General features: G+C 68.5%; 51 protein-coding genes (1 of these 51 cut by a window edge). 25 read left to right on the top strand and 26 right to left on the bottom strand.

The window, feature by feature from the left end; translation table 11 throughout:
- The 7 genes from F624_RS0118310 to F624_RS0118280 all read left to right on the top strand — a co-directional run.
- On the top strand, positions 1-5 hold the final stretch of the coding sequence (locus tag F624_RS0118310) for a hypothetical protein (protein ID WP_019575792.1). The gene continues 607 nt to the left of window position 1, outside the view; 5 of the gene's 612 nt are visible here — the last part of the coding sequence; its start codon lies beyond the left edge, outside the window; its stop codon occupies positions 3-5.
- On the top strand, positions 2-496 hold the full coding sequence (locus F624_RS0118305; protein WP_019575791.1) for a hypothetical protein: 495 nt from the start codon (positions 2-4) through the stop codon (positions 494-496). Before F624_RS0118310 ends, F624_RS0118305 begins: the two co-directional genes overlap by 4 nt.
- A gap of 3 nt (positions 497-499) precedes the next feature.
- Complete coding sequence (locus tag F624_RS0118300; RefSeq protein ID WP_019575790.1) at positions 500-1,222, top strand: hypothetical protein; 723 nt, start codon at positions 500-502, stop codon at positions 1,220-1,222.
- Complete coding sequence (locus F624_RS0118295) at positions 1,213-2,220, top strand: tripartite tricarboxylate transporter substrate binding protein (RefSeq protein WP_019575789.1); 1,008 nt, start codon at positions 1,213-1,215, stop codon at positions 2,218-2,220. The genes F624_RS0118300 and F624_RS0118295 overlap by 10 nt, the downstream gene beginning before the upstream one ends.
- Before the next feature lie 11 nt (positions 2,221-2,231).
- The gene (locus F624_RS32625) at positions 2,232-3,194 is read left to right on the top strand and encodes a histidine kinase (RefSeq protein WP_019575788.1); all 963 of its coding nucleotides are present in this window, start codon (positions 2,232-2,234) and stop codon (positions 3,192-3,194) included.
- Positions 3,191-3,841 (top strand): response regulator transcription factor, encoded by a 651-nt coding sequence (locus F624_RS0118285; RefSeq protein ID WP_019575787.1) that lies wholly within the window; start codon positions 3,191-3,193, stop codon positions 3,839-3,841. Before F624_RS32625 ends, F624_RS0118285 begins: the two co-directional genes overlap by 4 nt.
- Positions 3,842-3,985: 144 nt before the next feature.
- Entirely contained in the window at positions 3,986-6,577 is a 2,592-nt protein-coding gene (locus F624_RS0118280) for a TonB-dependent receptor (RefSeq protein WP_019575786.1), read from the top strand.
- 77 nt (positions 6,578-6,654) lie between these two features.
- On the opposite strand, the gene F624_RS0118275 is transcribed toward F624_RS0118280, so the two are convergent.
- Together F624_RS0118275 and F624_RS0118270 are read right to left on the bottom strand one after the other, a co-directional pair.
- Entirely contained in the window at positions 6,655-7,677 is a 1,023-nt protein-coding gene (locus F624_RS0118275; protein ID WP_019575785.1) for an FAD:protein FMN transferase, read from the bottom strand.
- Positions 7,674-9,734: a 4Fe-4S binding protein gene (locus F624_RS0118270; RefSeq protein WP_425387319.1), complete on the bottom strand. Its 2,061-nt coding sequence runs from the start codon at positions 9,732-9,734 to the stop codon at positions 7,674-7,676. Before F624_RS0118270 ends, F624_RS0118275 begins: the two co-directional genes overlap by 4 nt.
- A gap of 514 nt (positions 9,735-10,248) precedes the next feature.
- On the opposite strand from F624_RS0118270, the gene F624_RS0118265 reads away from it, so the two are divergent.
- Positions 10,249-12,000, top strand: coding sequence for a PQQ-dependent methanol/ethanol family dehydrogenase (locus F624_RS0118265; protein WP_019575783.1), 1,752 nt, complete (start codon positions 10,249-10,251; stop codon positions 11,998-12,000).
- Positions 12,001-12,189: 189 nt separating this feature from the next.
- Here F624_RS0118265 and F624_RS0118260 read toward each other — a convergent pair whose 3' ends face one another.
- Positions 12,190-14,298, bottom strand: coding sequence for a TonB-dependent receptor family protein (locus F624_RS0118260; RefSeq protein WP_019575782.1), 2,109 nt, complete (start codon positions 14,296-14,298; stop codon positions 12,190-12,192).
- Positions 14,299-14,553: 255 nt separating this feature from the next.
- Here F624_RS0118260 and F624_RS0118255 point away from each other — a divergent pair, with 255 nt between their 5' ends.
- The 4 genes from F624_RS0118255 to F624_RS0118240 all read left to right on the top strand — a co-directional run bounded on the left by F624_RS0118255 (position 14,554) and on the right by F624_RS0118240 (position 18,001).
- Positions 14,554-15,915: a HAMP domain-containing sensor histidine kinase gene (locus F624_RS0118255; RefSeq protein WP_019575781.1), complete on the top strand. Its 1,362-nt coding sequence runs from the start codon at positions 14,554-14,556 to the stop codon at positions 15,913-15,915.
- 5 nt (positions 15,916-15,920) lie between these two features.
- A complete protein-coding gene (locus F624_RS0118250) occupies positions 15,921-16,559 on the top strand; it encodes a response regulator (protein WP_019575780.1) in 639 nt (212 codons plus the stop codon).
- Positions 16,560-16,812: 253 nt separating this feature from the next.
- A complete protein-coding gene (locus F624_RS0118245; RefSeq protein ID WP_019575779.1) occupies positions 16,813-17,133 on the top strand; it encodes a high-potential iron-sulfur protein in 321 nt (106 codons plus the stop codon).
- A 91-nt stretch (positions 17,134-17,224) separates the two neighbouring features.
- Positions 17,225-18,001, top strand: coding sequence for a crotonase/enoyl-CoA hydratase family protein (locus tag F624_RS0118240; protein WP_019575778.1), 777 nt, complete (start codon positions 17,225-17,227; stop codon positions 17,999-18,001).
- An 8-nt stretch (positions 18,002-18,009) separates the two neighbouring features.
- Here the strand turns inward: F624_RS0118240 and vapC are convergent, their stop codons facing one another.
- From vapC to F624_RS0118220, 4 genes are all read right to left on the bottom strand, one after another.
- A complete protein-coding gene (gene vapC, locus F624_RS0118235) occupies positions 18,010-18,423 on the bottom strand; it encodes a type II toxin-antitoxin system tRNA(fMet)-specific endonuclease VapC (RefSeq protein WP_019575777.1) in 414 nt (137 codons plus the stop codon).
- Positions 18,423-18,656, bottom strand: coding sequence for a type II toxin-antitoxin system VapB family antitoxin (vapB, locus tag F624_RS0118230; protein ID WP_019575776.1), 234 nt, complete (start codon positions 18,654-18,656; stop codon positions 18,423-18,425). Before vapB ends, vapC begins: the two co-directional genes overlap by 1 nt.
- 135 nt (positions 18,657-18,791) lie before the next feature.
- Positions 18,792-22,055 (bottom strand): acetyl-CoA carboxylase family protein, encoded by a 3,264-nt coding sequence (locus F624_RS0118225; RefSeq protein ID WP_019575775.1) that lies wholly within the window; start codon positions 22,053-22,055, stop codon positions 18,792-18,794.
- A 75-nt stretch (positions 22,056-22,130) separates the two neighbouring features.
- The gene (locus F624_RS0118220; protein WP_019575774.1) at positions 22,131-23,762 is read right to left on the bottom strand and encodes an AMP-binding protein; all 1,632 of its coding nucleotides are present in this window, start codon (positions 23,760-23,762) and stop codon (positions 22,131-22,133) included.
- Positions 23,763-23,952: 190 nt separating this feature from the next.
- Here F624_RS0118220 and F624_RS0118215 point away from each other — a divergent pair, with 190 nt between their 5' ends.
- The 3 genes from F624_RS0118215 (at position 23,953) to F624_RS0118205 (ending at position 26,597) form a co-directional block, all read left to right on the top strand.
- Positions 23,953-24,606, top strand: coding sequence for a TetR/AcrR family transcriptional regulator (locus tag F624_RS0118215; protein WP_019575773.1), 654 nt, complete (start codon positions 23,953-23,955; stop codon positions 24,604-24,606).
- Between the two features lie 94 nt (positions 24,607-24,700).
- The gene (locus F624_RS0118210; RefSeq protein WP_019575772.1) at positions 24,701-26,008 is read left to right on the top strand and encodes a branched-chain amino acid ABC transporter substrate-binding protein; all 1,308 of its coding nucleotides are present in this window, start codon (positions 24,701-24,703) and stop codon (positions 26,006-26,008) included.
- Positions 26,009-26,120: 112 nt separating this feature from the next.
- A complete protein-coding gene (locus F624_RS0118205; RefSeq protein ID WP_019575771.1) occupies positions 26,121-26,597 on the top strand; it encodes an Lrp/AsnC ligand binding domain-containing protein in 477 nt (158 codons plus the stop codon).
- A gap of 107 nt (positions 26,598-26,704) precedes the next feature.
- On the opposite strand, the gene F624_RS0118200 is transcribed toward F624_RS0118205, so the two are convergent.
- The 3 genes from F624_RS0118200 to F624_RS0118185 all read right to left on the bottom strand — a co-directional run bounded on the left by F624_RS0118200 (position 26,705) and on the right by F624_RS0118185 (position 31,354).
- Positions 26,705-28,141 (bottom strand): aldehyde dehydrogenase family protein, encoded by a 1,437-nt coding sequence (locus F624_RS0118200; RefSeq protein WP_019575770.1) that lies wholly within the window; start codon positions 28,139-28,141, stop codon positions 26,705-26,707.
- Between the two features lie 18 nt (positions 28,142-28,159).
- Positions 28,160-30,256: a PQQ-dependent dehydrogenase, methanol/ethanol family gene (locus F624_RS0118195; protein ID WP_019575769.1), complete on the bottom strand. Its 2,097-nt coding sequence runs from the start codon at positions 30,254-30,256 to the stop codon at positions 28,160-28,162.
- A gap of 372 nt (positions 30,257-30,628) precedes the next feature.
- Positions 30,629-31,354 carry a YggS family pyridoxal phosphate-dependent enzyme gene (locus tag F624_RS0118185; RefSeq protein WP_031255449.1) on the bottom strand — a complete coding sequence of 242 codons (726 nt, stop codon included), beginning with the start codon at positions 31,352-31,354 and terminating at the stop codon, positions 30,629-30,631.
- Between the two features lie 47 nt (positions 31,355-31,401).
- Here F624_RS0118185 and F624_RS0118180 point away from each other — a divergent pair, with 47 nt between their 5' ends.
- The 4 genes from F624_RS0118180 (at position 31,402) to F624_RS0118165 (ending at position 35,286) form a co-directional block, all read left to right on the top strand.
- The gene (locus F624_RS0118180; protein ID WP_019575766.1) at positions 31,402-32,445 is read left to right on the top strand and encodes a type IV pilus twitching motility protein PilT; all 1,044 of its coding nucleotides are present in this window, start codon (positions 31,402-31,404) and stop codon (positions 32,443-32,445) included.
- A 51-nt stretch (positions 32,446-32,496) separates the two neighbouring features.
- Positions 32,497-33,126 (top strand): cyclic nucleotide-binding domain-containing protein, encoded by a 630-nt coding sequence (locus F624_RS0118175; RefSeq protein ID WP_019575765.1) that lies wholly within the window; start codon positions 32,497-32,499, stop codon positions 33,124-33,126.
- 30 nt (positions 33,127-33,156) lie between these two features.
- Positions 33,157-34,293, top strand: a complete 1,137-nt coding sequence (locus F624_RS0118170; protein ID WP_019575764.1) for a PilT/PilU family type 4a pilus ATPase — start codon at positions 33,157-33,159, stop codon at positions 34,291-34,293.
- Between the two features lie 78 nt (positions 34,294-34,371).
- Entirely contained in the window at positions 34,372-35,286 is a 915-nt protein-coding gene (locus F624_RS0118165; RefSeq protein ID WP_019575763.1) for an NAD(P)-dependent oxidoreductase, read from the top strand.
- An 81-nt stretch (positions 35,287-35,367) separates the two neighbouring features.
- Here F624_RS0118165 and F624_RS0118160 read toward each other — a convergent pair whose 3' ends face one another.
- The 3 genes from F624_RS0118160 to F624_RS0118150 form a co-directional block, all read right to left on the bottom strand.
- Complete coding sequence (locus F624_RS0118160; protein WP_031255447.1) at positions 35,368-36,018, bottom strand: BON domain-containing protein; 651 nt, start codon at positions 36,016-36,018, stop codon at positions 35,368-35,370.
- Entirely contained in the window at positions 36,015-36,611 is a 597-nt protein-coding gene (locus tag F624_RS0118155; RefSeq protein WP_019575761.1) for an SIS domain-containing protein, read from the bottom strand. Before F624_RS0118155 ends, F624_RS0118160 begins: the two co-directional genes overlap by 4 nt.
- A 90-nt stretch (positions 36,612-36,701) precedes the next feature.
- On the bottom strand, positions 36,702-37,106 hold the full coding sequence (locus F624_RS0118150; RefSeq protein ID WP_019575760.1) for a YraN family protein: 405 nt from the start codon (positions 37,104-37,106) through the stop codon (positions 36,702-36,704).
- Between F624_RS0118150 and rsmI the strand changes: the two genes are divergently transcribed.
- Entirely contained in the window at positions 37,106-38,035 is a 930-nt protein-coding gene (gene rsmI / locus F624_RS0118145) for a 16S rRNA (cytidine(1402)-2'-O)-methyltransferase (RefSeq protein WP_019575759.1), read from the top strand. The two genes, F624_RS0118150 and rsmI, sit on opposite strands and share 1 nt — an antisense overlap.
- 6 nt (positions 38,036-38,041) lie before the next feature.
- Here the strand turns inward: rsmI and F624_RS0118140 are convergent, their stop codons facing one another.
- Positions 38,042-39,196: a LysR substrate-binding domain-containing protein gene (locus tag F624_RS0118140; RefSeq protein ID WP_019575758.1), complete on the bottom strand. Its 1,155-nt coding sequence runs from the start codon at positions 39,194-39,196 to the stop codon at positions 38,042-38,044.
- A gap of 273 nt (positions 39,197-39,469) precedes the next feature.
- Between F624_RS0118140 and F624_RS0118135 the strand changes: the two genes are divergently transcribed.
- Together F624_RS0118135 and F624_RS0118130 are read left to right on the top strand one after the other, a co-directional pair.
- Entirely contained in the window at positions 39,470-39,925 is a 456-nt protein-coding gene (locus F624_RS0118135; RefSeq protein ID WP_019575757.1) for an Lrp/AsnC family transcriptional regulator, read from the top strand.
- A gap of 132 nt (positions 39,926-40,057) precedes the next feature.
- On the top strand, positions 40,058-40,570 hold the full coding sequence (locus F624_RS0118130) for an OmpA family protein (protein WP_019575756.1): 513 nt from the start codon (positions 40,058-40,060) through the stop codon (positions 40,568-40,570).
- 49 nt (positions 40,571-40,619) lie between these two features.
- On the opposite strand, the gene F624_RS34910 is transcribed toward F624_RS0118130, so the two are convergent.
- From F624_RS34910 to F624_RS0118120, 3 genes are all read right to left on the bottom strand, one after another.
- Positions 40,620-40,763 carry a hypothetical protein gene (locus F624_RS34910; protein ID WP_019575755.1) on the bottom strand — a complete coding sequence of 48 codons (144 nt, stop codon included), beginning with the start codon at positions 40,761-40,763 and terminating at the stop codon, positions 40,620-40,622.
- Positions 40,760-41,050, bottom strand: a complete 291-nt coding sequence (locus F624_RS0118125) for a nucleotidyltransferase family protein (protein ID WP_019575754.1) — start codon at positions 41,048-41,050, stop codon at positions 40,760-40,762. The genes F624_RS34910 and F624_RS0118125 overlap by 4 nt, the downstream gene beginning before the upstream one ends.
- A 120-nt stretch (positions 41,051-41,170) precedes the next feature.
- Positions 41,171-42,430, bottom strand: a complete 1,260-nt coding sequence (locus tag F624_RS0118120) for an Hsp70 family protein (RefSeq protein ID WP_019575753.1) — start codon at positions 42,428-42,430, stop codon at positions 41,171-41,173.
- A 112-nt stretch (positions 42,431-42,542) separates the two neighbouring features.
- Here F624_RS0118120 and F624_RS0118115 point away from each other — a divergent pair, with 112 nt between their 5' ends.
- Positions 42,543-43,622: an NUDIX domain-containing protein gene (locus F624_RS0118115; protein ID WP_084679554.1), complete on the top strand. Its 1,080-nt coding sequence runs from the start codon at positions 42,543-42,545 to the stop codon at positions 43,620-43,622.
- Here the strand turns inward: F624_RS0118115 and F624_RS0118110 are convergent.
- Positions 43,608-44,867 (bottom strand): HD-GYP domain-containing protein, encoded by a 1,260-nt coding sequence (locus F624_RS0118110; protein ID WP_019575751.1) that lies wholly within the window; start codon positions 44,865-44,867, stop codon positions 43,608-43,610. The genes F624_RS0118115 and F624_RS0118110 overlap by 15 nt on opposite strands.
- A gap of 132 nt (positions 44,868-44,999) precedes the next feature.
- On the opposite strand from F624_RS0118110, the gene F624_RS0118105 reads away from it, so the two are divergent.
- Both F624_RS0118105 and F624_RS0118100 read left to right on the top strand, forming a co-directional pair.
- Complete coding sequence (locus F624_RS0118105) at positions 45,000-45,272, top strand: hypothetical protein (protein WP_019575750.1); 273 nt, start codon at positions 45,000-45,002, stop codon at positions 45,270-45,272.
- On the top strand, positions 45,269-45,592 hold the full coding sequence (locus F624_RS0118100; protein WP_019575749.1) for a type II toxin-antitoxin system RelE/ParE family toxin: 324 nt from the start codon (positions 45,269-45,271) through the stop codon (positions 45,590-45,592). Before F624_RS0118105 ends, F624_RS0118100 begins: the two co-directional genes overlap by 4 nt.
- 8 nt (positions 45,593-45,600) lie before the next feature.
- On the opposite strand, the gene F624_RS0118095 is transcribed toward F624_RS0118100, so the two are convergent.
- The 8 genes from F624_RS0118095 to F624_RS0118060 all read right to left on the bottom strand — a co-directional run bounded on the left by F624_RS0118095 (position 45,601) and on the right by F624_RS0118060 (position 55,061).
- Entirely contained in the window at positions 45,601-46,437 is an 837-nt protein-coding gene (locus tag F624_RS0118095) for a M55 family metallopeptidase (protein WP_019575748.1), read from the bottom strand.
- Positions 46,438-46,441: 4 nt separating this feature from the next.
- On the bottom strand, positions 46,442-47,539 hold the full coding sequence (locus tag F624_RS0118090; RefSeq protein WP_019575747.1) for a DmpA family aminopeptidase: 1,098 nt from the start codon (positions 47,537-47,539) through the stop codon (positions 46,442-46,444).
- Positions 47,540-47,542: 3 nt separating this feature from the next.
- Positions 47,543-48,436 (bottom strand): glutathione ABC transporter permease GsiD, encoded by an 894-nt coding sequence (gene gsiD / locus F624_RS0118085; protein ID WP_019575746.1) that lies wholly within the window; start codon positions 48,434-48,436, stop codon positions 47,543-47,545.
- Entirely contained in the window at positions 48,437-49,357 is a 921-nt protein-coding gene (gsiC, locus tag F624_RS0118080; protein ID WP_019575745.1) for a glutathione ABC transporter permease GsiC, read from the bottom strand.
- A gap of 231 nt (positions 49,358-49,588) precedes the next feature.
- A complete protein-coding gene (gene gsiB, locus F624_RS0118075) occupies positions 49,589-51,127 on the bottom strand; it encodes a glutathione ABC transporter substrate-binding protein GsiB (protein WP_019575744.1) in 1,539 nt (512 codons plus the stop codon).
- Between the two features lie 40 nt (positions 51,128-51,167).
- The gene (locus F624_RS0118070; protein ID WP_019575743.1) at positions 51,168-53,039 is read right to left on the bottom strand and encodes a dipeptide ABC transporter ATP-binding protein; all 1,872 of its coding nucleotides are present in this window, start codon (positions 53,037-53,039) and stop codon (positions 51,168-51,170) included.
- The gene (locus F624_RS0118065; RefSeq protein WP_019575742.1) at positions 53,036-54,073 is read right to left on the bottom strand and encodes an isoaspartyl peptidase/L-asparaginase family protein; all 1,038 of its coding nucleotides are present in this window, start codon (positions 54,071-54,073) and stop codon (positions 53,036-53,038) included. The genes F624_RS0118070 and F624_RS0118065 overlap by 4 nt, the downstream gene beginning before the upstream one ends.
- A 22-nt stretch (positions 54,074-54,095) precedes the next feature.
- The gene (locus F624_RS0118060) at positions 54,096-55,061 is read right to left on the bottom strand and encodes a MurR/RpiR family transcriptional regulator (RefSeq protein WP_019575741.1); all 966 of its coding nucleotides are present in this window, start codon (positions 55,059-55,061) and stop codon (positions 54,096-54,098) included.
- Positions 55,062-55,445 lie beyond the last annotated feature (384 nt).

Genomic DNA, 55,445 nt, shown 5'->3' with positions numbered 1-55,445 from the left:
TATGACCCTCGCCATCGAACTCGGCGCCGCCGTGCTGGCCCTGCTGTGCGCCCTGGCCCTGCTCTGGTCGCACTGGCCGGCCTGGCTCAAGGCCGCGCTGCTGCTGGGCGTGACCGTCTTCTACTTCTTCGCCCACGACGAGGTGAACAACATCGCCGGCTGGCCCAGCCCCCACCGCCTGCCCGAGCGCTTCCAGCTGCTGGCCGCCGCCATCGAGGAGCCCACCCAGCGCAACCCCGGTGCCCTGTACCTGTGGGTCAACGCGGTGGAGAACGGCCGCCCCCAGGCCCAGCCGCGCGCCTACCGCCTGCCCTACACCAAGGACCTGCATGCCTTGCTCAACGACTCGCTGAAAAAGGTGCGCGAAGGCGTGAGCCAACTCGGCACGCTGGAGCCGCAGCGCGGCCGCCCCGGTCTGTCGTGGCTGCGCCCGGGCAGCGACGAGCAGGTGGTGAAGCTGCGCGACATGCCCAAGCCGCAGTTGCCGGAGAAGTGAGCCATGTCGCTGCGCCTTGCCCCTGCCGTGCTGATCTGCTGCGCCCTGGCCCTGTCCGTGCTGGTGGCAGGCTGCGACCGCGCGCCCGCCAGCAGCGACTACTTTCCGCTGGCCAGCGGCCAGCACTGGACCTACACCGAGACCACCGAACGTGACAACGGCCAGCGCAGCCAACGCAGCCTGCGCCTGGACAACCTGGGCCAAGACCGCCTCGACGATGAGCCCGCCTGGCACCGCTACAGCGACGACGGCATGCACTACTGGCTGCGCAGCGACGACAGCGGCACCTACCGCGTGGCCAGCCGCTTCGAGCTCGACGAGTTCTACACGCCGGACGCCACCCGCCGCTACGTGCTCAAACAGCCCCTGAGCGTGGGCACCAGCTGGCAGGCCGACACCGCCCCCTACCTGCTGGAGCGGGCCCAGCAGTTTCCGCCCGAGATCCGTCACACCCACCCGGCCGTGCCCATGGTCTACCGCATCGAGGCCACCGACGAAGCCGTGGACACGGGGGCCGGCCGCTTCGAGCACTGCCTGCGCGTGCAGGGCGTGGCGGCCCTGCACCTCTATGTGGACGCCGCCACGGGCTGGAAAGACCTGCCCCTGATCACCCGCGAGTGGTACTGCCCCGGGGTGGGCCTGGTGCGCCTGAGCCGCGAAGAACACACCGCCTCCAGCTTTGTCACGGGCGGCACCCTCACCCTGGATCTGCAATCATGGCCCTGAGCCCCGCCCCCACCCGCGTCCCCACCCACGCCCCCTTCTCGCGCCGCCACGCCCTGCTGGCCGCCCTGAGCCCGCTGCTGGCCAGCCGGCCCGCCCAGGCCCAGCCCGGCAACCCCGGCGTGATCACGCTCTACGTGCCCTGGCCCGCCGGCGGCGCCACCGACGTCACGCTGCGCATGCTGGCCGAGCTGGCGGGCCAGCAACTGGGCCAGAAAATCATCATCGAGAACCGCCCCGGCGCCGGGGGCAGCCTGGCCATGCCCCTGCTGCAACAGGCCCCGGCCGACGGCAGCGTGCTGGCCCAGATGCCGCAGCCGGTGTTCCGCATCCCCTTTCTGCAGAAGGTGACCTGGGACCCGATCCGCGACACCACGCCCATCCTGCAGATCAGCGGGGTCACCTTCGGCATCCTGGTGGCCAGCAACAGCCCGCTGCGCCACCTGGGCGACCTGCTCGACTTTGCGCGCCAGCACCCGGGCGAACTCTCGGTGGCCACCAACGGCAACGGCACCACCCCCCATGTCGTGATGGAAGAGCTGCTGAGCGAGCAGGGCCTGCGCTACATCCACGTGCCCTACAAGGGCACGGCCGAGCAGATGCTGGCCGTGGCCGCCGGCCAGGTGATGGTGGGCGTCAATTCGAACGGCTTTGCCCCCTATGTGGACAGCGGGCGCCTGCGCCTGCTGGTCACCTTCAGCGAGGCCCGCACCCGGCGCTGGCCCCAGGTGCCCACGCTCAAAGAGCTGGGCTACCCCATCGTGGCCACCTCGCCCTACGGCCTGGTGGGGCCGCGCGGCATGGCGCCCGAGCTGGTGCAACGCCTGCACGCCGCCTTCAAGGCCGCGCTGTTCCACCCGCGCCACCTGGCCGAACTGGCCAAGTACGACCAGGAGCCCGCCTACCTGGGGCCGGCCGACTATGGCCGCTCCATGGCCCAGGCCTACGCCCTGGAGCGCCGCCAGGCCGAGCGCCAGGGCCTGATCGCGCCCAACGCCTGAGGAGCCACACCATGCCCAAGCACCTGCCCCCCGCCCCCCGCCCGCCCCGCTGGCAGCGCGACCTGCTGATCATGGGCGCCTGCGTGCTGCTGGGCTGGGCCGCCTCGGTGCAGGGCAACTGGTTCGAGCATTTCTCACGCTTTGCCCAACGCCATGAACGCTGGCAGCTCGACGAATGGCCCCTGGGCCTGCTGCTGCTGTCACTGGGCCTGGTGTGGTTTGCCGGGCGACGCCTGCGTGAGCTGCGCGCCATGCTGGCCGAGCGCGCCGCCGCCGAGCAGCGCATTGCCGAACTGCTGACCCACAACCAACACCTGGCGCGCCAGCTGATCCGCGTGCAGGAGGCCGAGCGGCGCAGCATCGCGCGCGAGCTGCACGACGAGTTCGGCCAGGGCTGCACCGCCATCCGCATCGAGGCCCGGCTGCTGAACCGGCCCGAGGCGCCAGAGGCCGTGCGCCAGGGCGCCCAGCGCATCGCCCGCAGTGCCGAGCACCTGTACGGCCTGGTGCGCGAGCTGCTGGTGCGCCTGCGCCCGCACAGCCTGGACAGTCTGGGCCTGGAAGCCGCCCTGCACGAGCTGTGCGAAGGCTGGGAGGCGCAGACCGGCGTGGCCTGCCGGCTGCACACCCAGCTGCCCGAGCAGCCCCTGGACGACGCCGTGGCCGTGACCCTGTTCCGCCTGGTGCAGGAGGGCCTGACCAACATCGCCCGCCACGCCGGTGCCGACGAGGCCTGCGTGACCCTGCAGGCGGCGCGCTGGCCCCACCAGCCCTTGCAGTTGCAGATCGAAGACAACGGCTGCGGCCTGCCCGGCGCGGCCAACGATGAAAGCGCGGCCCCGCCCCGAACGGGCTTCGGCCTGGCCGGCATGCGCGAACGCGTGGCGGCCCTGCAAGGCGAGTTGCAGTTCGACAGCGCGGCCACGGGCGGACTGCGCATCCACGTCACCCTGCCCGCGGAGCGCGCCGCATGATCCGCATCCTGCTCATCGACGACCACCCCGTGGTGCGCGCCGGCTACCGCCGCCTGCTGGAGCAGGAGAGCGATCTGAGCGTGGTGGCCGAGTGCGCCGACGCTGACAGCGGCTACGCCGCCTTTGTGCGCGAGCAGCCCGACCTCAGCATCACCGACCTCTCGCTGCCCGGCGCCAGCGGCCTGGACGCCCTGCGCCGCATGCGGGCCCGCCAGGCCGAGGCCTGCGTGCTGGTGTTCAGCATGCACGACTCGCCGCATGTGGTGCGGCGCGCCTTGCAGGAAGGGGCGCGTGGCTTTGTCAGCAAGAACGCCGAGCCCGAGAGCCTGATCGCCGCCGTGCGCGCCCTGCGCCAGGGCCAGCGCTACCTGAGCCCCGACCTGCCGCCCAGCCTGCTGCGCGAGGCCGCGCCCTGCGACGACCAGCTGGCCAGCCTGAGCCCGCGCGAGTTCAGCGTGTTCCGCCTGCTGGCCGAAGGGCGCAGCGCCGCCGAATGCGCCGAGCTGCTCAAGCTCAGCCCCAAGACGGTGGCCAATGTGCAGACCCTGGTGAAGGAGAAGCTGCAGGTCAGCACCTCGGCCGCGCTGGTGCACCTGGCACTGCAGCAGGGCCTGATCTCTGGCGCCATGACGGCCAGCGCCATCTGAGCCCGGGCCGAGGGGCAGCGCGGGAATTTTTCCCTGGGCCGTGAGAGCGCACGGCGCTAACTTTCAGCCCTGGAGACAAGCCGCCTGGCGCCCGCCGTTTTTCAAGAGGCGAGCGACCCAGGCCCCACAACAAAGAGAACCGCCGTGAACACCCTGCGCCTGCCCCAACGCCCCTTTCAAGCCTCCCGCCCCCTGCGCCTGCGTGTGCTGACTTCGGCCCTGTGCGCCCTGGGCTTTCAATCGCTGGCCTGGGCCGCCGACACCCTGGAGGTGGCCCAGCTGAGCACCGTCAACGTGGTGGGCAGCACGCCCATCGATGGCATCGGCGTGCCGCTGGCGCAGGTGCCGGCCAATGCCCAGAAGATCACAGGCCAGGAGGCCGAGGCCCAGGGCGTGAGCAACCTGGCCGAGCTGCTCAACAACAACCTGGGCTCGGTCAGCGTGAGCAATGGCAGCGGCAGCCCCTACCAGAACGATGTGAACTACCGCGGCTTCCAGGCCTCGTCCCTGCTGGGCGCACCGGTGGGCCTGTCGGTCTACTTCGACGGCGTGCGCATGAACGAGCCCTTCGGCTCCATCGTCAACTGGGACCTGATCCCCGTGAACGCCATCGCGGGCGTGGATGTGCTGCCGGGCTCCAACCCGCTGTTCGGGCTCAACACCCTGGGCGGGGCCCTGGTGGTCAACACCAAGAACGGCCAGGACAACGCCGGCACCTCGATCACCGCCCAGGGCGGCTCGTTCCAGCGCAAAGCCTTGCGCTTCGAGACCGGCTGGGCCGATGCGGCGCTGGGCACCGACCACTTCATCGCCGGCAACTGGGACCAGCAGGCCGGCTTTCGCAGCCACTCGAGCTCCGAGGTGCGCCAGCTGTTCGGCAAGACCCGCTGGCAGGGCAACGGCGGCAAAACGCGGCTGGAGTTGTCGCTGACCGCGGCCGACACCGTGCTCAACGGCACCCAGGCCCTGCCCATGGACATGATGGCCAACCCCAGCGCCGCCTACACCTGGCCCGACAGCACGGCCAACCAGCTGTTCATGGCCAAGCTCAAAGGCAGCCACTGGCTCAGTGATGAGCAGCAGATCAGCGGCCAGTTCTACCTGCGTCAGGGGCGCAGCCGCAACGTGAACAGCAATGCCGAGCTCGACGACGGCTGCCTCAACGACGATGGCAGCCTGGCCCTGTCGGGAGGCAGCCCCAAATGCGGCAACAAGGCCCCCCACGGCACGGCCACCAATGCCGTCACCTCGGCCGCCGCCCAGGGCTTGGGCTTTGCCCGCTGGACCAGCAGCATCAACACCAGCGTGGTCGAATCGCTGACGCGGCAGCAGGGCTGGGGCAGCAGCGTGCAGTGGTCCGACTTCCAGCAACGCCTGGGGCGCGACAACACCCTGCAGATCGGTGCCAGCTGGGACAGCGCGCGCATCACCTACGACCAGACCCGCACCCTGGCCCGCCTGGTCGACTACCAGACCGTGCAGGCCCCCAACCAGAGCTATGGCTTCACCGCCGACGGCAAGGCCCCCTCGGCCAGCAACCCCTTGAGCTTCAGCGGCTCCAATGTGCTGGGTTCGGTGAACCTGGTCTCCACCACCCACCAGTTCAGCACCTACCTGAGCAACACCTGGCAGGCCAGCGAGCGCCTGAGCCTGACGGCCGCCGGCAGCTTCAATGCCACCATCCTCAACCAGAGCGGCACCAGCAACCAGTACCTCAACGACGACGGCGGCTACAGCTGGACCGACACGGTCAGTGGCGTCAGCTACTACAACCCCGCCTACCTCGGCGCCTACCCATACTCGAACACCACCGCCAGTGGCGCCAAGCCCTCGGCCAATGGCATCCCGGCCGGAGCGGTGGCCGGGCCCGAGTCGCACAGCCTGAATGGCAAGCACCACTACCAGCGCTTCAACCCCTCGTTCGGCTTCAACTACCCGCTGGACCGCAGCACCGGGGTGTTCGGCCAGTACAGCGAAGCCATGCGGGCGCCCACCTCGATCGAGCTGTCCTGCGCCGACCCCAAGAGCCCCTGCGCCCTGCCCACCGGCTTCAATGGCGACCCCGACCTCAAGCCCGTGGTGGCCAAGACGGTCGAGTTCGGCGCCCGCGGCCGCCTGGGCGAATCCAGCCGCTGGAACGCCGCTGTCTATGACACCCGGCTGAGCAACGACATCCAGTTCATCGCCACCTCCTCTTCGCTGGGCTACTTTGCCAACGTGGGCAACACCGAACGCCGCGGGCTGGAGCTGGGCGCCCAGACCCGCTTCAAGGACCTGACGCTGGCGGCCGACTACGGCCTGGTCGATGCCCGCTACCGCACCCCCTTCACCACGGCCAGCGGCCAGAACGTGGTCAGCGGCAACCGGATCCCGGGCATCGCCCGCCAGACCCTGAAGCTGCGCGCCAGCTACCAGGCCAGCGCCAGCCTGGTGCTGGGCAGCCAACTGATCCTGGCGGCCTCGCAGATCGCCCACGGCAACGAAAGCAACCAGACCCCGGGCGGCACGGTACCAGGCTACGGCGTGCTCAACCTCGACGCCCACTGGCGCCTCAGCCCGGAGCTGCAACTCAACGCCCACCTGAGCAATGCCCTGAACAAGACCTATGCCACCTACGGCATGTCGGGCCTGCGCAGCGTCTACACCCTGGCCAGCCAGCAGTTCATCACCCCGGCCGCGCCGCGCGCCCTGTGGGTCAGCTTGACGTATACCTTCGGGGGGCGCGCCACGAACTGAGGGGCCTGGGCGCAGTCGAAAAGGCCGCCGTCGCGGCCCGACGAGCATGCCGTCGATGGGGCCGGTTCAGCTCAGGCTCACACCTGCACCAGACCCGGCGTGGCCTGCCAGCGGCCCGACTTGTCGACCACCAGCACATCCACCGCCCATTGCGGGGCCAGTTGCAGGGCGCCCTCGAAGCCGGCCACGAACATCACCTTGGTCAGGGCATCGGCCAGCGCGCACGTGGACGCGGCCACGGTGACGGCGGCCAGCCCGGTGGGGGAGTAGCCGGTGTGCGGATCGAAGATGTGGTGATGCCGGCGGTCAGCGCTGAAGGTGGTCTGGTTGTCGGCCGAGGTGGCGATGCAGCGCCCACCCAGGGCCAGCCGGGTCAGCATGGCGCTTTCGTCGCGCGGGTTGGCAATGCCCAGCACCCAGCCGCGCTGCGCATTGGGCCGGCCCAGGGCGGCCCATTCGCCGGTGTTGATCAGGGCATGCTCGATGCCGTGCTCGCGCAAGGTGGCGCGCACCCGGTCGGCCGCGTAGCCCTGGGCAATGCCGTTGAGGGTGACGGCCATGCCCGGCACGCCCAGGCTGATCTGCTGCGGGTCCAGCTGCAGTTGACGCCAGTCGACCTTGGCACGCGCCTCCGACACGGCCTGGGCGCTGGGCAACTGCCCCTCTCGGCCGGCCGACTCGAAGGCCTCCCACAGGGGCTGCACCGTCACATCGAAACTGCCCTGGCTGCGTGCCGACACCTGCTGCGCCAACTGCAGCACCTGCAGCAGGTCGGCATCGGGCTGGCGCAGCCGCCCGTGGCGGTTCAGGCGGCGCAAGGCACTGTCGGGCAGGAACAGGCTCATCTGCGACTCGATGTGGTGCAGCGTGGCCACCGCCGCGTCCAGCGCCGCGTCGGCCTGCTCGCCGTCGCGGTGGGCCACCCGCAAGGACAGCACGGTGCCCAAGGCCACCATGGAACGGTCTCGCCAGACCAGGCCCTCCAGCGCCAGATCGCTGGCAAAGCGGCGCGGCGCCCGCCGCTCGGCGCCAAAGGCCCGGCCCAGCATGCCGGTGGCCCCCAGCCCCAGGCTGGTCTGCAAGAAAACGCGCTTGTTCATGTTGTCTCCTCCTGAATCGACATCGGCTGCAAAGGGATCACGCGGATCACGCGGGCGCGGCCCGATTGGCGTTGCTGCTGGATGCGGGGCACGCACAAGCTGTCGCTCTCATAGATCACCACGCAGTCCAGGCACTGAAAGCACTCGTCGTAGTCCACCCGGCCGCTGCGCTCGATGGCCTGGTAGGCGCAATCGCTGCGGCAGCGCTGGCAGGGTTGGCCGCACTCGCTGCGCCGCGCGATCCAGTCGAAGCGGCGCAGCCGCCCGAGCCAGACCATGCCCGCCCCCAGCGGGCACAGGTAGCGGCAATAGCCCTTGTAGAAAAAGGCGCTGAAGCCCACCAGCGCCAATGCCCGCAGCACATAAGGCCAGGCCCGCACGAAGTTGAGCGTGATGCTGGTCTTGAAGGGCTCGACCTCGACCAGGCGATCGGTCCAGGTCACCGACAGGCAGGCGCTCAGCAGGATGACGATCAGCACGACGTGCTTGACGCGCTTGAGCCGGGCGTCCCAGCGCTCGGGCACCTTGCGCGCCCGCAGGCCCAGGCGCCGCGCCAGCTGGCTGCTCAGGTCCTGCAGGGCGCCGAAGGGGCACAGCCAGCCGCAGAAGGTGCCGCGCCCCCACAGCACAAAGCTCAGCGCCACAAAGGCCCACAGCGACACGGTCATGGGGTCGTACAGGAAGAAGTCCAGGCTGCGCCGCGCCAGCAGCGCCTGCAGCAGGGCCGTCAGGTTGACGACGGACAGCTGCCCCTGGGCAAACCAGCCGATGAAGCCCAGGGTGAACAGCAGGTAGCCGTTGCGAAACCAGCGCAGGCGCTGCGGGTGCCGGCTCAGGCGCTCGGGGCGGCTCAGCACCACCGCCAGCACCGCCAGGGCCAGCACCAGCACGGCCAGCTCCCAGGCGCGGCTGATCCAGATGCTGTGCCAGGTCTTGCTGTCGCTGGCCCCGGCCTCCACGTAGGCCTCGGGCAGGCGCACGGAGAAGTCGAAGCTGCGCCGCACCTTCTCGGGGTAGATGGCGCCCTTGCTGCGCGTGACCTGCAGGCCGAAATCGAGCGGCTGGGCCGGGTCCAGCCCGGCCGCACCGATGACGCGGAACACCCGCCACTCCGCGCCCTTCAAGGCCTCAGGCAGGTGCAGGGGCTGCTTCAGGTCGGTGTCGAGGTCGCGCATCTCCAGCGGCAGCTTCTGCTGCTGCAGGGTCAGGCGATCGGGCACGGCACCGCGCACAAAGTCGTCACCCAGCATCGAATAGCGCCCCTCGGCCAGCAGCAGCAAGGCGTGGTCGCCGGGCTCGATGCTGCGGTTCAGGGCCTCCCAGTCGGCCGGGCTCAGCAGGTTGCGCCCCACGGCCGGCACACTGAGCCAGGCAAAGTGCAGGTCGACAAAGCGTTCCTCGGGGCGGGCCAGGGCCTGGGCATCCTGGCCCTCACCCACGGTGCCGGCAAAAGCCTGCTCGATGTCGCGGTTGAGAAAGCGCCGGCTCACCACCAGCCCCGCCTTCTGCAGGCCAGCCCAGTCCAGCGGCTGGAACACGCCGGGGCGGATGTGGGCGATCAGATCGGGGTCGCGCCCCTCGCCAAAGCCGAGACGGGCACGCGCCACCTTCAGCGAGGCCGACAGCAACGACTGGTTGAGGATGCGCACCGAGGCCGTGGCCTTGGCCACCCCGTCGATGCTGACGTTGCTGCCCGAGCGATCACCCCGGCCCTGCGGCGCACCGATGCGGATGTTCTGCGTCAGCGACAGGCCCTTGTACTGCTCGACGAAGGCATGCATGGGCGCCTCGCCCAGGCCGTCGAGAAACACCGGCTCGTGCTGCGACAGCACACGCACATCCATGAAACGGCCCTTGGCATCGAGCAGCACCAGCAGGTTGAAGGGCGTGCCCGAGAACCCGGGCAGGGGCGCCAGGTCGATCGACTCGAAGGCATAGGCCACCACCGGGGTCGCGGTGGCGTCTTGCTTGAGGATGGGCCAGACCGGCAGGTCGCTCGCCTTCTCACCCACGATGAGGGGCGAGGGAAAGGCCTTCTCCATCGCGGCGCGGTCCATCACGCCGGCCTGGGCCAGGCTGGCCAGGGCCCACAGCAACAGGCTGGCAAGCCAGGGCCACAGCCCCCTCCAGGCAACAGGGTTGCGGGTTTTCACGGAGCGCGACAGACCCGCCACGGCGGCTGTGACACGCGGACGACTGCAACAGTCGCGACAAGGCCATCGATTCATTCTGGTACAGCTCTCCGGGTATTCACGGAGCCCTGGAGGGGCTCTTTGTCATGCTGCACCGCACCCTGCCGGCGTCTCTGCAGGTCCACACCGAACCTGGCCGCCCCCCAAGGGGCCACCCCTCTGAAAATCCCGTTCTGCAAGGGAAAAAATCCCGCATTCCGAGGCCTGGTCACGATCAGCAATCGCGGTTTTCAATGCAGGTTTCGGGCCCGCACCCCCCGGGTTTCCACGGAGCCGAAAGCGCCGCTCGCCGAGCGTGAAAGGACTGGTACGCATATTGCGGAGAAGGCCGCCGGGTACATGTCGTTTCACCCAGGATGAGTACAACGAGGAGATCAAGATGAAACTGAAATTGTTGGCCGCTTTGATGGCCGTGGGCATGGGCGTCGGCAACCAGGCAGCACATGCCGTGGTGACGCAGGAGATGGTGGACAACGCCGCCGGCGACACCAAGGAGGTGTTGACCTGGGGCATGGGCAACGAGGGCCAGCGCTACTCGCCGCTCAAGCAGGTGAACACCGACACGGTGAAGCGCCTGGTGCCGGCGTGGAGCTTCTCCTTTGGCGGCGAGAAGCAGCGCGGCCAGGAGTCACAGCCGGTGATCCACAACGGCAAAATGTTTGTCACGGCCTCTTACTCGCGCATCTACGCACTGGATGCCGCCACCGGCCAGAAGCTCTGGAAGTACGAGCACCGCCTGCCCGAAGGCATCATGCCCTGCTGCGACGTGGTCAACCGCGGCGCCGCCCTGTTCGACAACCTGGTGATCTTCGCCACGCTGGACGCCCAGCTGGTGGCCCTGAACCAGGACAACGGCGAAGTGGTCTGGAAGGAAAAGATCGACGACTACCGCGCCGGCTACTCGGCCACGGCCGCCCCCATCGTGGCCAACGGCCTGCTGCTGACCGGTGTGTCGGGCGGTGAGTTCGGCGTGGTGGGCCGCGTCGAAGCGCGCGATGCCAAGACCGGCCGCCTGGTCTGGACCCGCCCCACGGTGGAAGGCCACATGGGCTACACCTACGACAAGGACGGCAAGGCCACCGAAAACGGCATCTCGGGCGAGACCAACAAGAGCTGGCCTGGCGACCTCTGGAAAACCGGCGGCGCAGCCACCTGGCTGGGCGGCACTTACGACAAGCGCACCGGCCTGGCCTACTTCGGCGCTGGCAACCCCGCGCCCTGGAACAGCCACCTGCGCAAGGGTGACAACCTGTTCTCCAGCTCCACCGTGGCCATCGACGTGAAGACCGGCCAGATCAAGTGGCACTACCAGAACACGCCGAATGATTCCTGGGATTTCGACGGGGTGAATGAATTCATCACCTTCGACATGGACGGCAAGCGCGTGGGCGGCAAGGCCGACCGCAACGGCTACTTCTATGTGAACGACGCCACCACCGGCAAGCTGATCAACGCGTTCCCCTTCGTGCGCAAGACCACCTGGGCCAATGGCATCGATCTGAAGACCGGCCGCCCGAACTTCGTGCCAGAAAACCGCCCGGGCGACCCGACCGCCGGCGCCGACGGCAAGAAGGGCAGCGCCGTGTTCGCCGCCCCCGGCTTCCTGGGCGGCAAGAACCAGATGCCCATGGCCTACAGCCCGGACACCAAGATGTTCTACGTGCCCGCCAACGAATGGGGCATGGAGATCTGGAACGAGCCCATCGCCTACAAGAAGGGCGCGGCCTACCTGGGTGCCGGCTTCACCATCAAGCCCCTCAACGAGGACTACATCGGCGCGCTGCGCGCGGTGGACCCGAAGAGCGGCAAGATCATGTGGGAAGTCAAGAACAACGCCCCGCTGTGGGGTGGCGTGATGACCACCGCCGGCAACCTGGTGTTCTGGGGCACGCCGGAGGGCTTCCTGAAGGCCGCCGATGCCAAGACCGGCAAGGTGGTGTGGCAGTTCCAGACCGGCTCGGGCGTGGTGGCCCCCCCGGTCACCTGGCAGAAGGACGGCCAGCAGTTTGTGGCCGTGGTCTCGGGCTGGGGTGGTGCGGTGCCGCTGTGGGGCGGCGACGTGGCCAAGCGCGTGAACTTCCTGGAGCAAGGCGGCAGCGTGTGGGTGTTCAAGCTGGCTGACACCAAGTAAGCCGGGCTGCCAAGCCTGTGCCACCCGCGCCGCGGCGGGCCCCGATCTCCGGGGCCCGCCGCGGCGTTTTTCATCGCCGGGCCGCCCCAAGATGAAAAAACCCCCATGGGGGGCAGCGACCACGCGCAGCGAGGGAGTGTGGGGGGGGCATTTTCCATGGGCACACAGGCGGGTCATCAGCACTCCGACTCAGAACTTCAGCACGGCCTTCACGCCCATCACCCAGTTGCGCCCCGGGGCCGGTTCGTAGAACTGGCTGTTGGCCTGGTTGACGATGAGCGAGCCCACGTAGGGCCGGTCGGCCAGGTTGTCGACCCGCAGGAACTCGGTGAGCTGCCAGGCCCCCACTTGCTGGCGTGCCACCACGCGCGCATTGAGCACGCCGTAGCCGCCCGCGAACGCGGTGTTGGCATCGGAGGCCGCCATGTTGCCCACCAGGCGGGCCTCGACGCCGGCCTCCCAGGCCCGGTCGGCCTTTTGCCAGACCAGTTCGGTGAACAGGCTGCGCGCGGGCACGCCGGGCAGACGCCGGCCGGCGGCGATCAGCACCGGGGTGGCCGCGGCGTAGCTGGTGTAGGCCTGGTCGACCGTGGCGCTCAAAAAGCTCAGCGCCGTGTTGGAGCGCAGCTGCCACGGCAGCTCGGCCGCCAGGCTGAGCTCGAAGCCCTGTCGGCGGGTGCGCGGCGCGTTCATGAAGGCGGTGCGGCCACTGTTGCTGGCTGCGATCACGATGTCGTTGCTGGTCTTGGACGAGAACAGCGCGGCCTGCCCGCGCACGCCCTGGGCCAGCTCGGTCTTCAGGCCCAGTTCGATCTGATGCGTGCTGGCCGCCTGCAGGCTGAAGTTGCCGGTGTTGGCCACGCTGCTGTTGATCAGTGCGGCCGGGGTGTAGGCCAGCTGGTTCAACGTGGGGGTGTCAAAGCCGCTGCCATACGACACATAGACGTTGGTGTCGTCGCGCAGGTAGTGCTGCCACGACAGCATGCCGGTGGTGGCGCGGAAGCGGCTCAGGCCGGTGCCGGGCTGCTTGTTGTTGCTTTGCGAACCCAGCTCGGTGCTGGAGTGGCGCAGGCCGGCGCTCACGGTGTCGCGCTCGCCCAGGCGCAGTTCGGCCTGCAGGTAGGTGTCGAGGTTGCTGGCGTACTGGCTCAGGTCCTGGTTGCTGGCCGTGCTGGGCTGGGCCTGGCCGGCCACGTTGTTGGCGGTCAGGCGGCGGTCATTGTTGCGGTTGCTGTCCAGGCCGGCCACCCACTGCAGCGGCAGGCCGGCCAGCGTGGTCTTCTGCTGCCAGTGCAGGTCCAGCCCATAGAAGGTGCGGGCCAGGTTGATCACGCCGTTGGTGGCCGGCGTGGCCCCCGTGAGCGCCGAGCCGGCGAGAAACTGCTGCGTCTTGCGCTCGCCGTAGTAGGGCGAGATCACCAGGCTGTTGCTGGCATCGAAGGCGTGGGTGAGCACCATGCCGCCCTGGGTCTGGCGCATCGTCTTGCGGGTGTCGTAGGCCAGGGCAAAGTTGCCGGGCTGGGTGCGGTTCTGCCGCAGCTGGGTGGCGGTCAGGCCCAGCGGGTCTTGCGCGCTCAGGTCAACCTGGTTGGCCACCAGCTGCACCTGGGTGCCGGTGGGGAGCGTGAAGCCCAGCTTGGCATTGGTGTTGTCGCGCGTGGCCGCGCTGTGCTGGCGGTAGCCGGTGCTTTCGAGCTTGCCGGTGTTGAGCACGTAGTTGATGCCGCCCTGCTCGCCCGTGGCCTTGAGGCCGTACTTGCGCAGGCCGTAGGAGCCGGTTTCAAAGTAGGGCGTGAGCTGCAGGCCGGGCTGGCCTTTTTCGGTGAAGACGCTGATCACGCCGCCCGAGGCATTGCCATACAGCACCGAGAACGGCCCGCGCAAAACCTCGATGTGGTCGGCCGAGGCCAGGTCGATGTGCGAGATCTGGCCCTGGCCGTCGGCCACGGTGCCGGGGATGCCGTCCACCAGGATGCGCAGGCCGCGCGCGCCGAAGGTGGAGTTGGCGCCAAAGCCGCGTGAGGAGATCTGCAGATCCTGCGCGTAGTTCTGGCGGTTGAGCGCGTACAGGCCCGGCACCCGCACCAAAGACTCCGACAGGTTGGCCTGGGCCTGGCCCTCCTGGATCTGATCGCGCGACACCAGGTTGACCGAGGCCGCGGTGTCCATGATCTTCTGCTCGGCGCGGCTGGCCGAGACCACCACATCGGACAGGCTTTGCGCGGCAGCGCCACCCGCCAGCAGGCAGCAGCACAGAGCGGCACCGGCCGTGGCCGTGCAACGAAATCGGGAGGGCAACAGAAGATGAGGGGGCGGGCAAAAAGAGGACATGGGCAGGTTCAACAATCGGTGAAGGCCATGCAGCGGAGACAGCCCGCTGCTTGGGAACCCAGTGTGCGCAATCGGCGCCCCCGACGCCATCGGTGGGATCTGTATTTGGGGCTCATGATTTTCATGAAATGGCCGCCGCTACGGGCAAACCCGAGTGCCCATGGGCGCTAGCATCAGCGATATGCCGAACCCCGCCCCCTGCCCCACCCGGAGCGCGCCCCCATGAGCCTGCGCCTGCAAGTGAACCTGATCATCACCGTGCTGCTGGGTCTGATGGCTTCGCTGCTGGTGGGCCTGCAGATCGACAACACCCGGCGCAGCGTGCGCGACGAGGTGGAGGGCGCCAACGTGGTGGCCAGCCAGTTGCTGGGCCGGGTGAACTGGGTATATGGCTATGGCGGCCTGGACGGCATGCGCGAGTTCCTCAATGGCGTGGGCCGGGTGCGCGCCAACGACATCCAGCTGTTTGATGCGCTGGGCCAGCAGCTGTACCGTTCGCCCCCCTCGCCCTACAAGCCCGGGCGCGAGGCCCCGGGCTGGTACACCCGGCTGGTGTCGCCGCCCCTGGCCCCGCGTGAGATTGCCCTGCCCAGCGGCCGCATCGTGCTGTATGCCGACCCTTCTCGCGCGGTGCTCGACGGCTGGGACGACCTGCTGCCCACGCTGGGCGGGGTGCTGGCCGGCTTTGCCCTGGCCAATGCCGCGGTGTGGGCCCTGATGGGGCGCGCCCTGAAGCCGCTGCAACAGGTGGCCGAGGGCCTGCGCGCCATGGAGGGCGGGCACTACGCGATCCGCCTGCCCGAGCGCGGCGGGCACGAGCCGCGCCTGGTGGCCCAGGCCTTCAACCGCATGGCCCAGGCGGTGCAGGACAAGGCCGAGGCCCAACGCGCCGCCCAGGAGGCCCGCCAGGCCCTGGCCGAGAGCCGCGAACTGGCGCAGCTGGTGCATGCCCGCATCGAAGAAGAGCGCGGCGCCATCGCCCGCGAGCTGCACGACGAACTGGGCCAGCAGATCACGGCCATCAAGAGCGCAGGCCTGACCATCCAGCGCCGCATCGGCCCCGGCGACCCGGCACTGAACCAGTCGGCCCAACTGGTGCTGAGCTGCGCCGACCACATCTACGAAGGCATGCACCGGCTGGTGGCCCGCCTGCGGCCCTTGGCACTGGAGCCCTTCGGCCTCAGTGACGCCTTGCAAGACCTGCTGGGCGACTGGCGCCTGAGCCACCCGCAGATCCCGCTGTCGCTGCGCCTGGAGGGGCCGTTGGACAGCCTGGACGAAGCCAGCGCCAGCGCCGTGTACCGCATCGTGCAGGAGGCCGTGACCAACGCGCAGCGCCACGCCCAGGCCCGGCACATCGAGGTGGCGGTGACGGTGCAGGCACAAAGCGTGCTGCTGTGGGTGGCCGACGACGGGCAGGGGCAGCTGGACGCCCTGCACGCGCCGCGCCACTACGGCGTGGCCGGCATGCGCGAACGCGCCCAGGCCCTGGGCGGCGAGCTGGTGTTTGAACAACGCCCCACGGGCGGCCTGGCCTTGCGCGCCCGGCTGCCCCGCGCGGGCCTGAAGGGAGATGGCGCGTGAGGGTGATGCTGGTGGATGACCACGCCGTGGTCCGCATGGGATTCAAGCTGCTGCTGCAGGCCGAGCCCGACATCGAGGTGGTGGCCGAGGCCGACAGCGGCGAGGCCGCCTGCCAGGGCGTGGCCGCCGCTGCGCCTGATGTGGTGGTGATGGACCTGTCCATGGCCGGCATGGGGGGGCTGGAAGCCATCAAGCGGCTGCTGGCGCACCAGCCGCAGCTGCGCATCCTGGCGCTGTCGGCCCATGAGGACACCAGCCACCCGCGCCGCGCCCTGCAGGCCGGGGCCCTGGGCTACCTGTCCAAACGCAGCGCGCCCGAGGCCCTGATCGACGCCTTGCGCAGCATCGCCCGCGGCCAGCGCTACCTGGACGCCGCCATCGCCCAGCGCATGGCCATGCAGGACCTGGACGGTGGACCGCAAGGGCCGCTGGGCCCCTTGGGCCAGCTGTCGGCCCGCGAGTTCGAGGTCTTCATGCAGCTGGCGCATGGCCAGTCGGTGGCCCAGATCTCGGAGGCCCTGAAGCTCAGCGCCTCCACCGTGGGCACCCACCTCTACAACGTGAAACAGAAGCTGGGCCTGAGCAACCAGGCCGAAATGACCCTGCTGGCCCTGCGCCATGGGCTGATCGACGTGGGCAGCTGAGCCACACCACCGGCAGGCCCCAGGGAAAGCCCCTGCCCCGCTGCTCCAGCCTGACACACCGCGAACAGGCCACCACCGGCCCAAGATACACATCACGACACATCAAGGGGCAAATCTGTCACAGAGGGGGTGCGAAGTACCGCCAGCAGGGCCAGACACCCGGCCTGTCGGGCCTGGCACGCCTGTTGCAAAAAGCACGGCATTCCCACAACAGGGACGCCGCCGGCATTCCCACCCCAGACAGGAGACACCCATGACCGCATCCAGCAACCGCCGCCAGTTCATCTGCCACCTCGCCGTGGCCGGCACCGCCCTCGCCAGCAGCGCCGCCCAGGCCCAGGCGGGCGCCCATGTGGACGAAGCCAGCGACCAGGCCATGGCCTTGGGCTACAAGCACGACACCAAGCACGTGGACGCCAAGAAATACGCCCAGCACACCGCGCAGCAGCGCTGCCACAACTGCTCGTTCTACCAGGGCAAGCCCACCGATGAATGGGGTGGCTGCGCCATGTTCGGGCGCAAGCACGTGGCCGGCAACGGCTGGTGCTCGGCCTGGAACAAGGCGCCGGGCTGAAGCACCTGGGTGACGCGGGCGTCGGGGTCTGACGCCTGGCAGGGCGACCCGAGGCGGCCTACCATGGCGGCCACACCCGAGGAGACCCATCATGCCCAGCGTCCGCTTTGAAGCCGCCGACCCGATCTGCACCATCACCCTGGACCGCCCGGACAAGCGCAACGCCGTCGACGGCGTGGTGGCCGCCGAGTTGCGCGACGCCTTTGAATGCTTTGAGGCCGATCCCGCGTTGCGGGTGGCGGTGCTGACGGGTGCTGGCGGCCATTTTTGCGCCGGGGCCGATCTGGCCGCTGTGAGCGACCCGGCCCGACGCAACGAGCTCGACCCCGAAGGCGGGGGCAGCGGACCCATGGGCCCCACCCGCATGGCGCTGAGCAAGCCGCTGATTGCCGCGATCCAGGGCTATGCCGTGGCCGGCGGGCTGGAGCTGGCCTTGCTGGCCGATCTGCGCGTGGCCGATGAAGAGGCCACGCTGGGCGTGTTCTGCCGGCGCTGGGGCGTGCCCCTGATCGATGGCGGCACCGTGCGCCTGCCCCGCCTTGTGGGCATGGGCCGGGCGCTGGACCTGATCCTGACCGGGCGCCCCGTCAGCGCGGCCGAGGCCCTGGCGATGGGACTGGTGAACCGCGTCACGCCGCCCGGCCAGGCCCTGGCCGTGGCGCAGGCGCTGGCGCGAGAGATCGCGGCCTTTCCGCAGCAATGCATGCTGACCGACCGGCATTCGACCTACGCACAATGGGACCTGCCACTGGACGAGGCGCTGCGCCAGGAAGGCCGCCTGGGCGTGCCCCTGGTGGCCGCCGAGGGCGAAGCCGGCGCGGCCCGGTTTGCGCAGGGGGCGGGGCGACACGGGCGCTTTCAGGATTGAGCGCCTTTTCAACGCTTGGGCGTTGACACCCAGTTCTCCAGCGCCAACGCAGGCACACGCTCGAACTCCGACGTGTTGTTCGTCACCAGCACCAGGCCTTCACTGCGTGCATGGCCTGCAATGTGCAAATCGTTCACGCCGATGGGCTGGCCGAGTTTCTCCAGCGCAGCACGGATGGCGCCGTAATGCTGCGCGGCCCTGGCGCCATAAGGCAGGACTTCCAAACGGCTGCAAAAATCTTCGACAGCGGACAGGTTCTCACTCACCCGGCTGCTCTTTTCCGCACCGTGCAAGAGCTCGGCCAAGGTGATGGAAGAGATGGCCATGCGACCTGCATTGGCATTGAATGTTGACAACGCCTCGACAGGGCGTCGCTTCAGCACGTAGATGACGATGTTGGTGTCCAGCAGGTAACGCAACATCAGAGCTCTTCCCGGGCTGCCTGCTGCTGACTTGCACGTTCTGGCAAGAAGTCGTCACTCACGGAAGGACCGCCGAGAAAAAAGCTGTCCCAGGATTGACCCAGGGGGGCAATGATGCGCTCGTTGCCTCTGGCTCGTATCACGACCTTGTGAACACCCTCGGGCAGGCGCACCTCCAAGGGCAGGCGAACCGCCTGGGTGCGGTTGTTGATGAACACGGTGCCGATGGACATACATGCCTCCTCAAGATCGTATATAGCAATTGTATAGCGCACCTGGATTCCACACGATTAAGCGCGCGCGCCACCCCACAGCACGGCCGCGCCCCCAGGATGCCCAGCAGCGGCCGCCCCCCCGCCGCGAAGACCTCACCAGGTGTCCACAAACCGCCCCGGCTGGTGTGGCTGCTGGGTGGCCGAGGCCAGGCCGCGCAGCAGCCAGCTGCGGGTGTCGGCCGGGTCGATCACGGCATCGATCTCCAGCGTGGCGGCCATGTTCATGGCTTCGCCGTTGGCGTACTGCTGATCGACCAGGCGCTTGAACAGCGCTTCGCGCTCCGGCCCGGCGGGCGCCGCCTCCAGCTCTTTGCGGAAGCCCAGGCGCACGGCCCCTTCCAGGCCCATGGCGCCGAACTCGCCCGTGGGCCAGGCGACAGTGAACACCGGCGCATCAAAGCCGCCCGCGGTCATGGCCTGGGCGCCCAGGCCGTAGCCCTTGCGCAGCACCACGGCAAAAAAGGGCACGCTGAGGTGGGCGGCCACCACGAACAGGCGGCACACATGGCGCACCTGGGCCTGGGCCTCGATGTCGGGGCCGACCATGAAGCCCGGGGTGTCGGTGAGCGAGACGATGGGCAGGCCGTGCGCATTGCACAGTTGCATGAAGCGGGCCGCCTTGTCGGCCGCCTCGACATCGATGGCGCCGCCCAGGTGCTTCGGGTTGTTGGCGATCAGGCCCACGGCCCGGCCCTCGATGCGCGCCAGCGCCGTCACCATGCCGGCGCCAAAGCCCGCGCGCAGCTCCAGCAGCGAGCCCTCGTCGACCAGGCCGCGCATCACCTCGCGCACCTCGTACACGCGCAGGCGGTTTTCCGGCACGGCATGGCGCAGCAGGCGCTGATCCGGCGCAGCCCAGTCGGCCACGGGGCCCTGGAAATACGACAGGTACTGACGCGCCGCCGCCACAGCTTCGGCCTCGTCGCGCACCAGCACATCGATCACGCCGTTGGCCGACTGCACTTCGCTGGGCCCGATCTGCTCGGGCTTGAACACGCCCAGGCCGCCGCCCTCGATCATGGCCGGCCCGCTCATGCCGATGTTGCTGGCCTCGGTGGCGATGATCACATCGGCACAGCCCAGCAAGGCGGCATTGCCGGCAAAGCAGCGCCCGTGCACGATGCCCACCACCGGCACCTGGCCCGACAGGGCTGCAAAGCGGCTGAAGGTGTGGTTGTTGAGGCCGGCCACGATGGGCATGTCGGTGTCGCCCGGTCGCCCGCCGCCGCCCTCGGCAAACAGCACCACCGGCAGGCGCAGCTGGTGCGCCAGCGCCAGCATGCGGTCGGTCTTGTGGTGGTTGCGCATGCCCTGGGTGCCGGCCAGCACGGTGTAGTCGTAGGCCATGACCACGGCGCGCGAGCGCTCGGGGCCGAACTGCGCTGCGTTGACGCTGCCGATGCCGGTCACCATGCCGTCGGCAGGGGTGTTGGCCACCAGGTCTTCGAGGCTGCGGCGGCGGGTCTGGGCGGCAATGGCCAGCGCGCCGTATTCGATGAAGCTGTCGGCATCGCACAGGTCGGCGATGTTCTCGCGGGCGGTGCGCCCGCCCTGGGCATGGCGCTTGGCCACGGCCGCCGGGCGGTTCTGGTCGAGGGTGTGGGCGTGGCGGTCGATGACGCGCTGCAGATCGGGGCGGATGTGATCCGGGTCGAGCGTGGCCTGCACGGCCTGGGCCTGCAGCTCGCCGGCCACCGGCTCGAGCACCAGCACCGCCTGGCCCGCGCTCAGGTAGTCGCCCGGCACCGCCGCCAGGGCCAGCACGCGGCCGGCCTGCGGGGCCTGCAGCACGTGCTCCATCTTCATGGCCTCCAGCACCGCCAGCGGCGCCCCGGCGGGCAGCACATCGCCCACCGCCACATGGAACTGCACCAGGCGCGCCGGCATGGGGGCGGCCACCGCGCCCTCGGGCAAGGCGGGCGCAGGGGCAGGCGACTGGCTGGGTGAGGCTTGCGGAAAGGTGGAGACCACTGGCACGGCGGCCAGCAGCTCGGGCAGCACCTGCTCCAGCCAGCGGGTGTGGATCTGCTGACTGGCCATCTCGGGCCGGGCCGCGATGGCCTGCAGCAGGCCCAGGTTGGTGGCCAGGCCTTCAATGCGGCACTCGGCCAGGGCGCGCTGCGAGCGCCGCAGCACATCGGCGAACACCGGGCTGCGCGCGCTGACGATGAGCTTGGCCAGCAAGGTGTCGTAATGCGGCGAGGGGCTGGCCCCGGCCACGCCATGGGTGTCGATGCGGATGCCGGGGCCGGTGGGCAGGTCGAAACGGCTCAGGGTGCCGTGGCCGGGCGTGGCCTGGCCGTCGGCGCTGAGGGTTTCCGCATTGATGCGCCACTGCACGGCATAGCCGCGCGGCTCGGGTGGGCGCAGCGAATCCAGCCCGAGCTGGGCCAGGCTGCGGCCGCCGGCCAGGGCGATCTGCAGCTGCACCAGGTCCAGGCCAGTCACCTCTTCGGTGACGGTGTGCTCGACCTGCAGCCGGGCATTGGCTTCGATGAAGACAAAGGGCAGGTCCGCCGAGGCCAGGTCCACCAGGAACTCGAAGGTGCCCAGGCCCTGGTAATGCAGCTCGCGCGCCAGGCGCAGGGCCGACTCGGTGAGGGCGGCACGCAGGCCCGGCGTGAGCGAGGGGCTGGGCGCCACCTCGACCAGCTTCTGAAAGCGCCGCTGCACGCTGCATTCGCGCTCGCCCAGGGCCATCACCTGGTGGCCGTCGCCCAGCACCTGCACCTCGATGTGGCGGGCGCCGGTCATGAGGCGCTCCACATAGACGCCCTCGACCCCGAAGGCGGCCAGCGCCTCGGAGCGGCAGCGCAGCCAGGCCTCGGGCAGCTGGTCGGGGTGCTGCACGGCGCGCATGCCGCGCCCGCCGCCGCCGCCCACGGCCTTGACCATCACGCCCGCGCCCTGCTGGGCCGCCATGAAGGCCTGGGCCGCCTCGAGCGTGACGGCCCCGGTGCTGCCCGGCATCAGCGGCACGCCACAGCGCTGGGCCAGGGCCCGTGCAGCCGCCTTGTCACCGAGGGTGTTGAGCGTGTCCACGCCGGGCCCGATGAAGCGCAGGCCGGCCTGGGCACAGGCCTCGGCGAAGTCGGCACGCTCGCTGAGAAAGCCGTAGCCGGGGTGCACGGCCTGGCAGCCGGTGTCGTGCGCCACGGCGATCAGGGCCGCGGCGTCCAGGTAGGCGGCCGGGCCGGTGGCGGCCAGCGCCACGGCCTGGTCGGCCGCGTGCACATGGGGTGCGTGGGCGTCGTCCTGGGCATGCACGGCCACGCTGGCAATGCCCATTTCATGCAGGGCGCGCACGATGCGCAAGGCCACCTCGCCACGGTTGGCGACCAGGACTTTGGAAAACACAGGATGGCTCACAAGGGCTCCAGACCGGTTGAAACAGGGATGCGCCAGGGCGCAAAAAAGCAGGGGATCAGGGGTTCAGGCCACGTCACGCAGCAGGCGGCGCAGCACCTTGCCGGCACCGGTGGCGGGCAGCGCGTCGATGAAACGGACCTCACGCGGGGCCTTGTAGGGGGCCATGTTCTCACGCGACCACTGCAGCAGCTCAGCGGCCTCGAGCGTGGTGCCAGGCTTGCGCACGATGAAGGCGCGCACCACCTCGCCCTTGTCGGGGTCGGGCACGCCCAGCACGGCAGCCTGGGCCACCGCGGGGTGCTTGATCAGGATGGTTTCGACCTCTTCGGGGAACACGCTGTAGCCCGAGACCTTGATCATCTCCTTGAAGCGACCGATGAAGGTGAGGTAGCCGTCGGCATCGAGCCGGCCCATGTCACCGGTCCAGACCCAGCCCTGGCGCAGGGTCTTGGCAGTGGACTCAGGCTGGTTCCAGTAGCCCTTGAAATTGCCCGGGCTGCGCAGGGTGATCTCGCCCACTTCGCCGGGGGGCAGGGTGGCACCGGTCTCGGGGTCGACGATGCGGATCTCGTTGCCGGGCACGGCCTTGCCGTGCGCGCCCCAGCGGATGGCGTCGTGCGGCATGTAGGTGTCGACCGTGTGGGTTTCGCTCAGACCGTAGGCGGCCTCGAAGCTGGTGCAGTTCGGGGCCAGGCCCTGCCATTGGCGCGCCAGCGCTTCGGTGAAGGTGATGCCGAAGCTGGTGACGGGGTTCATGCGCAGGGCCGAGAAGTCGAGCTCGCGCACCCCGGGCACCTGCATCACCGCCACGTTCATGGGGGCGATGCTGTACCACCAGCTGACACGGTGCCGGGCCAGCGCCTGGGCCGTGGCCAGCGGGTCGAAACGCTGCAGCAGCACGGTGGTGGCCCCGGTGTAGACCGGCACGTTGATGCCCATCACCATGCCGGCGATGTGGTACAGCGGGGCAATCGCCAGCAGCACGTCGTCACGGCTGACCACGTTGCAGTTTGAGGCGGCTGCGGTCTTGAACAAGGCGTTGCCGTAACTCAGCATGGCGCCCTTGGGCAGGCCGGTGGTGCCCGAGGTGTAGGTCATCAGGGCCACATCATCGAGGCTGATCGTCACCGGCGCGGGCTGGCCGCCGGCGTCGAGCGCGGCCTGGAAGTCTTCGCAGCCCGCAGGCAGCGGCAGGGGGGCGTCGCGCAAGGCCAGCAACTCGGGCGGCACATCGAGGGCCGGGTCCGTCGGCAGCCAGGCGGCCTGGCGCACCATGAAGACCTGCTGCAGGGAGGTCTGGGCGCGCACCTTTTCAACCACCGGCAGCAAGCTGTCGGCCGCCACGATGACCCGGGCGCGCAGGTCGTTGAGCTGGTAGCTGAGCTCGTGCTCCTTGTTGAGCGGACCGCAGGGGCAGACGATGGCGCCGATCTTCTGGATGCCGAAATGCGCCACCACGTACTGCGGGCAGTTGCCCAGGAACAGGGCCACCGGCTCGCCGGGTTGCACCTGAAGCGCCTGCAGGCGGGCGGCAAAGGCGTCGCTGGCACGGTCGATCTCTGCCCAGCTGAGGGCGCGCCCATACCAGAGGTAGGCCACCGCCTCAGGCCGCTCGCGGGCATGGCGACGCAGGTGTTCGTGCAGCGGAAGTTCGGCAACAGCGGGGGTCTGCACGGTCTGGGCGGTCGGGGCCATGGTGTCTCCTGGGGTGTTATGGGGGTCTATTGGGTGTTATTGGGCTGGCCCGGGGCATGAGGATCGGGCCCGGGCGACGCATCAGGGTTTGCGATAGGACTTACCCCTCATCAGCGGCTTGCCAATATATACCGTCAGGTAGAACAATGCTACCCAAAGGTAGAACCCGCGCGACAGGCAAAATCTGGCCATGAGCAAAAAATCAACCCCTCCCCGTGGCCGTCAGAAGGCCGACACCGCCCGCACCGACGAGAAGCGCGAGAGCATCCTGCGCGCCGCCGAAGGCCTGTTCGCCGAGCAGGGCTATGCCAACACCACCATCGATCAGATCGCCCAGCGCCTGGGGGTGACCAAGCCTTTCATTTATTACTACTTTCACAACAAGCTGGAAATCTTCGAGCAGCTGTCCTGGCGCCCCGCCGTGGCCTGCTTCACCAGCATGGACTTTGCCGCCGACGACCCGCGCCCCGCGCATGAAAAGGTGACCGAAGGCATCGAACGGCTGATCCGCGCCACGCTGGCGCACTACCCGGCGGCCTTCTTCCCCTACCGCGAGCCGCAGGTCTACCGCCCCGAGTACCTGGTGGCCCAGAAAAAGCTGGCCAACCACTTCTACGACCGGCTGTGCGCCCTGCTGGAGCAGGGGCGCAGCGAAGGCATGTTCGATTTCGACGAGACCCGCATCACCGCCCTGGCGGCCTGCAGCCTGCCCGGCTTTCTGTACAACTGGTACCGCCCCGATGGCCGCATGGGCCCCGAGGAGCTGGTGCAGACCCTGGCCCCGCTGGCCTGGCGCGTGCTGGGCCTGCGGCGCAGCCGCCGGCGCGGTACAGCGGCCGCCTGAACAGGCGGGGATGCTGCATGAGAACAGCCGGGCGGATGGATTCCTTCAGGCGGCCCGCCGGGTCGCCCTTTCACACCCAAAACCGGAGACACCCATGAACCATCCCCCGCGCCGATCTGGCCGACATGACCGATATGGCCGCCATGTGCTCAGTGCCGCAGCCCTGCTGCTGGCTGGCCTCACCACAAACGCCCAGGCCGCGCCGGGCGAGGTCGCCTTCAAGGTGGCCTACATCGATCCGCTGTCGGGGCCGTTTGCCAATGTGGGCGAGCTGATGCTCACCCACACCCAGTTCGCCATCGAAGAGATCAATGCCAAGGGCGGCATCGCCGTGGCAGGCCAGGGCCCGGTGAAGCTGCAGCTGCTGCAGTTCGACAGCAAGCTGTCGGCCCAGGAAAGCCTGAGCGCGCTGCAATCGGCCATCGACCAGGGCGCCCGCGCCATCGTCACCGGGGGCTCGGGCTCGTCGGTGGTGGCGGCGCTGGTGCAGGCCGCGGCCAAGCACAACGAGCGCAACCCCGATCGGGCGGTGCTGGTGCTGAACCACTCCTCCATCGACCCCGACCTGACCGGCAAATCGTGCAACTTCTGGCACTTTCAGTTCGAGGCCAACACGGCCATGAAGATGAAGGCCATGGCCAACACCATCAAGAAGATGCCCGAGGTCAAGAAGGTGTACCTGCTGAACCAGGACTACGCCCACGGCAAGCAATGGGCCCACTACGGGCAGGAGCTGGTGGGCCTGGCGCGGCCCGACATCCAGTTCGTGGGCGAGACCCTGCACCCGATCGGGCGGGTGAAGGATTTTTCGCCCTATGTGGCCAAGATGAAGGCCGCGGGTGCCGACTCGGTGATCACCGGCAACTGGGGCCAGGACATGACGCTGTTGCTCAAGGCGGCGGGCGATGCCGGCTATGGGCTGCGCTATTTCAACCACAGCGCGGGCTCGATCCCGGGCACCGTGCTGGCCGTGTCGCAGGCCAAGCTGGGCCAGCTGACCTGGGTGGCCGAGTGGCACCCCGGTGAGGCCGGCACGCCCCGGGTCGACGCCCTGGCCAAGGCCTACAAGGCCCGCACCGGCAAGGAGTTTCTGGCGCCCCGCATCGACATGACGCCGCGTTTCCTGGCCGCGGCCATCCAGAAAGCGCAGTCGCTGGACGCGGTCAAGATCGCCCGTTCGCTCGAAGACCTGACCCTGGACACCCCCGTGGGCCCGGTGCGCATGCGCGGCGAAGACCACCAGGCCCTGCTGCCCCAGGTGGTCAACACCATCGCGCCGGTCGACGGCAAAACGGTGAAAGTGGGCTGGGAGGGCACGAACTATGGCTTCCGCACCGATGCGATGTACACCGGCAACGAGCTGGCCCAGGGCACCGAGTGCCGAATGACGCGCCCGCAATGAACGCCGGGCTGGCACCGGATGCGACGGCCTGCGGCGGCCTGAGGTGGCCTGAAGCGGCTTGAGGTGGCTTGAGACGACGCACAATCGGGGCCTGCCCAGCACGCCCCCGACCATGAGCGACACCCCCAACGACCTCGACCGCATCGACCTGCGCATCCTGCAAGTGCTGCAGGAAGACGGGCGCATCTCCAACCTCAAGCTTGCCGAGTCCGTGGCCTTGTCACCCACTGCGGTGCTGGCCCGGGTGCAGCGCCTGACGCGCGAGGGCTACATCCTGGGCTACGAGGCGCGGCTCAACCCGCTCAAGCTCGGGGCCGGGATGATGGTGTTTGTGGAGGTGCTGCTGGACCGCACCACCCCGCATGTGTTTGAAGAGTTCCAGGCCGCGGTGCAGGTGCGCGCCGAGATCATGGAGTGCCACATGGTGGCCGGCGGCTTCGACTACCTGCTCAAGACCCGCATGGCCGACATGGCCTCGTACCGGTCTTTTGCCGGCACGGTGCTGTGGCAGTTGCCGGGGGTGCGCGAGACACGCACCTACGCGGTGATGGAAGAGGTGAAGAACACCACCCACCTGAAGCTGCTCTAGGGCCTCCAGGGCGCCCGGGCCGGCGTCGGGCTTGCTTGATATGGATGCCCCCATCGCGCCGGTGCCCATGCCATCCCAAGGCGTCAGCACCCTGGACGGGGGCGGGCTCAGCCCGCCACGGCCCCCATGATGGACTTGACCTCGAGGAAATCCCGGAAGCCGTGCTCGCCCCACTCGCGCCCGTTGCCCGACTGCTTGTAGCCACCAAAGGGCGCTGCCGGGTCGGGGCCCGCCCCGTTCAGATGAACCATGCCCGTGCGCAGCCGCTGGGCCACACGCCGCGCATGCTCGAGGCTGCCCGACTGCACATAGCCCGACAGCCCGTAAGGCGTGTCGTTGGCCATGCGGACGGCATCATCCTCGCTGTCGTACGGGATGATGACCAGGACCGGACCAAAGATCTCTTCTCGCGCAATGATCATGTCATTGCGCACATCGGCGAACACCGTGGGCTTGACGAAAAACCCCTTGTTCAGCCCTTGGGGCCGGCCAGTGCCGCCGGCGACCAAGGTAGCCCCTTCGTCGATGCCCTTTTGAATCAGGCCCTGGATCTTGCTGAACTGGGCCTGGCTGGCCACCGGGCCCATGTGCATGCCCTCGGCCATGGCGTCGGCCACCGGGGTGGCCTCGGCCACCGCCTTGGCCAGGGCCATGGCCTGCGCCTGCCGGGCGCGCGGCACGAACATGCGGGTGGGCGCATTGCAACTCTGCCCCGAGTTCATCAGCACCGCCTGCACGCCCTGTGTGACGGCCCGCTCCAGGTCGGCGTCTTCCAGCACGATGTTGGCCGATTTGCCGCCCAGTTCCTGGGCCACGCGCTTGACCGTGTCGGCGGCCGCCTTGGCGACGGCGATGCCGGCGCGGGTGGAGCCCGTGAAGGTCACCATGTCGATGTCGGGGTGCACCGACAGCGCTTCGCCCACGCTGGGGCCGTCTCCGTTGACCAGGTTGAACACGCCGGGCGGCACGCCCGCCTCATGCAGCACCTCGGCGATCAGCAAGGCATTGAGCGGCGCCACCTCGGAGGGCTTGAGCACCATGGTGCAGCCCGCTGCGAGCGCCGGGGCCACCTTGCACAGGATCTGGTTGATGGGCCAGTTCCAGGGCGTGATCATGCCGACCACGCCGACGGGCTCGTGCACGATCGCGGTGCTGCCTTGCAGCTGCTCAAACGGAAAGTTTTTCAGCACATCTAGGGTCGTGGCCAGGTGCGCCACGCCCATCGCCGCCTGCGCGGCCTTGGACAGCCACAGGGGCGCGCCCATCTCCAGTGAAATGGCGGCCACGATGTCACCGTAGCGCTTCTGGTAGACCTCCAGCACCCGGCCCAGCAGGGCCAGGCGCTCTTCGCGCGTGGTCTGCGAGTAGCTTGCGAAGGCGCGCCGCGCTGCCGCCACCGCCTTGTGCACATCCGCGGCACTGCCCATGCTGATCCGCGCACAGACCTCTTCGGTGGAGGGGTTGACCACATCGTGTGTGGCGGGGGTGGTGGGGTCGACCCACTGACCATCGATGTAGAACTGGAGGTGGTTTTGCACGGTCATGGGGTCTCCTTGGGTGGTTTATTGAGCGGACTGGGGGCGGATGGCGTCGGCAGTGCCTTGGATGAAGGCCTTGATGGCCTCCACCTGATCGCTTGTCAGCCGGCCGGTGAAATCGGGCATGCCGCGCGAGGTGGCCGGCCCGTTGAAGATGAAGCTGGGCAGGTGCTCGATGTAGGCCGCATCCAGGTAAGCCAGATTGGGCAAGGCGCCGCCTTTCTGCACGCCAGGCAGGCCGTGGCAGACATAGCAATTGGCCACGTACAAGGCCGTGCCTTCGGGCACCTTGGCGGGGTCGTACTTCACGCCTTGCAGCAGCTTGCCGGTGCGATAGGCCACAAAGTCGGGCAGCTTGGCCGCGCCGCCCAGCGCAAAGGTGTAGACGGTGCCAGGCATCTGCTGGTCTGTGGCGCGGTCCGCCAAGCCGTACACACCGCCCCAGCCCACGGCCACGGACACGTATTGCTGGCCGTCCACCAGGTAGGTGCTGGGCGCGGCCAGCACGCCGGTGCCCACCGGGCTCTCCCAGAGCTTCTTGCCGCTGCCAGCGTCATACGCCACAAAGCGACCATCTGCCGTGCCCTGGAACACCAACTGGCCTGCCGTGGTCAGCGTGCCACCGTTCCACGGTGAGATGTGCTCCACGCGCCAGACCTCCTTTTGCTGCACGGGGTCCCAGGCCAGCAGGCGGCCCATGGGCTGGCTCTTGGGCGGCTCGGCCGGAACGATCTTGGCGGTGTTCCAACCGGTGCCCGACCCCAGGGCCATGGGGCGGGGCTGGTTGAACTGCCAGCCTGGATCGTCCACCAGCGCTGCGGGGATGTGCTGTGCGGGCAGGTAAACCAGCCCGGTCTTCGGGTTGTAGGACATGGGGTGCCAGTTGTGTGCGCCGTTGGGGCCTGGCACGGCATCCGGATCGCGGCCGTCGCGCGCCGCCGCGATGCCGATCGGGCGACCCTTCTTGTCATAGCCCTTGGCCCAGGTCACCGGGACGAAGTTCCTGGCGGAGATGAAACGGCCATTGGTGCGGTCGACCACGAAGAAAAAGCCGTTCTTGGGCGCGTGCAGGATCACCTTGCGCGGTTTGCCGCCGAGCTGGATGTCGGCCAGGATCATGGGCTGGGTGGAGGTGTAGTCCCAGTTGTCCGAAGGCGTTTCCTGGTAGTGCCACTTGTATTGGCCTGTGTCCGGGTCCAGCGCCACGATGGAGCCCAGGTACAGGTTGTCGCCCCCCTTGGGGCTGCGCACCTTGGCCGACCAGGGCGATCCATTGCCCACGCCGACATACAGGGTGTTCAGCTCGGGGTCAAAGACCATGCTGTCCCACATGGTGCCACCGCCCCCCGCCTTCCAGTATTGGCCGCTGGGGTCCCAGGTTTTGGCGGCGGCTTTCAGCTCAGGCGTCTCGTAGGGCAAGGCCGGGTCGCCCGGCACGCTGTACCAGCGCCAGCGTTGCTCGCCGGTCTCGGCATCGTAGGCGGTGATGAAGCCGCGCACCCCGTATTCAGAGCCCCCGTTGCCAATGATGACCTTGCCCTTGAACACGCGCGGCGCTCCCGTGATCGTGTAGGCGCCTCGGTGGCCCTCCAGGGTGTTTTTCTCCCACGCCACCTTGCCGGTGGCAGCGTCGAGCGCGATCAGGCGACCGTCAAAAGCGCCGACATAAACTTTGCCTTTCCAGAGCGCCACACCGCGATTGACCACGTCACAGCACCCATTTTTGCCCCGAGCGGGATCGACCTTGGGGTCGTAGCTCCAGATCTTTTGCCCCGTGCGCGCATCGATGGCGTGCACCACGCTCCACGATGCGGTCTGGTACATCACGCCGTCGACGACGACCGGTGTGGCCTCCACACCGCGCGTGGACGCCAGGTTGTACGACCAGACCAGGCCGAGCTGTTGAACGTTGCCGGCATGGATTTGATCCAGGCGGCTGTAACGCGTCTCGGCATAGTCGACGCCCGTCGTGGGCCAGTCAGGGGTTTTTTGTTCATTGGCGCGGATGAAGGCTTCATCCACGCGCTTGACGGTGGTGGTGCGCGCGCCAGCGTCGTCTTGGGCCCAGGCAGAAAGCGCCCACAGGCTGATGAACAGGGCAGGAATGGCGGTGCCAAGCATGTTGTCTCCTCGGTGTTGTGGCTCGCAAGCCCGGTCGGGACACCGGTGCACCCCAAGCCTTTCTGAACCCCGGGGCACGGACTGCTCAGGCCTTGTTCTGGCGCCTTGGTGATTTGCGATGGAAGCCGCCGGTGATCATGTCGTGGCGCAGCGCTGCCAAGCGGCTTGTCGCCGCCACACCCGCCGAGCGCGCCGCCATGGCGCCTCGCCGGTTATTCGAGGACGGCCGCGCGGCCGTGGGGGCTCGAAAGACGGAGCCCATGGCCCCTTGCGAGGGGGACGAAACGGGCGCTTGAAGACCCAGCCGTCATCCGGTCAGGACGCAGCCCGACACCGGACGTCATACCCGGTGTGGCCGCCTGCGGATCGTGCTCACACCGCCGGGTAGCTGCGCCCGCCAAAGATGGCCGTGCCCACGCGCACCATGGTGCTGCCGGCGTGGATGGCGGCCTCCAGGTCGCCGGTCATGCCCATGGACAGGGTGTCGAACTGATCCGCCCCCGGCAGGCCCGCGGCGCGCACCGCATCGAACAGGGCCCGGGCCCGCAGGTGCACCTGCTTTTGCGCCTCGAAATCGGGCTGGGGTTCGGGGATGGTCATCAGCCCGCGCAGGCACAGGCGCGGCAGCAGGGCCACCTCGCGGGCCAGGGCCAGCACCTCGTCGGGCGCCACACCCGATTTGCTGGGGCCGCCGTCGATGTTGACCTGCAGGCAAATCTGCAGCGGCGCCTGCTCGGCCCCGCGCTGCTCGCTCAGGCGTTGGGCGATCTTGAGCCGGTCCACCGAGTGCAGCCAGTCGAAATGGGCCGCCACCAGCCGGGTCTTGTTCGATTGCACCGGGCCGATGCAGTGCCATTCGGGGCGCGGGCGCAGGGGCTCGGGGGGCGCGTCCAGGGCCTCGATCTTGGCCACGCCTTCTTGCAGGTAATTTTCGCCAAAGGCGTGCTGGCCGGCAGCGGCGGCCTCGCGCACAGCCTCGGGGCCAAAGGTCTTGGACACGGCCAGCAGGCGCACACTGCCCGGCGCGCGCCCGGCTGCCTCGCAGGCGCGGCGGATGCGCTCCTGCACAGCTTGGAGGTTGTTACCAATCATCGTCATAATTACCCGGGAGCGTAGCAAACTATCAAAGAGGAAAGAGGGTTTCCGTGGATATCACCCAGCTGCTGGCATTCAGCGTCAAGAACAAGGCCTCCGACCTGCACCTGTCGGCGGGCTTGCCGCCGATGATCCGGGTCCACGGGGATGTGCGCCGCATCAATGTGGACGCCCTCGACCACAAGACCGTGCACGCCATGGTGTACGACATCATGAACGATTCGCAGCGCAAGGCCTACGAAGAGTTCCTGGAGGTCGATTTCTCCTTCGAAATCGAGGGTCTGGCCCGCTTCCGGGTCAATGCCTTCAACCACCAGCGCGGCTCGGGGGCGGTGTTCCGGACCATTCCGTCCAAGATCCTGACGCTGGAGCAGCTCAACGCGCCCAAGATCTTTGCCGACCTGTCGCTCAAGCCGCGGGGCCTGGTGCTGGTGACCGGGCCGACCGGCTCGGGCAAGTCCACCACGCTGGCGGCCATGGTCAACTTCCTCAACGAAAGCGAGTACGGCCACATCCTGACGGTGGAAGACCCGATCGAGTTCGTGCACGAATCCAAGAAATGCCTGGTCAACCAGCGCGAGGTGGGGCCGCACACCCTGAGCTTCAACGCGGCCCTGAAATCGGCCCTGCGCGAAGACCCCGACGCCATCCTGGTCGGTGAAATGCGCGACCTCGAAACCATCCGCCTGGCCATGACGGCGGCCGAGACGGGCCACCTGGTGTTCGGCACCCTGCACACCTCGAGTGCGGCCAAGACGATCGACCGGATCATCGACGTGTTTCCGGCCGAAGAGAAGGAAATGGTGCGCGCCATGCTGTCGGAATCGCTGCAGGCGGTGATTTCGCAGACCCTGTGCAAGACCAAGGACGGCCAGGGCCGGGTGGCAGCGCACGAGATCATGATCGGCACCAGCGCCATCCGCAACCTGATCCGCGAAGCCAAGGTGGCGCAGATGTACTCGGCCATCCAGACCGGCAACAGCGTGGGCATGCAGACCCTGGACCAATGCCTGACCGATCTGGTGCGCCGCAACGTGATCAGCGCCGCCGAGGCCCGCAGCAAGGCCAAGACGCCGGAGAACTTCCCGGGCTGAGGCACTTCACGACGAGAACAACACCACAAAACAAAAGCAAGGGAGTCACCCATGAAAGGCATCCTCGGACTGCTCAGACAGAAGACCGCACAGCGCCCGGATGATCCGCAGGACTCGGTTCTGTTCTCGACCGCGTTTGCCGGCCAGGGCGTGGACTCGGCCATGCTGGTGCCCTGGGAGGCACGCGCGGTGGAGGTGGGCGCCAAGCGCCTGCCTGCCAGCCAGGGCGGCAAGCTGCTGCAAGGCCTGTGGGCACGCGACAAGTACATGGCACAGCTGCCAGCCGACGGCATCGAGCGCATGGAGCGTTTCTTCGACTTTGCCACCATTCCGGCCAACCGCGACCTGATCCAGCAGGACGAGTACGGCAACTTCATGGTGGTGCCGCTCAAGGGCACCATCGCGGTGGACCGGGTGCAGCCCTGGGGCGAGCATCTGCGCTTGGCCGAGACCCGGCCCGGTGACATCCTGGGCGAGATGTCGCTGCTTGACAGCGGCATCCGCTTTTCGGCCTGCACCACCCTGACCTCCTGCGAGGTCGCGGTGCTCAGTGCCGACACACTGGATGAAATGATGACCCAGGCCCCTCAACTGGCTGCCAGCCTGGTTGCCCTGCTGGCCCGAAAGCTCTCACTGCGCCTGCGCGTGGTGAGCGCCCGGCTCAGCGACCACCAGAAATAGACACAGCCCCCACAGCAGGACATCCCCCACATGGAACGCGATCAGGCGAGCAAATTCATCAACGATCTGCTCAAGCTCATGGTGAGCAGGAACGGCAGCGACCTGTTCATCACGGCCGACTTTCCGCCCGCCATCAAGGTGGACGGGCGCATCACCAAGGTGTCGCCCCAGCCGCTGACCTCGGTGCACACGGTGGCGCTGGCCCGTTCGATCATGAACGACAAGCAGTCGGCCGAGTTCGAGCGCACCAAGGAATGCAATTTCGCGATTTCGCCGGCCGGCATCGGCCGCTTCCGCGTCAACGCCTTTTTGCAGCAAGGCAAGGTCGGCATGGTGCTGCGGGTGATCCCGATGACCCTGCCCACCATTGACGACCTGGGCCTGCCCCAGGTGCTCAAGGAAGTGGCCATGACCAAGCGCGGCCTGTGCATCATGGTGGGCGCCACCGGCTCGGGCAAGTCGACCACGCTGGCCTCGATGGTGGACTGGCGCAACGAGAACTCCTACGGCCACATCATCACGGTCGAAGACCCGGTCGAGTTCGTGCACCCGCACAAGAACTGCGTGGTCACCCACCGCGAGGTGGGGCTGGACACCGACAGCTGGGAGGCCGCGCTCAAGAACACGCTGCGCCAGGCCCCCGACGTGATCCTGATGGGCGAGATCCGCGACCGCGAAACCATGGAGCACGCCGTGGTGTTTGCCGAGACCGGCCACCTGTGCCTGGCCACGCTGCACGCCAACAGCGCCAACCAGGCGCTGGACCGCATCGTGAACTTCTTCCCCGAAGAGCGGCGCGATCAGCTGCTGATGGACCTGTCGCTGAACCTGCGCGGCATGATCTCGCAGCGCCTGATCCCCAAGCAGGACGGCAAGGGCCGGGCGGCCGCGGTCGAGGTGATGCTGAACACCCCGCTGATCTCCGACCTGATCTTCAAGGGCGAGGTCTCCGAAATCAAGGAGATCATGAAGAAGAGCCGCAACCTGGGCATGCAGACCTTCGACCAATCGCTGTTCGATCTGTACGAGAGCAACGTCATCACCTACGAAGACGCACTGCGCAACGCCGACTCGTTGAACGACCTGCGCCTGCAGATCAAGCTCAACAGCCAGCGTGCCCGCAACCAGGACCTGTCGGCCGGCACCGAACACTTTGCCATCGTCTGAATCCGCGCCGCCGGCCGCTCCCAGGGGGGTGCCGGCGGCTTTTCTTTTTCGAAACCCCACCCACGCTTTCACACCACCATGTCCAGCACCAACGCACGCACTTACGAAGCCACCCCCTCACTCAAGGTCGCCTTTCTCGGCCTGGGCGTGATGGGCTACCCCATGGCCGGCCACCTGGCCCTGGCCGGTCACCAGGTCACGGTGTACAACCGCACGCCGGCCAAGGCCGAGGCCTGGGTGAAGGAATTTGCCGCCACCGCCGCCCCCCGCGCTGCGGCCACGCCGCGCCTGGCCGCCCAGGACGCCGACCTGGTGTTCTGCTGTGTGGGCAACGACGATGACCTGCGCTCGGTCACCCTGGGTGCTGACGGCGCCTTCGCCGGCATGAAACCCGGTGCCGTGTTTGTCGACCACACCACGGCCTCGGCCGAGGTGGCCCGCGAACTGGCCACCGCCGCGCGCCAGATCGGCCTGCGCTTTGTCGATGCCCCGGTGTCCGGTGGCCAGGCCGGCGCCCAGAACGGCCTGCTGACCGTGATGTGTGGCGGCGAAGCGGCCGCTTTCGAAGCGGCTCGCCCGGTGGGCATGGCGTTTTCACGCGCCTTCACCCTGCTGGGTGAAAGCGGCGCCGGCCAACTGGCCAAGATGGTCAACCAGATCTGCATCGCCGGGCTGGTGCAAGGCCTGTCCGAGGCCATTGCCTTCGGCCAGAAGGCCGGGCTGGACATGCCCCAGGTGCTGGACGTGATCGGCAAGGGTGCGGCCCAGAGCTGGCAGCTCGACAACCGCGGCAAGACCATGGTGGCCGACCAGTTCGAGTTCGGCTTTGCCGTCGACTGGATGCGCAAGGACCTGGGCCTGGTGCTGGACGAGGCCAAGCGCAACGGCGCCCGCCTGCCGGTGACCGCGCTGGTGGACCAGTTCTACGCCGATGTGCAACAAATGGGTGGCCGCCGCTGGGACACCTCCAGCCTGATCAAGCGCCTGCGCTGAAACAACAAAGCCGGCCCCGGGCCCCTGGGGCTCGGCAGCCGGCCTACTCTGCTGGCCGAGGGCCGCGCGGCCCGGTACCGATCAGCCGCCCGTCTTGGCCGGCTCGGTGTTCTTCGGCGGGGTGGGCATCTGGGTCTTGAGTTCTTCCTCGGAGATGATCTCGAACAGACGCACCACCTTCTGCACCCCATCGACGCCGCGGGCGATCTCGGTGGCCCGGTTGGCTTCGCGCTGGGTCACACGGCCCATCAGGTAGACCACCTGACGCTCGGTCACCACCTTGAACGAGTTCGAGATCAGGTCACGCGCATCGACCAGGCTGGCCTTCACCTTGCCCGAGATCAGGGTGTCGCGCGAGCGGTCGCTCAAGGGGCTGGCAATGCCCACCACCAGCTCGTTGTAGACGCCGCGCACGTTCTCGACACGTTGCACGATCTGCTCGGCCTTCTGCTTGGCTTCGGCCGTGGTGGCCTCACCGGTCAACAGCACCCGTCGGTTGTAGCTGGTGACGTTGACATGCAGGCCATCGCCCAGCGCCTCTTGCAGGCGGTTCACCGAGCGCAGTTCGATGCCCTCGTCTTCGACCTGCGCGCCGGAAGTACGGCGGTCGGTAGCGACCATGCCGGTCATGACCGCACCGCCGGCCACCAGCGGGAAGCAGGCCGTGAGCTGACTCACCAGGGCGGCGCCCGCCAGGGCAGCCAAGGCCACCCGTGTCAAACGTTGATTCATGTTGGAAGCTCCTGTTCACCAAGTAATTGGGCGTCCACCCCGTCGCAGATGCAATGCAGCACCAGCAGGTGGACCTCCTGGATGCGCGCCACGCGATCGTGCGGGACGCAGATATGGACATCGGTTTCGCGCAGACCCGCGCCCAGCGCACCGCCACTGCGCCCCGTCAGGGCCACCACGGTCATGTCGCGCTCATGGGCGGCATCGACCGCCGCCTGCACGCTGGGCGACTGGCCGTCGGCCGACAAGGCCAGCAGCACGTCGCCAGCCAGGCCCAGGGCCCGCACCTGGCGCGCGAACACCTGGCGGTAGTCCTGCTCGGCCTGGGCGCTGAGGGCGGCCGCGTCCGTGCCCAGGGCCAAGGCGGCCAGTTCGGGGCGTTCGCGCTCGAACTGGCCCACAAAACTGGCGGCCGCGTGCTGGGCCAGGGCCGAGGAGGCGCCATTGCCGCAGACCAGGACCTTGCAGCCACTGGTGACACAGGTCATGACCGCCTGCACGGCGTCGGCAATGGGCTTGCTGAGGATCTGGGCCGACTGGTATTTCAGGTCGGCACTGTCGATGAAGTGCTGTTGGATGCGTTGCTCGAGCATGGGCGCCGATGATACCCCCGCACCATGCCCGCTTGATGGCAGAAACCAGGGTTGTCGGGCGGGTCAAGCGGCCGCGCGCCCCCGAGGCCATCAAGAGGCATCGAACGCCGCCTGCAGCCAGAGCACCGTGCCCGGCGCATCGCCTTCCACCGAGACCACGTCGAAACGGCAGGGCGGTGGCGTGGCCAGGCGCATCAGGTAGTGGCGTGCCGCCAGCACGATGCGCGCCTGCTTGGTGGCGCCCACGCTGGCAGCCGCACCGCCATGGGTGCCGGCACGCCTGCGCCGCACCTCGACAAAGACCAGCGTGCCGTCGCGCGCGCGCATGATCAGGTCGATCTCACCGCCACCGCGCCCGGGCGTTCGATAATTGCGCTGCAGCAGGCGCAAGCCCGCCGCCTGCAGGTGCTGCAAGGCCTGCTGTTCGGCGAGTTCGCCCAACGCCCGCGTGGTCGGGCGGGCCGGCCCAGCCGGCTTCTTTCCAAGGAATCCCATTGAGCGCCTCTTTTGTTTCCGCCCTGAATGCCGCCCGCGAGGCGGCCGCCCCGCAGCATTACCCCCAGGGTACCCTTTACGTGGTGGCAACGCCGATCGGCAATCTGGCCGACATGACCTTGCGTGCCCTGCATGTGCTGCAACTGGTGGATGCGGTGGCCTGCGAGGACACCCGCCACACCCAGGCCCTGCTGCGCGCCTATGGCATCGACCGGCCCGGCGCCCAGTTGCTGGCCGTGCACCAGCACAACGAGGCCGAGGCGGCCCAGATGGTGATCGAGCGCCTGCAGCGTGGCGAGCGCATCGCCTACGCCAGCGATGCCGGCACCCCGGCGGTGAGCGACCCGGGCGCCCGCCTGGTGCAGGCGGTGCAGGCCGCCGGCCTGCGCACCGTGCCCCTGCCTGGGGCCAGCAGCGTGACCACCCTGCTGTCGGTGGCCGGCGTGGCAGCGCAGGCACAGCAGGCCAGCGGTTTTGTGTTTGCCGGCTTTCTGCCCACCAAGGCCGGCGAACGCGACAACGCCGTGCAGGCCCTGGCCGGCGAAGCGCGGGCCGTGGTGCTGCTGGAAGCCCCACACCGCATCGAAGACCTGGCGCGGGCCCTGGCCGTGCTGGGCGCGCGCCACGTCACCCTGGGGCGAGAGCTGACCAAGCAGTTCGAAGAGGTGGCCACCCTGCCCGCCGAGGGCCTGAGCGCCTGGTTGGCGGCACAGCCGCAGCGCACGCGGGGTGAGTTTGCGGTGCTGATCCACCCGCCCGAGGCCGTGGTGCAGGACCATGGCGACGAGTTGCGCGTGCTCAAGCTGCTGCTGGCCGAGCTGCCCCTGAAGACGGCGGCCCGGCTGTGTGCCGAGATCACCGGGGGCTCGAAGAACGCGCTCTACCAGCAGGCCCTCGAACTGAAGAAAGGCCAACCGGCCGAAGATTGACGGGCTTCAGCCCGGCGAGCCCGGCAAGGGCTTCTTGCGCCCGGGTTTGCGCCGGGCCGCAGGGGCCGCCGGGTCTGAACCCGGGCCCGCATCGGCCGACGCATCAGCCGCCGCCTCAGCGGACGGCAAGGGCTGCAGCTCCTCGCAGGTCAGCGGGTCGACCTCGGCCGAGCCCGGCGCACCAGGGGGGCAAGGCGACAGGGCTTCGGGCACGATCTGCGGCACCAAGGAACTGGTGGGCCAGGTGCGCTCGGCCTCGGCCAGCATCCAGCGGGTGCGCTCGATCAGGAAATCCAGAAATGCGCGGGTGCGCGCCGGCACGAACTTGCGGCTGGGCATGGCCGCATACAGCGTGAAGCGGGCCGTGATCCACGGCGCCAGCACACGGCGCAGCTGCCCGATGCGCAGGTAGGGCGCGGCCAGGTCCATGGGCAGGGCACACACGCCGGCCCCATTGAGGGCCGCCTGCAGCACGGTGTCGGTGTGGTCGGCCACCATCACCGGGTCAACCTGCAGATCCAGCACCCGGTCCCCATCCTCGGGGTTCATCAGGCGCCACACCCCGGGGCGCATGCTGGGCAGGCGCAGGCGCAGGCAGGCGTGCTGGCGCAGGTCTTCGGGCTGGCGGGGGGTGCCGGCGGCGCGCAGGTAGCGCGGCGAGGCGCAAACGATGCCCACACTCGACACGATGGGCCGGGCGATCACATTGGCGTCGTACTCGCTGCCGGCGCCCAGCAGGGTCAGGTCAAAGTCTTCGATGGCCAGTTCGCTGGCCGAGGCGGTGTGGATGTCCAGCGAGACGCGCGGGTGCAGGCGCCGGAACTCGGCCACCTGAGGTGCCAGGATGTGCACGGCCATCACCGGCTGGGCCTGGATGCGCAGCAGGCCAGCCACCTCCTGGGTGTGCTCGCGCATCGAGGCCTCGGCCTCTTCGATGTCGCTCAGGATCAGGCGCAGCCGCGTGAGGTAGGCCTGGCCGGCCTCGGTGAGCGCGTTCTTGCGGGTGGTGCGCTGCAACAGCCGCGTGCCCAGGTGCTGCTCCAGGTCGTCCACCAGGCGCGTCACCACGGCGGGCGACAGGTCCATGCGGCGGGCGGCGGCGGCAAAACCGCCTTCGTTCACGACGGCCTGAAAAACCTTCATTGACTGCAGGCGGTCCATGGGGCGGCTCCAGAAATGGTTGACGTGGCAAAACGTCCATTATTTCTGAAACCACCCCCTTTCAACCCAGGTTGGCTGGTGAATTGCAGCGCTGGCCCCCAATGCCGGCGGTCACCGGCAGGGCAGCCCCTGAGGCAGCCGGGCCGGTGAGCCCTTCGCCATGACCACAAGTTTGCCTGCAGGGTCACCGATTCACATTCTGTTCTTCCAGAGAATTGCCATTAAAACAGAATAATTTTCTGAAATTTCTCGTTTCACCCTAGAATTTTCCGGATGGACAAAATCGATCGGAAAATCCTTCAGGTGCTGCAGGCCGATGCGCGCACCAGCCTGCAAGACATCGGGCAGGCCGTGGGCCTGAGCCCTTCGCCCTGCTGGGGGCGCATCCGCAAGCTCGAAGAGGCCGGCGTGATCGAGGGCTACACCGTGCGCCTCAACCCCCAGGCGCTGGGCCTGAACGAGACCGTGCTGGTGCAGGTCACGCTCGACAGCCACTCCGACAACACCCTGGAGAAGTTCGGCGAAACCCTGGCCGCCATCCCCGAGGTGGTGGAGGCCCTGCTGGTGTCGGGCGAGTACGACTACCTGCTCAAGGTGGCGGTGCGCGACACGCGCGACTACGAGCGCTTTCTGCGCGAGCGCCTGTACCAGATCAAGGGCATACGTCACAGTCAGTCGCGTTTTGTGTTGCGCACGCTCAAGAAAGCCGATCTGCCGCTGGGACTGTGACACCCGGCAGCGCCCTGGCTTGTTTATGATCGCGGGTTGCGCCCGGCGTGCCTTGGCCGCCCAGGGCTCTGAATTTCAGCCTGTCATCCATTCAACCCAGATCCCAAGCGGATCCCCCACCCAGGAGACCCCATGTCCAGCAGCCAAGACAACGACAGCCAACAACGATTCGCCCTCGGTTTTCTCGCCGTCCTGATCCTGCTGGTGGTGGGTTCGGTGGTGGGCACCGTGGTCGCCAAGTTCGGCGTCCGCCACCCGGCCCCCGCCGCCGCTGAAGCCCCTGCTGCCGTAGCCGATGCCGTGGTGGAAGTGGCCTCGATCAAGGTCGAGAACGGCGTGGTCAAGTTCTTCTTTGCCACCAACAGCGCCGACGTGGCCGAAGGTGCGCAACAAGCCCTGGCCGAAGTGGCCCAGGGCCTGGCCGCCGGCCGCAAGGCCGCCATCTCGGGCTTCCATGACGCCACCGGCTCGGTCGAGCAGAACGCCGAACTGGCCAAGCAACGCGCCATCGCCGTGCGCGAAGTGCTGAAAGCCCTGGGCGCCAGCGAAGAAGCGATCGAGCTGCGCAAGCCCGAAGTCAGCACCGGCACCGGCACCGAGGCTGAAGCCCGCCGGGTGGAAGTGATCCTGCTGCCGGCCAACTGATCAGCCCCCAGGCCTCACGCCCCGAACAGCCCGGCTTACCCGGGCTTTTTCATGCCTGGGTCGCCCCTGAGGAACGGTCAGCCGCCACCAGCGCCTTCACCGGCTTAAAAACGCCCGCCGTATATCGTGCGATACGTTCGAGGGCCTGGAGAATATGCTCCAGGTAGTCAGGCACACGCAGCGCCTTGTTCATACCGCAACGGCCTCGGCGAGCACGGCGCCGCGGAATTTCTCTGGCAGCGCCTTCGGGGTCAGCACATCAACCGACACGCCCAGCAGCTGTTGCAACTCGACCTGTATCGCGGCCACATCCATCAAGGTCGTCTCAGGCGTCGGGTCAATCAGGAGGTCCAGATCACTGCCATCGGTGTCCAGCCCGTGCAGCACCGAACCAAACACGCGAGCGTTGCAGGCGCGATGCAAGGCCACCACGCGCCGGATTTCGGAACGGTTCAAGGCCAGAGCGACGGAGGGCTTCATACACGCTCCTACAACGGAATTCGGTTGGACGCCAGAAGCCGGTATTTCGCACCGGCTCGGCGGGCCCATTGTGCCAAATGTGCCAAATGAGGAAACGGCGCAGCGAACTCAGCCCCCCCCTCAGCCCATGTGCCCGTACGCCAGCCCCGAGGCCACACCACCGAACAGATCGCCCTCGACCAGGGGCACGCCCGGGAAGGCCTGGGCCAGGGCCTGCTGGAACGGGCGCAGGGCCGAGGAACCGCCGGTGAGGTACACGGCACCCAGCTGCTGCGGCTGCAGACCGGCCGCGCTCACGCACTGCAGCGCGCAGGCCACCACCTGTTGCAGCAGGGAGTCCAGATGGCGGGCCAGGTCGTCGGGGCTCAGGCTGGCCTGCAGGCCGGCCTCGATCAGCGACAGGTCAATCGACTGCGGCCCCTGGCGGGAGGAGCAGCCGATCTTGGCCTGCTCGACGCTGTTGGCCAGGCGGTGGCCATGGCGCTCGCGCAGCACGGTCATCAGGCGCTCGTGCAGGCGCAGATCGCTGTAGTCGACCTTGAGCTCCGCCGCCTCGCGCACCGCCTTGGGCGTCTGCTGCCAGTGGATCAGGTGCCAGGTGGCCAGGTCGAAGAACACGCGGCTGGGCACCTCGCGCCCCTTGGGGCCCAGGTGGCGGTAGCCCAGCAAGGGCATGACCTGCTCCAGGTTCAGGCGCTGGTCGTAGTCGGTGCCGCCGATGTGCACCCCGGTGGTGGCCAGGATGTCGGCCGTGCGGTCGGCCTGGGCGATGCGCTGCGGGCCCAGGCGCACCACGGTGAAGTCGGAGGTGCCGCCCCCGATGTCGACCACCAGCACCAGGGTCTCGGCGCTCAGGCGGCGCTCGTAGTCGAGCGCAGCGGCAATCGGTTCGAGCTGGAAACCCACCTCGCTGAAGCCGCAGCCGGCGGCGGCCTGCAGCAGCATGTCCTGCGCCAGCTGGTCGCGCTCGGCGTCGTCGTCCACGAAGTGCACCGGGCGGCCCAGCACCAGGTGGCGCGGCAGCCCGCCCAGTTGGGCTTCGGCGCGGCGCACCAACTCGCCGAGGAACATCGAGATGATCTCCTGGAAGCTGATCTGCTGGTCGTTCACCGCCGTCTTCTCAAGCAGCAGCGGGCTGCCCAGCAGGCTCTTGAGCGAGCGCATCAGCCGGCCTTCGGTTTCGCTCAGGTAGCAGGCCAGGGCGTCGCGCCCGTAATGCACGGTCTTGTCTTCGGCGTTGAAGAACAGGGTGGTGGGCAGGGTGGTGGCCTGCCCCTCCAACACCATGAGGCGGGCGTCCTGCCCCGGCTGGGCCCAGGACGCGGCCGAGTTGGAGGTTCCGAAGTCGATGCCCAGCGTGCCGGGAAGTGTGCTTGCCATGAAATACCTGAACGCCCCGGCCGCCCCACAGGCCCGCCGAGAACAAAAAAATCGAAGGCCGGGATTGTGTCACAGCCCTGGCGGGGCCCACGCAGGCTACGCTTGGGCCACCATGTCGAAAGCTACTCCCTACCCCGCGATGCCCCCTGCCCGACAGGCCTGGGCCGTTTGTGCCGGCCACTTCCAGCCGCTGCACCGCCATGAGCTGGCCTTGATCCAGACCGCGCTGCGCCACGCCCAACGCGTGGTGGTGGTGCTGGCCGGGGCCTGGCTGGCGCGCAGCCCGGCCCACCCCTTGAGCTGGGGCGAGCGCGCCGACCTGATCCGCGCCTCACTGCCGCCGCGCGAGGCCGAGCGCCTGCGCTTTCTGCCCCTGCGCGAGCTGGGCGACGCCGCGCGCAACGCGCAGGCGCTACGCGACGGCGTGGCCCGCCTCAGCGGCGAGGCGCCGGACACGGTGCTGCGCGTGCTGCCCGCAGGCACGCCCGAGGCCGCCTGGTGGCAGGCCATGGCGGCGGCCCCGGTGCTGCAGGCCGACACCGTCGAAGGCAGCCCCTGGCCCGATGAGGCCGCGCTGCGTGACCTGTGGTTCAACGCAGACAGCCCCGTGCGGGGGCTGGCCCGCCTGGCGCCCCACCTGGCGCCAGACACCTTGAAGGCACTGGGCGATCAGGTCGACACCGCGCGCTACGAGGCCTTGCGCGCCGAATGGCGCACGCTGCGCCAGCAGCGCGAGGCCTGGGCCGTGGCGCCCTACCCGCCCGTGTTCGTGACGGTCGATGCGGTGGTGCGCTGTGCCGGCCACGTGCTGCTGATCCGGCGCGACCGCCACCCGGGCGCCGGCCTGCTGGCCTTGCCCGGCGGGTTTCTGGAGCAGCAGGACACCCTGCTCGAATCAGCCCTGCGTGAGGTGCAGGAGGAAACCCGGCTGGCGCTGCCCCTGGCCGAATGGCGTGCCGCCCTGCAGGGCGTGGCCGTGTTCGATGCCCCGGGCCGCAGCCAGCGCGGGCGCACCATCACCCATGCGCACTTCTTCGCCCTGGGCAGCCGCCCCCTGCCCGCCGTGAGCGGGGACGACGATGCCCGCGAGGCCCTGTGGGTGGCGCAGCAGGACCTGGCGGGCCTGGAAGAGCAGTTCTTTGACGACCACTTTGTGGTGCTGGACCACTTCCTGCACTTATTGCCGGGCTGAGGCCACCGGGCGCTCAGGCGTCACGGCGGGCGCCGCCAGCGCCCAGAACACGTCCAGTTCGGCGTCCAGGCGGGCCACCACCGAGGCATCCAGCGCGCCGCGCTCGGTGTGCTCATGCACGATGGCCATCACCTCGGCGGGTGACAGGCCGGCCCGGTAGGGACGGGTCTGCACCAGGGCCTGGAACACATCGGCCACGGCCACGATGCGCGCCTCGATCGACAGCTCGCCGGCCAGGTGGTACGGGTAGCCCGAGCCATCCACGCGCTCATGGTGCTGGGCCGCCCACAGGGCGACGTCTTCCAGGCCATGGATGGTGCGCAGGATGCTGTAGGTGTCAAAACTGTGCCGCTTCATGACGGCGTACTCCTCGGGCGTGAGGCGGCCCGGCTTGTCGAGCAGCTCGTCGGGCACGCGCAGCTTGCCCAGGTCGTGCAGCAGGCCGGCCAGCTCGAGCATCTCGCAGCGCCGCTCCGCCAGGCCCAGGCGCTCGCCCAGGGCGCGCGAGAGCCGGGCCACGCCCTCGGAATGCTTGCGGGTGAAGGGGCTCTTGGCGTCGACGATGACCGAAAAGATGCGCACCAGGCTGCGCAGCTCGGCAAATGGCACCGCGCGGACCTGGTCGTGGGCGATCCACTCGTGGGCGTAGCTGCGCACCTGCTCGCTCTCCAGGCTGAACCAGAAGGCCTCGCTCGCCGAGGCCTGCAAAAAGGCATCCACCAGCTCGGGGCAGAACCAGTCACCCCGCCGGGCCGCGATGGCCTGGCGCGTGTCTTCGCGGCCGTACAGGATGTTGGACTGGTCCTTGAGCGCGGCCAGGGTCAGGATGTCGGTGCGGTCCACCAGGTAGATGCAGTTGGCCGCCAGCTTGACCTCGTCACTGAGCGGCAGCGCCTGCAGCGCGCTCCAGTGCGTGTGGTGGTGCAGCACGATGTCGGCCAGCGAAGCCAGGGAGGGGCAGCTGCGCAGCAACTCGGCCCCGATGCGGCAGTGCTCGGCCTCGCCCTCCCACTCGAACTGGGTCAGGCGGCGGTGGATGTAGGTACGTGACACCCCGCTGTCATGCAGCATGCCGGCCTGGAACAGCCGGTCCAGGCGCTCGGGCGCCCAGCCCAGCACCTTGGCGCACTCCACCGCCATGAAAGCCACCCGCTTGCCGTGGTGGATGTGGGTCACCCCCACCAGATCGAGGGCATCGGACAGCGAATAGATGACGTCGCGCAGATTGACCTGGAAGGTGGACATGGACGATGGGCAAAAAATGACGCCCCATCGTCGGCTGGGGGCCCCTGTGCTGTCAAGCCGTTTGGGCAAACGTTGGTCAGCCAGCCGAGCAAAAGCAGTTCACACGCCCTTGGAAAGCGCTACATTCGGGCCATGAAAACCACCGACGGCCCCTCGATCGCCCACCCCGCCGTTCTGTGCGAGGAACTGACGCCCTCACTGTACCCGGACGGACGCATGAGGCACGCAACCACGGAGAAGCCCCTGCTTGAACAGCGCGCCGACGAGGACACACAGACTGAGTTCCTCGCACGAGGCCGAGCCTCACTGGCCGCAGCACGAACGGGGGAGCCTTTGATCACCGCAGACCAGGTGATCCAGGAGATGCGAGACCGCCTGGCGCGCGCCCAGCAAACCTTGCGGTGAGCTTCTCAGTCTTCCTGACAGAGGCCGCGCAGCAGGACATCCAACGCCTGTTCGACTTTGTTATTGAACGTGAATTGAGCCGCGCCAGTGGGCGCCTGGAAGCTGCGGAAGAAGCGCTGGAAGCCATTGCCGCAGGTCTGAAACGCTTGGAACGCTTTCCCCACACCTGCCGCAAGGCGGATGGCGATCTGGCTCTGCGCGAGTTGGTGATCTCTCACGGCGCCACAGGCTATGTGGCCTTGTTCGAAATCACAGAGCCGGCCACCGTGATCGTCGCAGCCATCCGCCATCAAAGAGAAGACGACTACCCGTCAACCTGAAGCGACGTTCAACGCAGCACACTCGACATCGCCGCCAGCGCATTCAGGCTGCGCACCGCATCCTGCACGCTGGCGCAGGGCAAGCTGAGGGTGTCGCCGTCTTCGCGCTGCACGGCGGGCCAGAGGCTGAAGACATCGGCCAGGGCCGGGGTCTGGCATTGCACGCGCAAGGTCAGCGGCGTGGGCAAGGTCCAGGCCGGCGGGGCGCCCTCGCCCTGCAGGCGCAGCACGGCCTGGTGGCTGGCCTGCTCGATCTGGGCGCAGGCGGCCTGGGGCGACAGCGAGCGACCACTGCGCGCGCCATCCGACCACTTGAGCACACTCATGTCGGTGTGCGGCAGCAAGGCGGCCACCTCGTCGGCCAGCACGTCGCAACCGCTGACCAGCAGCACCGGCACGCCCAGCTCGCCGGCCAGGGCCGCGTACAGGCCCACCTCGCCCAGCTCCAGGCCGCCCAGCCAGACGCGGGCAAAGGCAAAGCTGTTGCTGGTGTGGGCCAGCACACCGCGGGTCTTGGCGCGGGCGTGCCAACCGATCATGAGCACGCCGTCCACGTCCTGTTCCACCCCCGCCATCATGCCCAGGGTGCGCGGCTTGCCCTGGATCAGCTGGGCCCGCGGGTCCAGCAGGTCGGCCAGCAGGTTGCCGAAGTGACCATGCGAATCGTTCACCAGCACCTCGCCGGCGCCGCCGGCCAGGGCGCCGCACACGGCGGCATTGGCCTCTTCGGTCATCCAGCGGCGGGCGCGTTCGTATTCGCCGTTGCCGGCCTGGGTCTGCTCGGGGCGCCAGACACCGGCCACGCCTTCGATGTCCATGGAAATCAGGATCTTGGGTGCAGGCATGGCTTCAATCTTTCGGGTGGAGCAGCGCCCAGGGCGCTTGGGTCAGCAGTTCAGGCGCCACGGAAGTGAGGGCGTGGCGGTGGTGGCCGTCGCGCCCGGTCAGGGGCACGGCCGCCCACAGCGCATGCACGATGGCCTGCTCGGTGGCTTCGGCGGCGGCCTGGAAGAACAGGTCCAGCGCGCTTTCATGCAGCAGGGTGACGCAGGGCATGGCCTGGTCGGCGTGCTGCGGCAGGCGGTAGGCGGTGGAGAAGGCCAGGGCCACATCGCCGCTGCCGTGCCCGTAGTCCGAGCCGGTGCGCGCCAGGCCGGCGGCCGAGCGCCGGGCCACGCGCTGCAGTTGGCGGGCATCGAGCGGGGCATCGGTGGCCAGCACGATGATGATGGAGCCACGCTCAGGCCCCGGCGCCTCGGCGTCGGCGATGCGCTGCTGCAGCACCGGGCCGATGCGGCAGCCGGCCAGGGTCAGGGCCTCAGGCCGGCCCTGGTTGGCCAGCACCAGGGCGCCCAGGGTGTGGCGACGCCCTTGCCACTCAAACTGGCGCGAGGCCGTGCCGATGCCGCCCTTGAGCCCGTGGCAGGACATGCCCCGCCCGGCGCCCACCGCGCCCTGGGCAAAGCAGGCGCCAGCGCCGGCCTCGCGCGCGGTCTGCAGCGCCTGCAGCACATGCGACTCCTGCAGCGCCAGGGCCTGGGCGTCATTGAGCCAGCCGTCATTGCACTCGAACACCAGCGGGTTCAGGGTGGGCAGGCTGCGCGCCAGCTCGGGCTGGTGGGCGATGGCATCGCGGATCAGCGCGGTGCTGGCCGTGCCCACGGCGAAGGTGCTGACCAGGGCCAGGGGCGACTCGATCTGACCCAGCTCCTGCACCTGCATCAGGCCGGCGCTCTTGCCAAAGCCATTGATCACGGCCAGGCCCGCCGGCAGCTTGTTGAGGAACAGATCGCCCGTGGCGGGCAACAGCACGGTGACGCCGGTCTGCACCGCCCCGTCGGACAGGGTGACGTGGCCCAGCGACACGCCGGCCACATCGGTGATGGCGTCCAGCGGGCCGCTGGCCAGGGTGCCGAGCTGGGGCGCACCGAGGAAGCTGCGTTGCATGGCTCAGTTCCGGTCGAGCTTGGGGTCGAGCGCGTCACGCAGGCCGTCGCCCAGCAGGTTGAAGGCCAGCACGGTGACGAAGATCGCCAGGCTGGGGAACAGCGCGATGTGCGGGGCATTGAGCATGTCGGCCCGCGCCTCGTTGAGCATGGCGCCCCACTCGGGGGTGGGCGGCTGCGCCCCCAGGCCCAGGAAGGACAGGCTGGCCGCGGTGATGATGGAGGTGCCGATGCGCATGGTGAGGTACACCACCACCGAGGACACCGTGCCGGGCAGCAGGTGGCGCAGCATGATGACGGCATCGGTGGCGCCGATGGAGCGCACCGCTTCGATGTAGGTCTGGTGCTTGAGGGCCAGCACATTGCCACGCACCAGGCGGGCAAAGGCCGGCACGCTGAACACGGCCACCGCCACGATCACGTTGACCATGCCATTGCCCAGGATGGCCACGATGCCGATGGCCAGCAGGATGCCGGGGAAGGCGAACAGCACGTCGGACATGCGCATCACGATGCGGTCCCACCAGCCTTCGTAGTAGCCGGCCAGCAGGCCCAGGCCGGTGCCGATCACCGCGCCCACCGCCACCGAGATGAAGCCGGCGGCCAGCGAGATGCGCGTGCCCAGCAGGATGCGGCTGAAGATGTCGCGCCCCAGGGCGTCCACGCCGAACCAGTGCGCCGCGCTGGGCGGGCTGTTGAGGGCGTCGTAATCGAAATAGCCTTCAGCGTCGTAAGGGGCCAGCCAGGGGGCCAGCACGGCCACGGCCACCAGCAGCAGCACAAAGCCACCGGCCCACAGGGCCACACGCTGGCGCTTGAACTGGCGCCAGAACTCTGCCGCCGGGGTGCGGACCTGCTGGGCAGCCACGGGGCTGGCGGGGGTGGGTTGTTCAGTCATTTACTTGAATCGGATGGTCGGGTTGATCAGGGCGTACAGCAGATCGACCACCAGGTTGATCAGGATGAACTCGAGCGAAAACAGCAGCACCAGGGCCTGGATCACGGGGTAGTCGCGCATGTCCACCGCGTCGACCAGCAGGCGGCCCATGCCGGGCCAGTTGAAGACCACCTCGACCACGATGGAGCCGCCCAGCAGAAAGCCGAACTGCAGCCCCATCATGGTGACCACCGGGATCAGCGCATTGCGCAGCCCGTGCTTGACCACCACCACCGTCTCGGACAGGCCCTTGGCGCGGGCCGTGCGCACGTAGTCTTCTTTCAGGATGTCGATGAAGGAGCTGCGCGTGAAGCGCGCCATCACCGCCGCCACGCCCGCCCCCAGGGTGAGTGAAGGCAGGATGTAGTGGCGCCAGCTGTCGGCCCCCACCGTGGGCAGCCAGCCCAGTTGCACCGAGAACAGCTGCATCAGCAGCATGCCCAGCGCGAACGACGGAAACGAGATGCCCGACACCGCCAGCGTCATGCCCAGCCGGTCGGGCCAGCGGTTGCGCCACACGGCCGACACCATGCCCAACACCCCGCCCAGCAGCACCGACCACACCATGGCCGCCACCGTGAGCCACAGCGTGGGCGCAAAGCGCTCGGCGATCTCGGTGGACACCGGCCGCTTGCTGCGGATCGAGGTGCCGAAATCGCCCTGCAGCGCATGGCTGAAAAAACGCAGAAACTGCTGGTGCAGGGGCAAGTCCAGCCCCAGATCCTGCCGCACCAGCTCCACCGTCTCAGGCCCCGCCTCCGGCCCCGCGGCCAGCCGCGCCGGATCGCCCGGCAACAGGTGCACAAACGAAAACACCAGCACCGCCACGATCAGCAACGTCGGCAACAGCCCCAGCAGGCGCCTGAAAAGGTAATGGATCATGAATCAAGCTCAATCAAAAAAATCCTGGCCTGCCAAGGCCCCATCGTGAGGCCATCGGTCTGACATCAGGACCTCACACAGAGTCCGCCCGGCGCACCGCACAAGGCACCCCAACGCCCTCACCGTTCAGAAGGCTGCGGAGCAAGCCACGCCAGCAGACACCACGGAGCGGGCTTTGCCCGGCCGTTGGTGTCGTCCCCTGGGGGAAGGCGCCGAAGGCGACTCAGGGGGTCACTTCAACTCGATTTCGTCGAAGTTGAAGTTCCAGTCGGGCATCACATAGAAGCCCGCCAGGTTGCGTGCCCGCACCGACAGCGAGCGCTCGGTCACCAGGAAGGCCCAGGGCGCGTCTTTCCAGATCTGCTGCTGGGCTTCGGTGTAGAGGCGGGTCTTCTCGGCGCGGTCCGTGGTGTTCAGGGCCCGGGCGATGTTGTTGTCCACCACCTCGTTCTTGTAGTACGCGGTGTTGAACAGGCGCGGCGGGAAGGACTCCGAGGCCAGCAGCGGGCGCAGCGCCCAGTCGGCCTCACCGGTGGACGACGACCAGCCCACGTAGTACATGCGCACCGGGGCGGTGGCCGGGTCTTGCGCGCTTTCCACGCGCTCGACGCGCTGGCCGGCCTCCAGGGCCTGCACCTGCACCTTGATGCCGACCTGGGCCAACTGCTGCTGCACGAACTGGATCACCTTCTGCGCCGTGGTGTGGTTGTAGGCGCTCCACAGCGTGCTCTCGAAGCCATTGGGGTAGCCCGCTTCTTTCAGCAGCTCACGCGCCTTCTTCGGGTCGTAGGGCCAGGGGCCCAGCTTGACCGAGTAGTCCACGCCCTTGGGGGCCACCGAGTCCATCGGGTCGGCAAAGCCCGAGAAGGCCACCTTGGCCAGGGCTTCCTTGTTGATGGCGTAGTTGATGGCCTGGCGCACCTTCGGGTTGTCGAAGGGCTTTTGCTGCATGTTGAACGAGATGTAGCGCTGCACGATCGAGGGGCCCTGGGTCACTTCCAGGCTGGGCTTCTTGCTCAGGTTCTCAACCGCTTCGGGTGGCAGCGTGAAGGCGAAGTGGGCCTCGTTGGTCTGCATCATGGCGGCACGGGTGTTGTTGTCCACCACCGGGCGCCAGGTGATGGTGTCCACCTTGGGGTAGCCCTTCTTCCAGTAGCCGTCGAACTTGGCCACCTTCATGTAGTCGGTGGCCTTCCACTCGACGAACTTGAAGGGGCCGGTGCCCACCGGGTTCTGCGCGATGCCCTTGTTGCCGTACTTGGCCAGAGCCGCGGGCGAGATGATCACGCCCGAGGGGTGGGCCAGGGTGTTGATGAAGGGCGAGAAGGGCTCCTTCAGCGTGAAGCGCACCGTGGACGGGTCGACCACCTCGGTCTTGATGATGTTCTTGTACAGGTTGTAGCGCTTGAGCTTGTTGTCGGGGTTGGTGACGCGGTCGAAGGTGACCTTCACGGCCTCGGCATTGAAGTCGGTGCCGTCATGGAACTTGATGCCCTTCTTGAGCTTGATGGTGTAGACCAGGCCGTCCTTGCTGACGCTGTTGCTCTCGGCCAGCACCGGCACCATCTTCATGTCCTTGTCGAAGCTGTACAGCCCCTGGTAGAAGGACTTGGCCACGGCCTGCGACACGGTGTCGTTGGCGTCATAGGGGTCGGTGGTGGTGAAGCTCGAATAGAGCGCCACCACCACGTCCTTGGAGGCGTGGGCGGACGAGACCGACAGGCCGGCCAGCACCAGGGCGGCGGCAAGGTGATTCAGTTTCAGTTTCATGGCGAGGACACTCCTTGATGAAGAAGAGGAAGAAAGGAAATCAGTAGGCTCCACCCACCCGGTGGCGAGCCACGAAATGGCCCGGGGCCACCTCGTGCAAAGGGGCCACCTCGGGCGGATTGTCCAGCGCCCGGATGGGGCTGGGAATGTCGTCCGACAACAATTCGCGCACGGGGCGGCGGCTGGGGTCGGCAATGGGCACCGCGCTCATCAGGCGGCGCGTGTAGGCGTGCTGCGGGTTCTCGAACACGGCGCGGCGCGGCCCGATCTCCACGATCTGGCCCAGGTACATCACGGCCACGCGGTGGCTGATGCGCTCGACCACCGCCATGTCGTGCGAGATGAACAGGAACGCGATGCCGAACTCGGCCTGCAGGTCGAGCATCAGGTTGATGATCTGGGCGCGGATCGACACGTCGAGCGCCGACACCGCCTCGTCGGCGATCACCACCTTGGGGTTGAGCGCCAGGGCGCGCGCGATGGCGATGCGCTGGCGCTGCCCGCCCGAGAACTCATGCGGGTAGCGGTGCGCCGCCTCGGGTGGCAGGCCCACTTTCTGCAGCAGCCACTGCACCCGTTGCTCGGCCTCGGCACGCGTGGCCAGGCCATGCAGCAGCAGGGGCTCCATGACCGAGAAGCCCACGGTCAGGCGCGGGTCCAGCGAGGCAAAGGGGTCCTGGAACACGAACTGGATGTCGCGCCGCAGCGCGCGCAGATCGGCCCCCTGCAGGCCGGCGATGTCGCGCCCCGCCACCTGCACCCGGCCGGCGCTGAACTCGAGCAGGCGCGCCAGCGAGCGGCCCGTGGTCGACTTGCCACAGCCCGACTCGCCCACCAGCGACAGGGTCTCGCCCGGTTGCAGGCTGAAGCTCAGCTGCTCCACCGCGTGCACCTGGCGCGTGACCCGGCCCAGCCAGCCGCCGCGCAAGGGAAAGCGCGTGACCAGGCCCTCGACCTGCAGCACCGGGGGCTGGTCGCGGCGCACGGTGTCAACCGCCGTCAGGCTGGCCACGCTGTCGCTGGCCTCCTGGCCCGGCAGGGCAAAGCGGGCCGGCAGGGCGTGCCCCTGCATGGCGCCCAGGCGCGGCACGGCCGCCATCAGGGCCCGGGTGTAGGGTTGCCGGGGCTGGGCGAACAGCGGCTGGCAGGCGCCCTCCTCGACCTTGTCGCCCCGGAACATCACCAGCACGCGGTCGGCCACCTCGGCCACCACGCCCATGTCGTGGGTGATGAAGATCACGCCCATGGCCAGGTCGCGCTGCAACTGCTGGATCAGCGTGAGGATCTGGGCCTGGATGGTCACATCGAGCGCCGTGGTGGGCTCGTCGGCAATCAGCAGCGCGGGCTTGCAGGCCAGGGCCATGGCGATCATGACGCGCTGTCGCATGCCGCCCGAGAGCTGGTGCAGGTGGCGCGTGAGCACATTGCGCGCCTCGGGGATGCGCACCAGGTCCAGCATGCGCAGCGCCTCGGCCAGGGCCGCCGTGCGCCCCAGGCCCTGGTGCAGACGGATCGATTCGGCAATCTGCTCGCCCACGGTGAACACCGGGTTCAGGCTGGTCATGGGCTCCTGGAACACCATGGCCAGGTCGGCGCCGCGCAGGCTGCGCATCTGGCGGGCGCTGGCGCGGGCCAGGTCCACGCGCTCGCCGCTGCGCCGCGTGAGCCACATCTGGCCACTGTCGATGGCGCCGCCGCCCTGCTCCACCAGGCGCATCAGGGCCAGCGAGGACACCGACTTGCCCGAGCCCGATTCGCCCACGATGGCCAGGGTCTCACCCGCATCGACATGGAAGCTCAGGCCCTTGACGGCCTGCAGGCGGCCTTGTTCGGTGCGGAAGCTGACGCGCAGGTCCTGCACCTCCAGCACGCGGCGGGCGCTCTCGGCGGGGGTGATGGGCAAGGCACTCATGCGGGGCTCCGGTCGTCTTCGTCGGCGTAGATGGCCACCACCGGGGGCTGGCCAGGGCGGGCCCAGCCACGGTACATGCCCTCGGTGTTGAAGGGCAAGGCGATGCGGCCCTGCGCGTCCACCGCGATGAGGCCGCCGCGCCCGCTCAGCGGGGGCAGCTTGTCGTGCACCACGCGGCGGCAGGCCTCGGCCAGGCTGAGGCCGGCGTACTCGATCAGGGCCGACACATCGTAGGCGGCCATGCCGCGGATGAAGGCCTCGCCCATGCCGGTGCACGACACCGCCACGGTGCGGTCATTGGCATAGTTGCCCGCGCCCACCAGGGGCGAATCGCCCACGCGGCCGGGCAGTTTGTTGGTGACGCCACCGGTGCTGGTGGCGGCCGCCAGGTGGCCTTGCGCATCGAGCGCCACCGCGCCCACGGTGCCCATCTTGGCGCGCTCGTCCAGCGGGGCCGGGGCCTGTGCGGCCAGCAGGTTCTGGGCGTCGTGGTCGAGTGCGGCGGCAGCGCCGCGGGCGGCCTGCACGCTGTGCAGCTGGGCCAGGCGCTCGGGCGTGTCGAACCACTCGGGGGCCACGGTTTCGCAGCCGCGCTCGATGGCGAAGCGCTCGGCCCCCTCCCCGATCAACAGCACCGGGCTGGCCGAGGCCAGCACGGCACGCGCCGCCAGCACCGGGTTGCGCAGCCGTGTCACGCCGGCCACTGCGCCGGCGGCCAGGTCGCTGCCGCGCATCACGCAGGCGTCGAGTTCGTGGCGCGCGTCGGCGGTGTACACCGCGCCGCGCCCAGCATTGAACAGAGGGCATTCCTCCAGCAGGCGAACGGTCTCGGTCACCACGTCCAGCGCTTCGGCGCCCTGGGCCAGCAGGGCCTGGCCCGCCAGCAGGATGTCATTCAGGGCGCCGCGGTAGCGGGCCTGCTGCTCGGGGGTGATGGCGCCACGGGTCAGCGTGCCGGCGCCGCCGTGCAGCACCAGCACCGGGGCCGGGCGGCCCGAGGCGGAACAAGAGGTGGATGAAGCTGGAAACAGCATGGGCGAGGGTCTACTCCGTCGGTCAATCGTTCGGGGTCGCGGCTTTGGCGGGCACGCGGGGCCGGTCGCGGCCCTCGGTGGTGGCATCGAGGTGCAGCCAGGGCATGACGCTCTGGGTGAGTTCCTGGTGCCGCTGCACGGCCGCGTCGCTGCGCCGCGCCACGGCGGCCACCAGGGCCTCGATCAGGGCCAGGGCGGTGGCGTTCGAGGTGGCCGCCACCTGGCGCTGGATGTGGGCATACAAGGTGCAGTCGGCCAGCTCCACCAGGGGCGAGGCGGGCTTGTCGGTGAGGGCCAGAATGCGCACGCCGCGCTCACGCGCCAGCCGCGTCAGCGCCACGGTATCGCTGACGTAGCGCGGAAAAGCCAGGGTGATCAGCAGATCGCGGGGCCCGCGCCGGAACAGCTGGCGCGCCGCATGCGACGGGCCGCCGGCCTGGGCCAGGCAGCTCACGCCGCTGCAATAGGGCTCGAGTTCGTGCTGCAGCAGGCCGGCCAGGAAGGCACTGCTGCCCCAGCCCAGGGTCATGACCTGGTCGGCCTGCAGCAGCAGTTCGACCGCCTGCTCACAGGGCTGGTCTTGCAAGGCCTGCAGCGTGTGGTCCAGGTTGTCGCGGGTTTCCTGCAGCGAGGCGGCCATGGTCTGCACCGTGCCGGCAGGCTGCTGCAGGTTGCTGCGCAGGCTCTCCACCGGCGCCAGCACCGACTCGAAGCCACGCGCCAGCTCGGCCCGGAACTGCGGGTAACCCGCAAAACCCAGCGCCCGGGCCAGGCGGTTGGCACTGGCCACCGACACCTCGGTCTCGCGCGCAAACTCCTCGATGCTCAGCGTGGCGGCCCGGAAAGGGTGCGCCAGCACGGCCCGCGCCATGCGCTGCAGCGCCGCCGGCAGGGACGGCGCCTGGCTGGCCACGTGCTGCAGCACCGGCAGGCCGGCGAAGCGGCCTGCCCAATCGGCAGTGGAGACGGTGGCGGGCTCACGGGGCATGGTGCGAAGCGTGCAAAAGGGGCGCTGTAAAGAAGTTTTCAGATAACTGAAATACTGTAAAGCAATTTACAGGCCTGCCGCATGGGGTTCTTCCCGGGGCTATTTCCGGTATTCCACGGGGGAGAGCGTGCCGAAGCGCACCGATCAGGGGCACGGCGGCAGCGGCGCGGTGCATAGGCGAAAAAAAACCCGGCAGGTGCCGGGTTTTCCAAACTGGAGTTGAAGAGGTATTGCGTAACAATCAACCAGCATCCAGCGCCTGAGAGGCTTTCAACCAGCCTGCCGCAGCAGACCAGCGTCACCCCAGGATCTGCACTTCCAGACAGCGAAAAATCGCTGGCGCGACTCCGGAAGACAACCCGGGGCGTCCCATCGGCGCCCACA

Source organism: Curvibacter lanceolatus ATCC 14669 (assembly GCF_000381265.1).
GTDB classification, from domain to species: domain Bacteria; phylum Pseudomonadota; class Gammaproteobacteria; order Burkholderiales; family Burkholderiaceae_C; genus Curvibacter; species Curvibacter lanceolatus.
The sequence above is the reverse complement of the archived record's forward strand: the minus strand, read 5'-3'. Positions and strand labels throughout refer to the sequence as shown.

What these genes read in the sequence shown, in the direction of transcription:
- F624_RS0118135 (WP_019575757.1), top strand. Translation starts at nt 39,470, where the DNA reads ATGGACAAAATCGATCGGAAAATCCTTCAGGTGCTGCAGGCCGATGCG.
- F624_RS0118215 (WP_019575773.1), top strand. Translation starts at nt 23,953, where the DNA reads ATGAGCAAAAAATCAACCCCTCCCCGTGGCCGTCAGAAGGCCGACACC.
- F624_RS0118060 (WP_019575741.1), bottom strand. Translation starts at nt 55,061, where the DNA reads ATGCCCCGTGAGCCCGCCACCGTCTCCACTGCCGATTGGGCAGGCCGC.
- F624_RS0118070 (WP_019575743.1), bottom strand. Translation starts at nt 53,039, where the DNA reads ATGAGTGCCTTGCCCATCACCCCCGCCGAGAGCGCCCGCCGCGTGCTG.
- F624_RS0118125 (WP_019575754.1), bottom strand. Translation starts at nt 41,050, where the DNA reads ATGAAGCCCTCCGTCGCTCTGGCCTTGAACCGTTCCGAAATCCGGCGC.
- vapC (WP_019575777.1), bottom strand. Translation starts at nt 18,423, where the DNA reads ATGTTGCGTTACCTGCTGGACACCAACATCGTCATCTACGTGCTGAAG.
- F624_RS0118120 (WP_019575753.1), bottom strand. Translation starts at nt 42,430, where the DNA reads ATGGCAAGCACACTTCCCGGCACGCTGGGCATCGACTTCGGAACCTCC.
- gsiD (WP_019575746.1), bottom strand. Translation starts at nt 48,436, where the DNA reads ATGACTGAACAACCCACCCCCGCCAGCCCCGTGGCTGCCCAGCAGGTC.
- F624_RS0118115 (WP_084679554.1), top strand. Translation starts at nt 42,543, where the DNA reads ATGTCGAAAGCTACTCCCTACCCCGCGATGCCCCCTGCCCGACAGGCC.
- F624_RS0118240 (WP_019575778.1), top strand. Translation starts at nt 17,225, where the DNA reads ATGCCCAGCGTCCGCTTTGAAGCCGCCGACCCGATCTGCACCATCACC.
- F624_RS0118150 (WP_019575760.1), bottom strand. Translation starts at nt 37,106, where the DNA reads ATGGGATTCCTTGGAAAGAAGCCGGCTGGGCCGGCCCGCCCGACCACG.
- vapB (WP_019575776.1), bottom strand. Translation starts at nt 18,656, where the DNA reads ATGTCCATCGGCACCGTGTTCATCAACAACCGCACCCAGGCGGTTCGC.
- F624_RS0118130 (WP_019575756.1), top strand. Translation starts at nt 40,058, where the DNA reads ATGTCCAGCAGCCAAGACAACGACAGCCAACAACGATTCGCCCTCGGT.
- F624_RS0118095 (WP_019575748.1), bottom strand. Translation starts at nt 46,437, where the DNA reads ATGCCTGCACCCAAGATCCTGATTTCCATGGACATCGAAGGCGTGGCC.
- F624_RS0118160 (WP_031255447.1), bottom strand. Translation starts at nt 36,018, where the DNA reads ATGAATCAACGTTTGACACGGGTGGCCTTGGCTGCCCTGGCGGGCGCC.
- F624_RS0118250 (WP_019575780.1), top strand. Translation starts at nt 15,921, where the DNA reads ATGCTGGTGGATGACCACGCCGTGGTCCGCATGGGATTCAAGCTGCTG.
- F624_RS0118220 (WP_019575774.1), bottom strand. Translation starts at nt 23,762, where the DNA reads ATGGCCCCGACCGCCCAGACCGTGCAGACCCCCGCTGTTGCCGAACTT.
- F624_RS0118185 (WP_031255449.1), bottom strand. Translation starts at nt 31,354, where the DNA reads ATGACGATGATTGGTAACAACCTCCAAGCTGTGCAGGAGCGCATCCGC.
- F624_RS0118285 (WP_019575787.1), top strand. Translation starts at nt 3,191, where the DNA reads ATGATCCGCATCCTGCTCATCGACGACCACCCCGTGGTGCGCGCCGGC.
- F624_RS0118245 (WP_019575779.1), top strand. Translation starts at nt 16,813, where the DNA reads ATGACCGCATCCAGCAACCGCCGCCAGTTCATCTGCCACCTCGCCGTG.
- F624_RS32625 (WP_019575788.1), top strand. Translation starts at nt 2,232, where the DNA reads ATGCCCAAGCACCTGCCCCCCGCCCCCCGCCCGCCCCGCTGGCAGCGC.
- F624_RS0118295 (WP_019575789.1), top strand. Translation starts at nt 1,213, where the DNA reads ATGGCCCTGAGCCCCGCCCCCACCCGCGTCCCCACCCACGCCCCCTTC.
- F624_RS0118065 (WP_019575742.1), bottom strand. Translation starts at nt 54,073, where the DNA reads ATGCTGTTTCCAGCTTCATCCACCTCTTGTTCCGCCTCGGGCCGCCCG.
- F624_RS0118090 (WP_019575747.1), bottom strand. Translation starts at nt 47,539, where the DNA reads ATGCAACGCAGCTTCCTCGGTGCGCCCCAGCTCGGCACCCTGGCCAGC.
- F624_RS0118195 (WP_019575769.1), bottom strand. Translation starts at nt 30,256, where the DNA reads ATGCTTGGCACCGCCATTCCTGCCCTGTTCATCAGCCTGTGGGCGCTT.
- F624_RS0118105 (WP_019575750.1), top strand. Translation starts at nt 45,000, where the DNA reads ATGAAAACCACCGACGGCCCCTCGATCGCCCACCCCGCCGTTCTGTGC.
- F624_RS0118170 (WP_019575764.1), top strand. Translation starts at nt 33,157, where the DNA reads ATGGAACGCGATCAGGCGAGCAAATTCATCAACGATCTGCTCAAGCTC.
- F624_RS0118305 (WP_019575791.1), top strand. Translation starts at nt 2, where the DNA reads ATGACCCTCGCCATCGAACTCGGCGCCGCCGTGCTGGCCCTGCTGTGC.
- F624_RS0118165 (WP_019575763.1), top strand. Translation starts at nt 34,372, where the DNA reads ATGTCCAGCACCAACGCACGCACTTACGAAGCCACCCCCTCACTCAAG.
- F624_RS0118210 (WP_019575772.1), top strand. Translation starts at nt 24,701, where the DNA reads ATGAACCATCCCCCGCGCCGATCTGGCCGACATGACCGATATGGCCGC.
- F624_RS0118275 (WP_019575785.1), bottom strand. Translation starts at nt 7,677, where the DNA reads ATGAACAAGCGCGTTTTCTTGCAGACCAGCCTGGGGCTGGGGGCCACC.
- F624_RS0118175 (WP_019575765.1), top strand. Translation starts at nt 32,497, where the DNA reads ATGAAAGGCATCCTCGGACTGCTCAGACAGAAGACCGCACAGCGCCCG.
- F624_RS0118265 (WP_019575783.1), top strand. Translation starts at nt 10,249, where the DNA reads ATGAAACTGAAATTGTTGGCCGCTTTGATGGCCGTGGGCATGGGCGTC.
- gsiB (WP_019575744.1), bottom strand. Translation starts at nt 51,127, where the DNA reads ATGAAACTGAAACTGAATCACCTTGCCGCCGCCCTGGTGCTGGCCGGC.
- F624_RS0118300 (WP_019575790.1), top strand. Translation starts at nt 500, where the DNA reads ATGTCGCTGCGCCTTGCCCCTGCCGTGCTGATCTGCTGCGCCCTGGCC.
- F624_RS0118205 (WP_019575771.1), top strand. Translation starts at nt 26,121, where the DNA reads ATGAGCGACACCCCCAACGACCTCGACCGCATCGACCTGCGCATCCTG.
- F624_RS0118200 (WP_019575770.1), bottom strand. Translation starts at nt 28,141, where the DNA reads ATGACCGTGCAAAACCACCTCCAGTTCTACATCGATGGTCAGTGGGTC.
- F624_RS0118140 (WP_019575758.1), bottom strand. Translation starts at nt 39,196, where the DNA reads ATGGACCGCCTGCAGTCAATGAAGGTTTTTCAGGCCGTCGTGAACGAA.
- F624_RS34910 (WP_019575755.1), bottom strand. Translation starts at nt 40,763, where the DNA reads ATGAACAAGGCGCTGCGTGTGCCTGACTACCTGGAGCATATTCTCCAG.
- F624_RS0118155 (WP_019575761.1), bottom strand. Translation starts at nt 36,611, where the DNA reads ATGCTCGAGCAACGCATCCAACAGCACTTCATCGACAGTGCCGACCTG.
- F624_RS0118255 (WP_019575781.1), top strand. Translation starts at nt 14,554, where the DNA reads ATGAGCCTGCGCCTGCAAGTGAACCTGATCATCACCGTGCTGCTGGGT.
- F624_RS0118270 (WP_425387319.1), bottom strand. Translation starts at nt 9,734, where the DNA reads ATGGACCGCGCCGCGATGGAGAAGGCCTTTCCCTCGCCCCTCATCGTG.
- gsiC (WP_019575745.1), bottom strand. Translation starts at nt 49,357, where the DNA reads ATGATCCATTACCTTTTCAGGCGCCTGCTGGGGCTGTTGCCGACGTTG.
- F624_RS0118110 (WP_019575751.1), bottom strand. Translation starts at nt 44,867, where the DNA reads ATGTCCACCTTCCAGGTCAATCTGCGCGACGTCATCTATTCGCTGTCC.